The sequence below is a fragment of the Fusibacter paucivorans genome (assembly GCF_018390735.1).
Taxonomy (GTDB): Bacteria; Bacillota; Clostridia; order Peptostreptococcales; family Acidaminobacteraceae; genus Fusibacter; species Fusibacter paucivorans.
On sequence record NZ_JAHBCL010000008.1, the window covers coordinates 1 to 57,671 of the forward strand.

The 57,671-nt window shown below is 43.0% G+C and carries 52 protein-coding genes and 1 riboswitch (1 of these 53 running past the window's edge); of the genes, 42 read left to right on the plus strand and 10 right to left on the minus strand.

Annotation, left to right across the window (positions count from 1 at the left end; genetic code table 11):
- Nucleotides 1-129: 129 nt before the first annotated feature.
- Together KHM83_RS05605 and KHM83_RS05610 are read left to right on the plus strand one after the other, a co-directional pair.
- Nucleotides 130-1,149: a ketopantoate reductase family protein gene (locus KHM83_RS05605; protein WP_213235931.1), complete on the plus strand. Its 1,020-nt coding sequence runs from the start codon at nt 130-132 to the stop codon at nt 1,147-1,149.
- Between the two features lie 212 nt (nt 1,150-1,361).
- The gene (locus KHM83_RS05610; RefSeq protein ID WP_213235932.1) at nt 1,362-1,652 is read left to right on the plus strand and encodes a putative quinol monooxygenase; all 291 of its coding nucleotides are present in this window, start codon (nt 1,362-1,364) and stop codon (nt 1,650-1,652) included.
- Nucleotides 1,653-1,872: 220 nt separating this feature from the next.
- Here KHM83_RS05610 and KHM83_RS05615 read toward each other — a convergent pair whose 3' ends face one another.
- Entirely contained in the window at nt 1,873-2,994 is a 1,122-nt protein-coding gene (locus tag KHM83_RS05615; protein WP_281415026.1) for an FMN-binding protein, read from the minus strand.
- Between the two features lie 506 nt (nt 2,995-3,500).
- Here KHM83_RS05615 and KHM83_RS05620 point away from each other — a divergent pair.
- The 7 genes from KHM83_RS05620 (at nt 3,501) to KHM83_RS05650 (ending at nt 10,519) form a co-directional block, all read left to right on the plus strand.
- Nucleotides 3,501-4,154, plus strand: coding sequence for a TetR/AcrR family transcriptional regulator (locus KHM83_RS05620; protein WP_213235934.1), 654 nt, complete (start codon nt 3,501-3,503; stop codon nt 4,152-4,154).
- A 9-nt stretch (nt 4,155-4,163) separates the two neighbouring features.
- Complete coding sequence (locus KHM83_RS05625) at nt 4,164-5,759, plus strand: xylulokinase (protein WP_213235935.1); 1,596 nt, start codon at nt 4,164-4,166, stop codon at nt 5,757-5,759.
- Between the two features lie 45 nt (nt 5,760-5,804).
- Nucleotides 5,805-7,262 carry an aspartate aminotransferase family protein gene (locus KHM83_RS05630; protein ID WP_246542874.1) on the plus strand — a complete coding sequence of 486 codons (1,458 nt, stop codon included), beginning with the start codon at nt 5,805-5,807 and terminating at the stop codon, nt 7,260-7,262.
- Nucleotides 7,259-8,269 (plus strand): class II aldolase/adducin family protein, encoded by a 1,011-nt coding sequence (locus KHM83_RS05635; RefSeq protein WP_213235936.1) that lies wholly within the window; start codon nt 7,259-7,261, stop codon nt 8,267-8,269. Before KHM83_RS05630 ends, KHM83_RS05635 begins: the two co-directional genes overlap by 4 nt.
- 1 nt (nt 8,270) lies before the next feature.
- The gene (locus KHM83_RS05640) at nt 8,271-8,717 is read left to right on the plus strand and encodes a GtrA family protein (protein WP_213235937.1); all 447 of its coding nucleotides are present in this window, start codon (nt 8,271-8,273) and stop codon (nt 8,715-8,717) included.
- 269 nt (nt 8,718-8,986) lie between these two features.
- Nucleotides 8,987-9,841: a GNAT family N-acetyltransferase gene (locus KHM83_RS05645; RefSeq protein ID WP_213235938.1), complete on the plus strand. Its 855-nt coding sequence runs from the start codon at nt 8,987-8,989 to the stop codon at nt 9,839-9,841.
- A 150-nt stretch (nt 9,842-9,991) separates the two neighbouring features.
- Entirely contained in the window at nt 9,992-10,519 is a 528-nt protein-coding gene (locus KHM83_RS05650; RefSeq protein WP_213235939.1) for a GNAT family N-acetyltransferase, read from the plus strand.
- A 75-nt stretch (nt 10,520-10,594) separates the two neighbouring features.
- Here KHM83_RS05650 and KHM83_RS05655 read toward each other — a convergent pair whose 3' ends face one another.
- Nucleotides 10,595-11,095 carry a hypothetical protein gene (locus KHM83_RS05655; protein ID WP_213235940.1) on the minus strand — a complete coding sequence of 167 codons (501 nt, stop codon included), beginning with the start codon at nt 11,093-11,095 and terminating at the stop codon, nt 10,595-10,597.
- 369 nt (nt 11,096-11,464) lie between these two features.
- Here KHM83_RS05655 and KHM83_RS05660 point away from each other — a divergent pair, with 369 nt between their 5' ends.
- Complete coding sequence (locus tag KHM83_RS05660) at nt 11,465-12,151, plus strand: 4Fe-4S double cluster binding domain-containing protein (RefSeq protein ID WP_213235941.1); 687 nt, start codon at nt 11,465-11,467, stop codon at nt 12,149-12,151.
- A 129-nt stretch (nt 12,152-12,280) separates the two neighbouring features.
- Here KHM83_RS05660 and KHM83_RS05665 read toward each other — a convergent pair whose 3' ends face one another.
- The 5 genes from KHM83_RS05665 to KHM83_RS05685 all read right to left on the minus strand — a co-directional run bounded on the left by KHM83_RS05665 (nt 12,281) and on the right by KHM83_RS05685 (nt 16,976).
- Nucleotides 12,281-12,688, minus strand: coding sequence for a hypothetical protein (locus KHM83_RS05665; RefSeq protein WP_213235942.1), 408 nt, complete (start codon nt 12,686-12,688; stop codon nt 12,281-12,283).
- A 65-nt stretch (nt 12,689-12,753) separates the two neighbouring features.
- Nucleotides 12,754-13,107 (minus strand): DUF1667 domain-containing protein, encoded by a 354-nt coding sequence (locus tag KHM83_RS05670; RefSeq protein ID WP_213235943.1) that lies wholly within the window; start codon nt 13,105-13,107, stop codon nt 12,754-12,756.
- Nucleotides 13,082-14,359 carry an NAD(P)/FAD-dependent oxidoreductase gene (locus KHM83_RS05675; protein WP_213235944.1) on the minus strand — a complete coding sequence of 426 codons (1,278 nt, stop codon included), beginning with the start codon at nt 14,357-14,359 and terminating at the stop codon, nt 13,082-13,084. Before KHM83_RS05675 ends, KHM83_RS05670 begins: the two co-directional genes overlap by 26 nt.
- Nucleotides 14,356-16,134, minus strand: a complete 1,779-nt coding sequence (locus tag KHM83_RS05680; protein ID WP_213235945.1) for an NAD(P)/FAD-dependent oxidoreductase — start codon at nt 16,132-16,134, stop codon at nt 14,356-14,358. Before KHM83_RS05680 ends, KHM83_RS05675 begins: the two co-directional genes overlap by 4 nt.
- A 5-nt stretch (nt 16,135-16,139) precedes the next feature.
- Complete coding sequence (locus KHM83_RS05685; protein ID WP_213235946.1) at nt 16,140-16,976, minus strand: aminoglycoside phosphotransferase family protein; 837 nt, start codon at nt 16,974-16,976, stop codon at nt 16,140-16,142.
- A gap of 303 nt (nt 16,977-17,279) precedes the next feature.
- Between KHM83_RS05685 and KHM83_RS05690 the strand changes: the two genes are divergently transcribed.
- From KHM83_RS05690 to KHM83_RS05705, 4 genes are all read left to right on the plus strand, one after another.
- On the plus strand, nt 17,280-18,245 hold the full coding sequence (locus tag KHM83_RS05690; protein ID WP_213235947.1) for a sugar-binding transcriptional regulator: 966 nt from the start codon (nt 17,280-17,282) through the stop codon (nt 18,243-18,245).
- Between the two features lie 249 nt (nt 18,246-18,494).
- A complete protein-coding gene (locus KHM83_RS05695) occupies nt 18,495-19,538 on the plus strand; it encodes a response regulator transcription factor (RefSeq protein WP_213235948.1) in 1,044 nt (347 codons plus the stop codon).
- Nucleotides 19,539-19,630: 92 nt separating this feature from the next.
- On the plus strand, nt 19,631-21,649 hold the full coding sequence (locus KHM83_RS05700) for a methyl-accepting chemotaxis protein (protein WP_213235949.1): 2,019 nt from the start codon (nt 19,631-19,633) through the stop codon (nt 21,647-21,649).
- A 452-nt stretch (nt 21,650-22,101) separates the two neighbouring features.
- Nucleotides 22,102-23,196: an HD-GYP domain-containing protein gene (locus tag KHM83_RS05705; RefSeq protein ID WP_213235950.1), complete on the plus strand. Its 1,095-nt coding sequence runs from the start codon at nt 22,102-22,104 to the stop codon at nt 23,194-23,196.
- A 256-nt stretch (nt 23,197-23,452) separates the two neighbouring features.
- Here the strand turns inward: KHM83_RS05705 and menC (KHM83_RS05710) are convergent, their stop codons facing one another.
- Genes menC (KHM83_RS05710) through KHM83_RS05720 form a run of 3 tightly spaced genes read right to left on the minus strand, consistent with a single transcriptional unit; the run spans nt 23,453 to nt 27,157 of the window.
- The gene (gene menC / locus KHM83_RS05710; protein WP_213235951.1) at nt 23,453-24,565 is read right to left on the minus strand and encodes an o-succinylbenzoate synthase; all 1,113 of its coding nucleotides are present in this window, start codon (nt 24,563-24,565) and stop codon (nt 23,453-23,455) included.
- Nucleotides 24,566-24,595: 30 nt separating this feature from the next.
- Complete coding sequence (menC, locus tag KHM83_RS05715; RefSeq protein WP_213235952.1) at nt 24,596-25,708, minus strand: o-succinylbenzoate synthase; 1,113 nt, start codon at nt 25,706-25,708, stop codon at nt 24,596-24,598.
- A 60-nt stretch (nt 25,709-25,768) separates the two neighbouring features.
- Nucleotides 25,769-27,157 carry a YfcC family protein gene (locus tag KHM83_RS05720; protein ID WP_213235953.1) on the minus strand — a complete coding sequence of 463 codons (1,389 nt, stop codon included), beginning with the start codon at nt 27,155-27,157 and terminating at the stop codon, nt 25,769-25,771.
- A gap of 114 nt (nt 27,158-27,271) precedes the next feature.
- Between KHM83_RS05720 and KHM83_RS05725 the strand changes: the two genes are divergently transcribed.
- The 28 genes from KHM83_RS05725 to KHM83_RS05860 form a co-directional block, all read left to right on the plus strand.
- On the plus strand, nt 27,272-28,600 hold the full coding sequence (locus KHM83_RS05725) for a hypothetical protein (RefSeq protein ID WP_213235954.1): 1,329 nt from the start codon (nt 27,272-27,274) through the stop codon (nt 28,598-28,600).
- A gap of 81 nt (nt 28,601-28,681) precedes the next feature.
- Nucleotides 28,682-29,848: a M20/M25/M40 family metallo-hydrolase gene (locus KHM83_RS05730; RefSeq protein WP_213235955.1), complete on the plus strand. Its 1,167-nt coding sequence runs from the start codon at nt 28,682-28,684 to the stop codon at nt 29,846-29,848.
- Between the two features lie 295 nt (nt 29,849-30,143).
- Nucleotides 30,144-32,453: a PAS domain S-box protein gene (locus tag KHM83_RS05735; RefSeq protein WP_213235956.1), complete on the plus strand. Its 2,310-nt coding sequence runs from the start codon at nt 30,144-30,146 to the stop codon at nt 32,451-32,453.
- Between the two features lie 65 nt (nt 32,454-32,518).
- Nucleotides 32,519-33,112 (plus strand): TetR/AcrR family transcriptional regulator, encoded by a 594-nt coding sequence (locus KHM83_RS05740; protein ID WP_213235957.1) that lies wholly within the window; start codon nt 32,519-32,521, stop codon nt 33,110-33,112.
- Between the two features lie 29 nt (nt 33,113-33,141).
- Nucleotides 33,142-34,788 (plus strand): HD domain-containing phosphohydrolase, encoded by a 1,647-nt coding sequence (locus tag KHM83_RS05745; RefSeq protein ID WP_213235958.1) that lies wholly within the window; start codon nt 33,142-33,144, stop codon nt 34,786-34,788.
- A gap of 94 nt (nt 34,789-34,882) precedes the next feature.
- Nucleotides 34,883-35,079: riboswitch (cobalamin riboswitch) on the plus strand.
- Between the two features lie 31 nt (nt 35,080-35,110).
- On the plus strand, nt 35,111-35,437 hold the full coding sequence (locus KHM83_RS05750; RefSeq protein WP_213235959.1) for a hypothetical protein: 327 nt from the start codon (nt 35,111-35,113) through the stop codon (nt 35,435-35,437).
- A complete protein-coding gene (gene tsaA / locus KHM83_RS05755) occupies nt 35,428-35,841 on the plus strand; it encodes a tRNA (N6-threonylcarbamoyladenosine(37)-N6)-methyltransferase TrmO (protein ID WP_213235960.1) in 414 nt (137 codons plus the stop codon). Before KHM83_RS05750 ends, tsaA begins: the two co-directional genes overlap by 10 nt.
- A 317-nt stretch (nt 35,842-36,158) precedes the next feature.
- Complete coding sequence (locus tag KHM83_RS05760) at nt 36,159-37,757, plus strand: ABC transporter substrate-binding protein (RefSeq protein WP_246542875.1); 1,599 nt, start codon at nt 36,159-36,161, stop codon at nt 37,755-37,757.
- A gap of 2 nt (nt 37,758-37,759) precedes the next feature.
- Entirely contained in the window at nt 37,760-38,935 is a 1,176-nt protein-coding gene (locus KHM83_RS05765; protein WP_246542883.1) for a FecCD family ABC transporter permease, read from the plus strand.
- A complete protein-coding gene (locus KHM83_RS05770) occupies nt 38,932-39,714 on the plus strand; it encodes an ABC transporter ATP-binding protein (protein WP_213235961.1) in 783 nt (260 codons plus the stop codon). The genes KHM83_RS05765 and KHM83_RS05770 overlap by 4 nt, the downstream gene beginning before the upstream one ends.
- 473 nt (nt 39,715-40,187) lie before the next feature.
- Nucleotides 40,188-41,627, plus strand: a complete 1,440-nt coding sequence (locus KHM83_RS05775) for an acetate--CoA ligase family protein (RefSeq protein ID WP_213235962.1) — start codon at nt 40,188-40,190, stop codon at nt 41,625-41,627.
- 1 nt (nt 41,628) lies between these two features.
- Nucleotides 41,629-42,321: an acetate--CoA ligase family protein gene (locus KHM83_RS05780; RefSeq protein WP_213235963.1), complete on the plus strand. Its 693-nt coding sequence runs from the start codon at nt 41,629-41,631 to the stop codon at nt 42,319-42,321.
- A 59-nt stretch (nt 42,322-42,380) separates the two neighbouring features.
- Nucleotides 42,381-43,268: a 2-oxoacid:acceptor oxidoreductase family protein gene (locus KHM83_RS05785; RefSeq protein WP_213235964.1), complete on the plus strand. Its 888-nt coding sequence runs from the start codon at nt 42,381-42,383 to the stop codon at nt 43,266-43,268.
- Nucleotides 43,269-43,952 carry a hypothetical protein gene (locus KHM83_RS05790; RefSeq protein WP_213235965.1) on the plus strand — a complete coding sequence of 228 codons (684 nt, stop codon included), beginning with the start codon at nt 43,269-43,271 and terminating at the stop codon, nt 43,950-43,952.
- A complete protein-coding gene (locus KHM83_RS05795) occupies nt 43,924-44,451 on the plus strand; it encodes a hypothetical protein (protein ID WP_213235966.1) in 528 nt (175 codons plus the stop codon). The genes KHM83_RS05790 and KHM83_RS05795 overlap by 29 nt, the downstream gene beginning before the upstream one ends.
- A 10-nt stretch (nt 44,452-44,461) precedes the next feature.
- The gene (locus KHM83_RS05800) at nt 44,462-45,718 is read left to right on the plus strand and encodes an NAD(P)/FAD-dependent oxidoreductase (protein WP_213235967.1); all 1,257 of its coding nucleotides are present in this window, start codon (nt 44,462-44,464) and stop codon (nt 45,716-45,718) included.
- Between the two features lie 14 nt (nt 45,719-45,732).
- Entirely contained in the window at nt 45,733-47,019 is a 1,287-nt protein-coding gene (locus KHM83_RS19850) for a thiamine pyrophosphate-dependent enzyme (RefSeq protein WP_213235968.1), read from the plus strand.
- 23 nt (nt 47,020-47,042) lie between these two features.
- Entirely contained in the window at nt 47,043-48,140 is a 1,098-nt protein-coding gene (locus KHM83_RS05810; RefSeq protein WP_213235969.1) for a TAXI family TRAP transporter solute-binding subunit, read from the plus strand.
- A 41-nt stretch (nt 48,141-48,181) separates the two neighbouring features.
- Complete coding sequence (locus KHM83_RS05815) at nt 48,182-48,319, plus strand: hypothetical protein (protein WP_213235970.1); 138 nt, start codon at nt 48,182-48,184, stop codon at nt 48,317-48,319.
- Nucleotides 48,320-48,343: 24 nt separating this feature from the next.
- Nucleotides 48,344-48,547, plus strand: coding sequence for a hypothetical protein (locus tag KHM83_RS05820; protein ID WP_213235971.1), 204 nt, complete (start codon nt 48,344-48,346; stop codon nt 48,545-48,547).
- A gap of 29 nt (nt 48,548-48,576) precedes the next feature.
- Nucleotides 48,577-50,442: a TRAP transporter permease gene (locus tag KHM83_RS05825; protein ID WP_213235972.1), complete on the plus strand. Its 1,866-nt coding sequence runs from the start codon at nt 48,577-48,579 to the stop codon at nt 50,440-50,442.
- A 13-nt stretch (nt 50,443-50,455) separates the two neighbouring features.
- Complete coding sequence (locus tag KHM83_RS05830; RefSeq protein WP_213235973.1) at nt 50,456-51,493, plus strand: Ldh family oxidoreductase; 1,038 nt, start codon at nt 50,456-50,458, stop codon at nt 51,491-51,493.
- A 95-nt stretch (nt 51,494-51,588) separates the two neighbouring features.
- A complete protein-coding gene (locus tag KHM83_RS05835; RefSeq protein ID WP_213235974.1) occupies nt 51,589-52,401 on the plus strand; it encodes a beta/alpha barrel domain-containing protein in 813 nt (270 codons plus the stop codon).
- Nucleotides 52,391-53,344, plus strand: a complete 954-nt coding sequence (locus tag KHM83_RS05840) for a molybdopterin-binding protein (protein WP_213235975.1) — start codon at nt 52,391-52,393, stop codon at nt 53,342-53,344. The genes KHM83_RS05835 and KHM83_RS05840 overlap by 11 nt, the downstream gene beginning before the upstream one ends.
- Nucleotides 53,345-53,481: 137 nt before the next feature.
- The gene (locus KHM83_RS05845) at nt 53,482-54,822 is read left to right on the plus strand and encodes a UbiD family decarboxylase (protein WP_246542885.1); all 1,341 of its coding nucleotides are present in this window, start codon (nt 53,482-53,484) and stop codon (nt 54,820-54,822) included.
- Nucleotides 54,823-54,884: 62 nt separating this feature from the next.
- A complete protein-coding gene (locus KHM83_RS05850) occupies nt 54,885-55,493 on the plus strand; it encodes a 4Fe-4S dicluster domain-containing protein (RefSeq protein ID WP_213235976.1) in 609 nt (202 codons plus the stop codon).
- A gap of 2 nt (nt 55,494-55,495) precedes the next feature.
- Nucleotides 55,496-56,929: a hypothetical protein gene (locus KHM83_RS05855; RefSeq protein ID WP_213235977.1), complete on the plus strand. Its 1,434-nt coding sequence runs from the start codon at nt 55,496-55,498 to the stop codon at nt 56,927-56,929.
- A 43-nt stretch (nt 56,930-56,972) separates the two neighbouring features.
- Nucleotides 56,973-57,671: the 5' portion of an acetaldehyde dehydrogenase (acetylating) gene (locus KHM83_RS05860; protein ID WP_213235978.1), read on the plus strand. Its footprint extends 186 nt past the window's final position; 699 of the gene's 885 nt are visible here — the first part of the coding sequence; its start codon is at nt 56,973-56,975; its stop codon lies beyond the right edge, outside the window.

Here is a 57,671-nt window from a genome sequence, read left to right on the forward strand (position 1 = left end):
AGCACGATGTTTAGTAAAATCAAGGGAAGGTGTCTGTGATCCATCTGAACTATAGATTTGAAATTATCAAAGAACATTCGGGGCGGTAATTGAACCGTTACCCTATATTTATCTTACAAGGAGGAAATTATGAGAATTGCAGTAATGGGCGCCGGTTCTCTCGGAACCATACTCGGCGCATATATTACAAAAGCAGGGTATCAAATTGATTTAATTGATGCAAATGCTGCACACGTTAAAGCGTTGAATGAAAAGGGTGCGACAGTTGTCGGCACTGTATCATTTAATGTTCCCGTCAAAGCCTTAATGCCTGAAGAAATGACTGGCGTTTATGATTTAGTTATCTACATGGTCAAACAAACCTTCAATGAAACAGCACTGAAACAAGTCCTTGCACACATTGATGAAAACAGTATTGTACTGACACTTCAAAACGGCGTACCTGAACAAGCAGTTGCAGATGTCATTGGCGAAGCAAGAACAATTGGCGGAACTGTAGGCTGGGGCGCAACGTGGCGTGAACCGGGCGTTTCAGAATTGACATCCAATCCGGATCGTATGACGATGGAACTTGGAGAAATGAACGGCGGCGTAACCGAACGCTTGAAAGAAGTCCAAAAAGTCCTTGAAAGCATGTGTCCAACACTGCTTCTCGAAAATCTGATGGGTATTCGCTGGACAAAATTATTGGTGAACTCTACGTTTAGCGGTATGTCAGCGGCACTTGGCTGTGAATTCGGCGATATATTGGATGATCGTGCAGCATTGGATTGTGTTAAGCACATTGCAAACGAATGTATCAAAGTCGGCAGAGCAGCCGGTATTAAAATGGAGCCAATGCAAGGTTTTGACATTGGGACGCTCCTTTACTTTGAAAATCGTGAACAAATGGCAAGTAATGATCCGGTTTACCACAATATGTGGGGGCCGCATCGCAAATTGAAAGCGAGTATGCTTCAAGATTTAGAAAAAGGTAAAAAGACAGAAATTAGAGCGATTAATGGCGTCGTTTGCGACTATGGTAAAAAATACGGCGTGGCAACACCGGTTAATGACCAAGTTGTCGCAACTGTTGAAGCCATTGAGCGCGGCGAAAAGAAATACGTCTTTGAAAACCTTAAATCATTTGAATTACCTGAAGTCAAATAATAAATGATACCACCCGTACTACCCATATAAATAGACCAACAACCTACCTAATAATATAAAATAAAGCCGCATTTGCCCCGCGGCGAAAAACTGCCTCTCTGCCCAGGGAGGCAGTTTTTGATTAAATAAACTATTCCCAATTGATTTGAGGCTATGATAAACTTTAAAATAAACAGGTTGATTAAGGTGATTGAAAAATAGGAGGTATAATAATGATTAGAGTTATTGCAAAACAGTATGTTGATGAGCGTAAAATGGACGCCTATCTGGCAGTTGTTAAGGAACTCATTGAAAAGACGCGAGCAATGGATAAAGGCTGTATTTCGTATACCTTATGTCAAGATATTAAAAAGGCCAATATAATGACGTTTATCGAAGAATGGGAGTCAATGGAAGCATTGAACAATCATATGCAAACAGAGCACTTTAAAACACTTGGCGCAAAGCTCTCTGATTTCTATGAAGCGCGTACGGAACTGAATATTTATAAAGAATACATTTAGAGGTAGAGGTTGCAATAGAATCAGAATATATGATGCTGCAATAGAAGAATGCATCATAGAATCATGGATCATAAAATGGGATGCTATCAAATCAAATAATACCCCCCTGCTGTCAAAGCGCATTTAAAAAGGGACTGTCACAAACGTTAGATTTAAAGTCTAATCGATTGATGAAGACCGCTAGATAAATGGCCTGAGTGCAGGGGGGATTTTTGTCGTGCTAAAAAGCGTGATCGCGGCTTTTGCGACTGTGTTGCCGTTTGCTTGTATCCACATCGTTTTCAATAACTTCAGCAACTGTACTGCCTGCTGAGACCAGTGCATCTGAGACAGCTTCTTTAATCCCCATTGAAGAATAAGTAGCACCTGAAACGGTATCGACGTTCGCAGTCTGTTCGCTGATAATGCTGGAAGCCACGGTATTGTAGGCGCGATTCAGCCAGCGCGCATCATCGGACATGTCTGTTATTTGAATAGCAGTGATCACTTCGTCCTCGACGGTGACATCAACGCTCATCGTGCCTCGAAATCCAGTGCCTGTGCCGATGTATGTGCCGTTGGCAACACCGGTTGCATCACCGCCGTTTGAAAGGGTTTCGGTGTCAATTGAAAGATCGTCAATAGTGATACTGGAGAGATCCGCTGTTTGATTGAGTCCGCCAAACTTGACAAAAAAGACAATGAACAATATCGCGGCTGTCGCAATGAGTTGGATCTGTCGCTTTGGATATGGGGCGATACGAAAAGAAAGTGCGTCATCCTTTGGGCAGGCGGCAACGCAGTTCATACAGCTGATGCATTGTGGTGAGCGCACCTGATCTGCCGTTGAAACTGTCAAGTGCATTGGACAAGCGCGATCACAGAGACCGCAGCTGATACATGACTCACTATTTCTAACGACAGCAAAAGGCTTAGCAATACTTAAAAGACCGTATTTTGCACCTTCAATGCATAATGTGTTGCAAAAAGGACGCTCATAAAACAGCCCCAATAATAGAAAGCCGGCGATGATTCCCCATCCGATAGCGGTAACCGTATTGCCGGCTAAAAACATTTCAAAACCAGAACGCGGATCAAAACTAAATAAAGTGAAGATAAAATCAACGGCCAATAAGATGGAAATGCCAAACAAGAGATAGCGCAGGGGTTTTAATGCGCGATGTACTTTTTCAGGCAGTACTTTACGTTTGATGTGAAGCCTATTGGATAACCTGATCATTAAATCTTGGAGTATGCCGAATGGACAAATCCAGCCGCAAAATACAGGTCCCATCAAGAGTGTTGCTGCGATGAGTGAGCCTTGCCAAAATGGCAGGCCATATAAGATTCCTGCTGCGATCAAAGTCAGTGACAGTAACTATACTCCCAATCGAATATTTGTTAATTGTTTTCGCCGTTTCATGATTGCCTCCTGTAACATTTGTAATAATATCGTTTATCGGTTTGTTATTTAGGGAAATTGCATCGTAACCTTTCGTTAATCCTTTGCGACAATCAAACGATATTCCATCTCTTGAAAATGATACCGATTGTCGTAAAGGCTAAAAATGCGAATAATGCAATTTGCGCATCTATTTTTATAAGTGCTCTAGAAAGTGAAAGGTGTTCTTTTCGGTAAGTTTAACAGAGAAAGCTTAAGTGAAACTTTAAAATGACAATTTAGGCACATTTGAGGAAATTGAATGATGCCATTTCCGTATTTGTGAAATTTCAGAATATTGAATCGATTTGTATTCAAATTCATATAAGAATATGGTATACTATCTTCAAGACGTGAGCGAGTATTCACGTCAGTGGTTAATAAGGAAATGAATTTTAAAAAAATCAATGAAAATTAGGTGGCGATAAATGCTAAAAAAATTGAGTGAAGCAAAGCTGCAGGAAATTTTGGAAACGGGGATATCAGAATTTGCAGCACATGGGCCCGATAAAGCCAATATCAATGTCATCGCAAAGAAATCCGGTGTCAGTGTGGGCGTACTTTACAAATATTATGATGGGAAAGAAGGTTTTTTTAAAGCCTGTCTAAAGCAGGCGCTGAGAGCGCTCGAAGCTGCCATAGAGGAAGCCATTCAGGGTGATGACAAAATACTTGTGCGTGCTGAAAAATTAATTAGGGCCATTCAGCGAAGCGCAAAAGAAAACCCCAATTACAATGTGTTATATCATGAAATTACAGCGGGCAGCAGTCAGCGGCACGCTGCGACGCTTGCTGCGGAAATAGAAGGTATTTCTTCACGAGCTTATGTCGGCTTTATTGCAAAGGCACAAGAAGATGGCGATATTCGTAAAGATATTAATCCTAGACTCTTTGCATTTTTCTTTGACAACATGCTGACGATGCTTCAGTTTTCTTACAGTTGTGAGTATTATCGAGAGCGTTTTAAAATATATTGCGGTGAGGAGATGTTAGCGGATGACGAACGCGTGGTACAGGAGCTGCTCAAGTTCTTTGAGTCTGCTTTTACCACAGAACAAAGTCAGATTCCACATAAGCGTTAGGGGGAAACGATGAAATATACCATTGCTTACGATATTGGGACGACAGGGGTAAAAACATGCCTTTTTAGGATTGACAGTGCGATTGAACTCATTGAAAGTGCTCAGATGGGTTATCCGCTATATGTTTTGCCAAATGGCGGTGTTGAGCAGGATGCCGATGAATGGTGGCACGCTATGTGTGAAACGACCAAAGCGCTGTTTCAAAACGGCTGTGTTAGGCCGGAGGAAATTGAGGGGATATCTTTTTGCTCACAAATGCAGGGTCTTGTCTTGATTGATGAAAGCGGCATGGCACTCCGCAGGCCTATGAGCTATATGGACCAGCGTGCAAAAGCAGAAATAAAAGCAGGGATGGCACATGGCATCCAGATTGCCGGGGCGAATATATCGAAATTGGCCAAGAGCCTTGTGTTGACGGGTGCGGTATCATCTAGCGTTAAAGACCCGGTCTGGAAGTATAAATGGGTAGAAAACCATGAACCTGCAGTTTACAAGCGCATCCATAAATGGCTGGATGTAAAGGAATATCTTATCGGACGCTGTACAGGCAAGTATGTGATGACAGAAGATTCTGCCTTTGCAACATTTCTTTATGATACGCGAAAAGGCAAACGGGGCTGGAGTGAATCACTGTGCAAAATGCTAAAAGTGAATCGACGTCATTTGCCGGAAATCGTAAAATCGACGACGCTTGTCGGCGGCCTAACGGTGAAGGCGGCTAAAGAGCTTGGACTGGCAAAGGGAACGCCCGTGTTTGGCGGCGGTGGAGACGCATCGCTTATCGGCATTGGCGCTGGGTGTACCACACCGGGAGAGACACATATTTATTCGGGAACTTCAGGATGGGTATCGACGGTTGTTGACAAACAGCGTGTGGATACACAAGCGATGATCGCTGCTATTATAGGAGCTCAGGAGGACCGTTTCAACTATTTCGCCGAAATGGAGACGGCTGGAAAATGTCTTGAATGGGTAAAAGATCACTTGGCACTGGATGAAATCGGTATCTATCTTGAAAAAAAACACGTTGCGGAAACGCAGGAAAAAATCTATACGAGCCTTTACGATTATCTGACAGAAACGGTTGGCAAAGTGCCGCCGGGATCTAACGGCGTTATTTTTACACCGTGGCTTCATGGGAATCGATGTCCCTTTGAGGATCCCAATGCCGCAGGCATGTTTTTTAACATTCGTCTCGATACGGGGAAACGGGACTTGATCAGGGCAGTTCTCGAAGGCGTTTGTTACCATCTTCGCTGGATGCTCGAAAGTCAGGATCGAAAAGTTAAAACTTCAGATGCCATAAGGTTTGTCGGCGGCGGGGCATTATCCGATGTAACGTGCCAAATGCTGGCGGATATGACGGGGCGAACCATTGAAACTGTGGAAAATCCTCAAAATGTCGGTTCCGTCGGAGCGGCAGCTGTAACCGGTGTTGGACTGGGCATCATCAGTCAGCTAGAAGATGTACGCCAATTTATTCCAATACAAAAAACTTATCACCCCAATACGGATACAAAGGTCATTTATGACCATCAATACCAAGTTTTTAAAACGCTTTACCAATCAAATAAAAAACACTTTAAAGCACTTAATACGCAATGATCGGTGACTGATCGCGTGATAGATAAAAAACGGGAGGGCAATGAAATGAAAACTTATCGATATGTCGATGCCAAAACAGTAACGGCACAATTAGATGCATTGATACAAAAACCAATACACAGTATTGGCAAAGCAGCACTTGCGCAATATGAAGCAGAATATTACGGTAAGAAATGTGCGGGATCGCACGCCATGGTCAATCAGGCAATGGACGTCATTCCGGGAGGTGTCCAGCACAATCTTGCCTTTAACTATCCATTTCCACTGGTATTTACAAAAGCTGATGGAAATCGCCTTTATGATATTGACGGGAATACGTACTATGATTTCCTACAAGCGGGAGGACCGACAGTGCTTGGCAGCAATCCGCCGGTCGTTAGAGAAAAAGTTGAAGCGCTCTTGAATGAATGTGGGCCGTCAACGGGACTGTTTCACGAATATGAGTATAAAATTGCGGATAAAATAGTTGAGCTCGTTCCTTCCGTCGATATGGTTCGTATGTTTGGATCGGGAACAGAAGCGTGTATGGGGGCTATTCGCGTTGCGAGACTGGCAACCAAGCATAAGAATATTGTTAAAATGGGCGGCGCTTATCATGGATGGAGTGATCAGCTGGCATACGGCATCAGAATACCGGGCACAAAAGGGCTTCAATCTGCTGGTGTTCCGGGCTTTATCTTTAAACATACACAAGAATTTTTTCCCAATGATCTAAATGATCTGGAACGCGTTTTAAAGCTCAATCAGCTTAGAGGCGGCACCGCAGCTGTCTTTCTTGAACCTATTGGACCGGAAAGCGGTACTAGACCGGTTGATTTTGATTTTCCAGCGGGTGTTAGGAAACTATGTGACCGCTATGGTGCGCTATTGGTGTTTGACGAAGTCGTCACAGGTTTCAGAATGGGTGTTGGCGGGGCACAGGCATATTTTGATGTAACGCCGGATTTGACGGTTTTCGGAAAAGTAATTGCAGGCGGGTATCCAGGTGCAGGTGCACTAGGCGGGAAACGCGACGTCATGAAGTTCTTAGGCGCGGGGTTGGATGGTCATGGTAAAAAAGCGCTCGTCGGCGGCACCATGGCGGCGACGCCAATTAGCTGCTGCGCAGGTTATCATACACTATGTGAAATCGAAAGGACGGGTGCCTGCGAAAAATCGGCGGCGCTAGGTGATCGGCTGACAGACGGTTTAAAGGGGCTTATTAATAAACGACAGCTGCCATTTGTCGCCTACAATGTCGGTTCCATTTGCCATTTGGATACTGTTGGGACGATGCACTTTGCCATTAGATGGTCGAAACCATGGCAAATTCCAAATATTCTTAAAGAAACCTCTGTCCGAAAAGCCGAAATGCAGCACATGGGTGCAGCTTATATGGCGGAGGGGCTCGTTACCTTGGCCGGGAATCGCATGTATACCAGTGCCGCCTATGATGAAGCGTCAATTGATGAAGCGATTGCTGCGTTTGATAGAGTCTTTGAACATATTGAGGTGATTGGATGATGACGGTAGAAACAGCCAAGACAATTGTTGCAGAATCTGGTTTGAAATTGCTAGAATCGAAACTTGTCGCGCGAACCTGGGGGAATGTCAGCTGTCGAACAGGCGATAAAACATTTGTAATAACCCCCAGTGGGCTTAGCTATGAACAGATGACGGCGGCAGATATTGTTGTTTATGATGCAGAGAGCGGCAACTGGGAGGGAAGCCGTAAGCCTTCATCGGAAAAGGGGGTTCACGCAGCAGCCTATGCACAATTTCCAGATGCCGGTTTTGTTATTCACACGCATCAAATGTATGCATCTGCAATTGGTTTAGCGGGATTTGACCGATTGAAGCTTACTGATGAAGAAGAGGCGGCACTTGGCGGTATCGCACTTTCAAAATATGGGCTTCCCGGCTCCAAAAAACTGATGAAAAATGTAAAGGCTTCCCTTGCGACAGGTGCCCATGCGATTTTAATGGCACAGCACGGCGCCCTTATCGTTGGCAAAGATGAAAAAGAGGCATTTGAACGCGCGATGAAGCTGGAAGAAGTTTGTAAAGCAGCTTGTCACGGACAGCCTTCAACGTCGGGACAACCTACTCAAGTATCAGAAGGATCTGCGCTTAAAGCCATCGTCGATAGCTTGGCGCCATCCTTTCAATATTTGGCTTATACCAGTCATCCAGCGACAATAAGAACATCACAGGCATCAGCAGTCATCGAAGCGCAGCTTGACGACATGGCTCAGATGATTGGTCCAAAACTCTATGCTGTACCGGCGAGTGCAGAAGCCGTGGGTAAAGCATTGGAAACTCAAGACGCCGTGCTGGTTAAAAACCTCGGTGCTGTTTGCAAAGCAGTAGACAAAGCGGACGGGGACGCATTGACGCTTTTAACAGAAAAGGCGTGTGTTGCCTATCTGCATACACATGCGCTAGGTGATTTTGTAAACTTGTCATGGCTGGATGCAAATTTGATGCGTTTTGTCTATTTAAAAAAATATTCCAAAAAGAGCGGTGGCTGATATGCATAAAAGTGATCGTAAAGAATTTTACCGTACAGCGAAGTTTGTCATGTTTTCCATTAGTGCCGGGGTTATTGAGATCGTAAGTTTTACATTATTAAATGAAATTGCCAGATTACCTTACTGGACGAGCTATCTCATTGCGCTAATTTTATCAGTGCTGTGGAATTTTACACTCAACAGGCGGTATACGTTTAAATCGGCTGCAAATGTACCAATTGCGATGCTCAAGGTATTTGGTTACTATTGCGTTTTTACGCCTTTATCCACCTATGTAGGCAACTATCTGGTCGTTGCACTGCTGTGGAATGAATATGCTGCAACAGGATTGAATATGGCATGCAATTTGGTAACGGAATTCCTATTTGATAAGCATGTTGTCTATCGTAATACATTAGATACCAATGAAATTGCCCAGCGGGAACAGCATCATACAGAAGCCGAGTAACGGTCTGAACACTACTGACAGCACCTCATTATGACTTAAATGTGATTTTGCACATTTGAAGATGGTGAGGTGTTTTTACATATGACATGAAGTGAAGACGGTTGGCAATTATTGAAGTTCAGTATTTCCAGAATCGTGAGAATAAGGTAAAATGAACAAGAAACCACAGGTGCTTTGATAACTGTTCAAACGTACTTGGGAAGACGATTTATCAATAAGCGTGATGCGTGAACGGCATTCAAAGGAACAACTGGCAAGGAGGTGGGGAAGTGAAACCGAACACGGTGATTAAAACCCTTGACGGCATCTCACATAAAATGATCCATAAGGCATTTGTTGAAGCCTTTTCGGACTATCAAGTACAAGTTGATGTGCCATTGTGGAAACTGGCATTAATGCTGGACAGGCGCAGCTATCACCCAGAGCTTAGTTACGGGGCATTTTTAGAAGGAAAACTGGTAGGGTTCGTCCTAAATGGTTATCGTATGTGGCAAGGCATACCGACGGCATATGATGTTGGTACAGGCGTTGTGCCGGATGCCAGAAGGCAGGGTTTGACCAGTGAAATGCTTCAAAGGTCAAAACGAGCAATGCGTGCGGCGAAGATTAAGCGTTACCTGCTGGAGGTCATTGATACCAATGAAAATGCTGTTAAACTATATCGTGAGCAGGGTTTTCAAACCATTCGTACTTTTACTTGTTTTCGGGGCTCGGTAGAACTGATAAAGCCTCGACATGCTGCTGTTGTTGAAGCTGTTGATGCGATTGACTTTCGCGCAGTGCAAGCGTTTGGGGATATTCAGCCATCATGGCAAAATGATGAAATGGCGATTCATGCAACGCCGGATCAATATTTGTATATGGTTGCAAGACGGGGAGACAGAATTGTCGGTTATGGCGTTATGGACAAGGCAACTGGTGATATTGCACAAATTGCCGTTGACATGGCGTACCGTCGTCAGGGAATTGGTACCGACCTGATTTTTTGCATGGCGGATGCACTTAAGACGGATAAAATCAGCATGTTAAATATTGAAACAGATTATTTGCCGTTAATTGCGCTTCTCGAAGTTCATGGCATGAAAGCATATATCGGTCAGTATGAAATGGTTTTGGAGTTTTAAAGGATCGGTTAGCGGACTGTTCGAGCTAGTACAGTATCAGCGCGGTATTGACACTAGCCATCTAGATGAAAGATAGACGGGGACGTAAAGATAAAAAGCTCAGATTAAAATTAAAGGCAGACAGTAAAGATAGAGGTGTAAAGGCAACTCATGGATATGGTATTTAGGTTAGAAATTGTAACGAAACAGGTATATCGAGAAATCTTTGATTTTGAAACGCGAAACAAAGCATTTTTCGAAAGGGTCCTGCCAAAAAGACCAAATGGTTATCAGCAGTACGATACGTTTATCGTGATTATGAATACCTTAATGGCAGAACAGCATGACGGAGATTATTATATGTATCTTATTCGCGATTCACAGGGCGCCCTTGCAGGTCGTATTAATTTACAAATCACAGATGGTCTGAGTCGCAAAACAGGCGAAATTGGCTATCGCGTCGATGAGGCGCATCAAGGATGCGGATGTGCGAGCCAAGGCGTTAAACTTATTCTCGAAGAAGCCTATGAACGATACGGCTTAAAGAAGATCACGGCGGGGGCTGCAAAATCCAATTTGGCTTCTCGACGCGTTTTGGAGAAAAATGGTTTCATTCAGATAGGTGTACAGGAAAGGGTAATGTGTATTCGGCAGAATTGGGTGGACGGCATTTTATATCAGCATCAGAGAAGACAGTAAAAAAGCTTGCAATGCTTTGCGGTTGGCAAAGCAATTGCAAGTTTCTGAGGGTGTTTATAGGTGTTGATATGTCGGTTAATCGGAAAAAGGCTCTGTTTTATGCATTAATTTGAACACAAAACTGATCGTAAGAATAAAGAAAATTGCGCCTAAAACATAAGAAGCACTAATCTGCACATAGTTAGCATCGCTTAATAGAGCGTGTGAGGTTAAAACGGTAAAAAACAAAAATGTTGTGTCTCCAATAATGTAGGGAATGATTTTCGTGATGGAAAAAAAGAGCACAACCAGTAATACCAACAGTGTAACCGACTCAAATACTGCCATGCCATAGGTGTGTAATATTGTGAATACACCAAATCCCAATGCGATTCCCACAATTGAATTGAGAAAGTCGCTAATGACGAGTTCTTTTTCAAAATGGCGAATCGTTGACCAGAACCAGAAGAACATGTAGCCTGCCCACGCTTCTGTATACCCTATTTTTCCTGTAATGATGGAAAATGCAGCGAGTAAAACAGTCAAAATGACAGCTAATAAGATGCCTTCTTTGACGGATACCTTTGTATCATTCATACTTAAATACCACCCTTTCTAAAAATTATCGTCCTCGAAAAGTACCCAATAGAATTATATTTTTCCAGGATCACCTTCTTTCTTAACTTATTTAATTTCTCCTCATTTCATTGAACGGATAATGTTGTATGCTGTTTGGAAGCAATAGATTGCGGATTAATGGCAGAGGAGCGATTTGAATATTTAAAATCGCAAGAACGGTGCCAAGCAACAAATGGGATTATATAGACGAAATAAGGGGTGTCTTAGTATAAAAGAAGCGGAGGGAGACGATGGGCTCTGGCAGCCTGCAAGAAGCGGTATTGCATCTGGCAACGATTATAATCGAGATGATAAAGTGAGCAGCATAAAAAATATGGGAGATAGCATATGTATAATACAGAAATGACAAAATATTTTGAAGAACAAGGTGTTTCGCTAGTGGGATTTGCCGATCTAAAGGCAATTGGTAACGCGTATGCATCAGGTATAGCCATTGCTCTTAAAATTCCGGCGGAAATCATTCAGGCAATTGAAAATGGGCCGACAGATGCCTACCACGATACTTACCATGCGCTGAATAAAAGACTTGATGAAATCGCCGCTTCAGGGGCAGCTTATATCCAATCGAAAGGGTTTAAGGCACAAGCGCAGACGACGACATATGTTCAACAAAGTGAGACGTACAGAACAGAGCTGCCGCATAAGACGGTCGCAACGCGAGCAGGGCTTGGATGGATTGGAAAATGTGCTCTATTTATTAATGAAACATACGGATCCGGTATTCGATTGACTTCGATTCTCACGGACATGCCCTTTTCATACGGTGTGCCGACAGAAGAATCAAAATGTGGTACATGTGATCGTTGTCAGACGTATTGTCCCGGAAAAGCAGTCAGTGGCAAACTTTGGCATTCGGAATTGGACCGTGATGCATTTTTCAATGCAGTTGCATGTCGTGAAGCAGCACGACTCATTTCAAAAGAGAAAATTGATAAGGAGATAACACTTTGCGGCAAGTGTATCGAAATCTGTCCGTATACACAGCGATATGTTAAGCGTACACTGTCTAATTAAGTAAGCAATTAAGAAGTATAACATGACATAAAATACTGATAAAAACGCAATAAACGCCGAAAACAATGTCATCTAAAAAGCGAACGTTGGAAAAACGATTTAGAGGGCATGTACTTCGGCGTTTTTATATTATATTTTCAGCACATGGAAAATGATGGCGATAAATAGAAGCAAAGCCGTTACACGATGTAAATAAAACCAGAGTCCTTTTCTAACTTTTACTAGATAGGTACCGACAGCGCCTAAAATTGCCTGTAAAACGAGTAATCCCGCTGCAAATGCGCCACTGATATTGAGTCCGCGCGTTGTCAGTTGGATGTAAAAGTGTGCGGCTAAGGTGACGAGTGCTATACCGCCAAAGAGGCGATGGTAGCGAATGGCGAATTTCATGAGGCCAGTGTAAGGACGATTAATGTGCAGACTGTTTTTGATGGTGGATGCATAACGATGATAGATTGCCTTTAGAAAAAACGATATAGCGGATGCGCCGTAAAAAATGGCGGTAAGCCATCCTAATAATTCACCGAGTTTGTTCATAATGTGCCTCCTTCTGGCACATTTATATCCGAACTAATCAGAAAGTAACATGAATTTAATCATCTTTACGATGAAATATCTGAAAGACTGGTCGTCGTAACGATATCGACCCCCAACCCGAGAATGTCATGCACGACAACTTCGCCGCATGTGAGGGGTGCGTTTACCGTTATGGCATGAAGCACGTGCATGACATCCATTAATCGATTTTTCGGGATGGGACCAGATGTTTTTACAGAAATGACCGGAAGATATGAAGCATTAACTTTTACGGTCGTACAAAGCGTTCGCGTTGGATTTGTTATTTCTGAGATTGCAAATGCTTTGCCTCGGGCGCATTTGTGCCCTGTGACGTTATAAGTATCACCTGAAGCTTCAACAGTCATCTGACAGCTATTTGGACAAATGATGCAGGTCATGGCTCTCCTCCTCAATTTCAAAAGTAACGTGATCGTCGGATTGAAGATTCAGTGCTGAGAAGTCAAACAGCAATCGTTCCATCTCCGGCGGTTTAAGAAAGGCATACGATTTTTTATAAACGATGTCGTTATTGACTTTTATAAACAATTGGCAGCGTTCGATAGGCTTTGCACTGCGAAAATAAAGGACCGTTTTTTCAGCTGTTACCTTCTGGGATAGTTGCTGCGGTACAATATAAGCCACATTTTGGCCTGTGTGAAATGTTATTTCACTGTGCGGCGCCTGTGTATAATGTGCAGCAGCAGCTCCGGCAATATCACCACTCTCAGAAACGTAGTCAACGAGGTCGTTGACATGCAATGCGTTGCCGCAAGTGAATACACCGTCGACGCTTGTCATAAAATCTTCATTGCAGATTGGCCCTTTTGTTTTAGGGTCAAGCTTGACGGAGAGCGTTTCTGCCAATTCGTTTTCTGGAATAAGACCGACGGACAATATTAAGGCATCGCATTCGATGTATTCGGCGGTTTCAGGTAACGGATTCATTTGGGAATCAACAGCACAAATTTCAACACCAGTTAGACGATCGCCGCCGTAGACGCGTGTGACCGTCTTCGACAAGTGCAGCGGAATATCGAAATCGTAAAGACATTGATGGATATTGCGTGTTAAGCCGGATGGTGTTGCTTTTGCTTCATAAACACCTAAGACTTTAGCACCTTCTAGTGTTAAGCGCCTCGCCATAATGAGGCCAATATCGCCGCTGCCTAGAATGACACACTGTTTTGTCGGCATATAGCCGAGGAGATTGATATAATGCTGCGCGGTACCGGCAGTAAAAACCCCTGATGGGCGTGTACCATGAATGAAGATCTGCTTTGCCGTTCGTTCACGGCAGCCGGTAGCGAGGACGATTGACTTTGCGGCATGTTTGCTGACACCGTTGCGATTGACGATGGAAACGATAAAAATATCACCGTGCTTCTCAATTTTAGTCACGAAAGTAAGGGTTAGCATTTGTAATCCTTGTTGGTGACATGCCTCAATAAACCGCTCTGCATACTCGGGTCCAGTTAACTGTTCTTTAAAGTGAACGAGGCCAAAACCGTCGTGGATACATTGTTTGAGAATACCGCCAAGCCTCGCCTCGCGTTCAATGAGTAGGGTGCTGGCGCCTTCACGATGAGCAGCAATCGCCGCGGCGAGTCCTGCTGGGCCGCCTCCGATGACAATGACATCATGTCTGTTCATAATCTGCCTCCCTTTGTCGTATGATAGAGAATAACGGCGTCTTGTGAGCGCTTACGGACATCAGAAAGACTAACGTTTTGATGCTGAGCAATAATCTGCGTAATCAGTGGTGCACAGAATCCGCCTTGACATCGTCCCATGCCGGGGCGCAAGCGCCTTTTAATACCATCCAGTGTAGGAACGCAGAGTTCGCTGTTGAGGGCATCCAAAATTTCACCCTTGCTGATTTCTTCACAGCGGCAAATAATGATGCCGTAGTCAGGATTTTCCTTAATGAGGGCATGTCGGGCAGTATCGTCCAGATTACTCATTTTTGGCGGATTTTGGCGATTAGGGTTGTAATGAGCATTTCGTTCTATAACAGTAGACTGACTTAAATAATCAACAGCCCATTTTGCAACATCTTCTGCAATAGCAGGTGCGGCTGTGAGGCCCGGAGACTGAATGCCGGCGGCTTCGATAATATTGTCTGTAAAAATGCCTTTCCGCACGACAAAATCTTCTTCATATGTTGCTGCGCGAACACCGGTAAAATAAGCGATGATATCTGCATTTGAAAGTCCCACAGCGACTTGTTTCTGTACTTCCAAAATACTGGCGACTTCTTCACGGTACGTTGCAGTATCTTCTCGGTCTGGTGTTTCAACAGCGTTTGGCCCGATTAGCATATTGCCGTGGACCGAATGTATAAGGCCGACACCTTTTGTATGATTTTTACCGAGTAGTGATTTCATATAATAGCGAAAGCGCTTAACAGGATTTTTTGGAACGACGGTTAGCTGATGCGGCATAATGGCAAAAGGCGATATGCCCATACTGCTTTCTACCATATAACCGACTTTCTTGTCAGTAATAATATCGGTGCCGCGTCTAGGATGGATCGTAAAGGTTCGGTCCCCAGCCATTTCGGCAATTTCATCTGCATAAATACCAGCTGCATTAATAACGAGTTTTGGAAAAATTCTACCGCGATTCGTAAGAACGCTTTCAATATGACCGTCTTTTTCAGTGATATCGGTAACCATAGTGTTCAGCATGATATTAGCGCCGTTTTGAATGGCGTTTTCAGCCATGGCAATGGTGAGTTCATACGGATTCGTAATACCGCCAATAGGCATGTACATACCGCCGATGACAAAATCTGGAATGTGAGGTTCATGCTTTAGAAGTGCTTCTCGTGAAAGATACTGTACGCCGGGAATTCCCATTTTTATTGATTTATGCTTTAAGAGCCAAACGGGAATTTTTTCCCACGATTTTAAACAGAGCATCGTTTGTCCCTTTTGTTCAAAGGGGACGTTTAATTGCTTGGAAAGATTGGCGTACATGCGGTTGCCGCGCTGGTTGTAGTGATGTTTCTGCGATTTTTTTGAAAAATTGATTCCGACGTGTACGACGCCGCCGTTTGCACCTGATGCACCACAGGCAACATCGGATTTGCTTTCAACCAATAAGATATCTAGGTTGTATTGCGTGAGCTCGCGTGCAGCTGCGCATCCGGTTATGCCGCCGCCGATGATGAGGACATCTGGTGTTGCTCCTGCCAGTTCGGTATCTTGAATCGTTGGTTTTTCACGATGCTGTGTAAAACCTTTCAACGTAATATGATTGATAACACCGAGATAGCGCTTTTTGTCAACTGCCAGTTCGCCGGCGCGAACGGCAAGCTGCCAATCGTCAACTTCACCGCGCAAAACAATGCATCCGCGTTCTTCGGAAGCGGTGAGCCCTGGTGATAGTGTTTCTATTTGTCGTCGAATGCTTTGAAAGCTCATATTTATTATCCTTTCATTGAGCGATGAATAGCGTCTTTGATTTTGTGCTGTAAAACCTCTATTTCACTGTCGATATGCCAGACGCCAAGTCTTACAATGAGAAAAGGCAAACGCCATTTTGCGATTTCTTCATCGGTCATGCCAGTTGCCGTTTTATAGGCTTTCATATAATACTTGCAAATTTGTTTGCGGATTGCCTCAAGTGTGAAACGAACGGCTTTATTGAGTCCCGGAATCATTTCGCCTTCAGAAAGCAAATACTGCGTTGCGGCAACATCAGCTGCAGGTACGCCTCGCGCAGCTGTCATCCAGTCAATGATGGTGGCCGTTTCGCCATCGGACATAATGTTGTCAGGGTGATAGTCGAGATGCAGGATAGAATCGCCATCAGGCAATTGACTGATGATCTCAATAACATTTTGACGCTCAGCAAGCGTCAAAAAAGATAAGTAACTGGAATCGAGTGCACTGAAAACCATCTCTTTATAGCTTCGAATAACAGTCGTATGTGTAGCATGAAGCGATTGTTGCAGTTCTGCCATAAGTTTCGGCACTTTAAAGACCATTGCAGGCTTTGTGCCGGCGAGACTTATGAGCGTTTTTCCCTTGACGCATTCAATAATGATGCCTTCTTGTGTCCCGATTGTAATTTTACCGTAGCATTGGACACGAGTGACCCCTTTCGTATAAGCTTCAACGGTATTGCGCTTTTCATTTTCAATGAGATTCGGATCAACTTCGTCATTAAAGAGTTTGAGTAGTTTTGTGCCCTCCCAGGCATAGATCTTTGACGATCGACTGGTAAAAAGCGGTGTTTCAAGATCGTGTGTATCCGTTAACATATTCCCCTCCCCAAGTATTACATTCACCAATAATCACAAATGTGAATCAAACATGTTATCACTTGCCATTATCATAATGAATGTTGATGTTACTGTCAATATCTCTGTTAAAATTGACACAAATGTGAATCGATCAAGAGACTCATTTTTGCAACTTGACAAATCACAAATGTGAGTATACGATAAAAAAGAGTTAATGGCATTTGTTTTAAACGGTTAACAAAATTCTGTTCTATACATTAATACTTCAAATAAAAAGTTATATTCTTTTAGTGATCTTATGATTGCCTTAGGAGGCTGATGATGGAAACGCATTATGATAAGATGACCATACTGCGCATAGCAAAATATTACTATCTCGATGGGATGAACCAGCAAGAAATTTCTGCGATTGAGAATATTCATCGCTCTCAAATATCGCGTATTTTAAAAATGGCAAGGGAACTCGGCTATGTCAAAATACGTGTCAGTACACCTGAAAGTTTTACAGCCGACTATTTGGGCAACCAGCTTCAGGCAATGCTGCAATTGGGAGAAGTTGCTGTTGCGCCACGCCTTTCAACCAATCAGGATCAGACGGAAGCACTCTATTTTTTCGCGGCGAGAAAGCTCGAAGAAGTGTTGCCACAGTGCAATAATATTGGAATAGGTCTAGGAAAGACACTTTATCACGTTGCTTCCCAGCTGACGACACAGGTTTCGGAGAAAAAACTCAATTTTTTTTCAACGGTGGGCTTCTCGGGAACGCATAATCCTTATTTGCAGGGGAGCGTCATTCTAGACAATTTTGTGCGGAAGTTTAATGGCAGTCCTCATTACAATAATCTACCGATCTGTGCGGCGATGCACTTACTGTCGCCAATTGATCAAAAACGATACGAAGCATTAAATCGTGCTTATGAAAGCCTTGATACGGTTATTTTATCGGTTGGCGGTCAACTCAATATTGATTACCCATACTTTGAAGAATTCTCACTGTTCAGTAAGGATATTAATATAAGTAAAGGGTTAACAAAATCTCATGCTAATCTTTTGGGACACATTATCTATGATGATGGCACATCATTGGAACTTCCAGATGATTACTGCATTACCAGTATGTCGCTTTCAGCGCTGAAAAAGATCCCCAATGTAATATGCATTGCCTTTGGTGAGCAAAAGATTGAGCCGATTATCAGCATTGTTCGACAAGGTTATGTAAAGATGCTGATAACAGATGAGCAGACTGCTCAAGTCATGCTGATGAAATTGAAAAATACAGATTTTTAATTGTGAAACCGCGTTGAATAATATCATCTCTCAGGCAGGCAAAACCCAAGCGATTAATCGCATTGGGTTTTTTTGTGCTAGTTTTTTATACAAAATCGGCTACAATGGGTATGATACTATTGCTAGAAAAAACAGGAAAAGTACATATTACATGGATGGCTAAATACATATCATAATTTTTTGTGATGCGTATTTTTTTTGTTTAGAACAGCATTATTCATGATGTTAATCGTTAAGAGGTGATTAAACATGTCTGTAAACATTTTGCTGGTCGATTTGGATCCTGATTTTAGACGTCGCTTAAATATTCAAATCAGCAATATCGAACCCGAGCTTTTAAAGCTTATGACGATCGACCAAATGTCGATGTCCCAATTTTTTTACATGAATACGTCAGCTTATGAGGTCATTATTACAAAAATGCCTGAAAACGAGGCGCTTCGCCTTAGAATTGCATCCAAGCTCAATTCAATGCAAAAAATGATTGTCATATCGGCGTCTGCGCAATACGAAGATGTGCGCAAGGCATTTCGAAATGGCGTGTATGACTACTGGCTCTATCCTTACGAAGATGAAATTATTTACGAATCACTTTTTAACCTAATTTACGTGAAATTTCAGGGGAAGGCTATCCCTGAGATTCGAAAGCGCATCGTTGCATATGTGAAGGGGCAGGCGAATGCCAATTTGGATGATTTTCTGATCATTTTCAAGTTTTATACGCATGGGCACAAGACGCCGCAAGCTGTTAAAAAGTCAATTTTCGATTTAATGAGTGATCTTATTATCGACATTTGCCTCAAACCGTTAAAGTTTGATAAGTTTGCGATTGCTAATTTCTGTACCAATTGGATCATGTCCAAAGAGGAAAAGGAGTACGCGTTTATTCAGACAATTCACCGTATGGCCTATTACTATAACGAAGTATTTTTGCCACAGTCCAATGGTGAAATGATACGCCGGATCGTTCATCAAGTCCTTAAACCGCCTTACCGAGACACAAACGTTAAGAATGTTGCAGAGAGCTTGTTTGTCAATCAGAGTCACTTAAGTGTCGTCTTCAAAAAGTATACGGGAATCCCGTTATCGGCTTATATCAAGCGTACAAAATATTATGGTGCAATGTATTTTCTTTTGGAAGAAAATTATCAGACGACAGACGTCATGGAGCTTATGGGTTTTAAAGATGGTCCTTACTTTGAAAAGCGCTTTAAAGCGTTTACTGGGACAACGGTAGCCGCATTTGTTCAGAAGTTGGGACCGTTTGCTGTAAAAAACAATCATTTTCAGTAAAATACCAATCATTTTCTCTAAAGGATAATCTGGTATTTTTGATACACTAAGTAATAAAACACAAAATATATCAATTGATTGAGGGGCTTGTTATGGATTTCGGTAAGAAAGTAGGCAGTATTATTATTAGCTTAGTATTATTGACCATCGTCGGCTTAAGTGTTCTATCAATTAACGAGAGCAAAGCATCCATGCGTTCGTTGCTGGATTCCAATTTGCTGGCCTATAGCGAGGAAGGCGCAAATCAAGTCGGTATCATCCTTTCTCACGATTTAGCGCTGTTGGAAGAAGTATCGCGGTACATCGCGCTGCAAGATTCAGACGACGCAATGATTAAGACACTGCTGGATGGTGAAACGGATCGATTGGGGTATTTAGACTTCGGTATAGCCGGTAAAAACGGAGACGTTGCCTTCACAAAAGGGACCTCAGAAATGGCGGTTGATGGGGACAACTTGATTGAGGCGGCGCTGCAGGGCGATGAGCGCTATTCCGATGTTTACGTTGATTCGAAAGATGGACAGCTTAAAATCATGTCAGCTGTCCCTATTCAGAAGGGTTCATTGATTACTGGGGTACTCGTCGGCATTAAATCGGCTGATTACTTACAGTCGCTTGTGGAAAATATCAAACTCGGTGAAGACAGCTATAGTTTTATATTTAGTGAAAAGGGTACGATGCTCGTGCACCAGGATAAGACGTTGGTTGAGAACTTCGAGAATGTACTGAACAACAATTCTGGGACTGGCGTCTCGGCATTTTCAAAGGCATTTGAGCCTGTTGGCATTGGCAATGCCGGCATTGTAGAGTATGCATATGAAGGCACAAACCGGGTAACCAGTGTTGTCCCCATCCCAAATACGGGCTGGACCCTAGCAGTGAGTTCTGCAGAAAACGAACTCTTTGCGGGGATTATGACACTTCAAAACAAAATGACAATTTTCGGCGCTGTTTTTCTGGCAATTGGTATTATCATTTCGCTGTTTGCAGCACAGTATATTAAAAAACCAATACAAGCCTTGGTTGAATATGCCAACGTCATCGCTTCACTTGATTTAACACAGCATGTGAATAACAAGCTGATCAAGCGAAAAGATGAAATCGGTGTTTTAGCGAAGGCGTTTGCCATGATTCAAGAATCACTTGAGGAAGTTATTCACAAGATTGACAGTTCTTCAACCGATGTTAAAAACTTTTCAGGTGAGTTACAGGAGACATTGCATGCTCAGGCAACAACATCCGTTGAAATCGCCAAGACAGTTGAAGAAATTGCACAAGGCGCAACGATGCAGGCATCTGAAACAGAAAGTGGCGTTTCGAAGCTTAACTTATTTGGCGAGCAGCTCAATCACAGTGTTGAAAAAATAAAAGCGCTAAAAAGCGAGAGCGATAAAGTTGACACACTGAAAAATGAAGGTGTCACACTGATGAAGATGCTCAGCGAAAAAAATAATGCTGTGAAACAGGCAAGTCATCAAATCTATGAAAGTGTTCGTGAGACAAATGCCTATACACAGGAAATCGATAAGGCCAGCGACATGATTAAAGATATTGCTGACCAGACGAACTTGCTGGCACTAAATGCAGCCATTGAAGCGGCGCGTGCTGGCGAAAGCGGCAAGGGGTTTTCCGTGGTAGCGGAAGAGATTAGGAAATTGGCAGAACAATCAACGACTTTTGCCAAGGATATTTCAGGGCGAATTGAAAAACTTACCCAGAAAAATTCAGACAGCGTTGTGGCAGTAAGTGATGTGGAAAGTGCACTTTCTGCACAGTCAGATAGCCTGAAAGATGCCGTGCACAAATTCGACGGCATTGCAGTATCCGTTGGAGCGATTAATGTATCAGTGGAAGATATCATGACGCTCTCACATCAGCTTACTGAAAATAAAGATGAATTGCTAAAAACTTTTGAGCACTTTGCAGGTATCTCTGAAGAAAGTGCCGCGGGAACGGAAGAAGCTTCTGCCGCTATTGATGAGCAGACAGCCTCTATTGAAGAGTTAACAGCTTCGGGAGAGAACCTCAAAAATTTGGCAATGCAGCTAAGTACATTGGTCGCACACTTTAAAATTACAGCTAATCGTGAGCTGATGAATACCACGTCGTGAAATTAGCAATCAAGTGACGATAAAATAAGCAAGAAAGACACCCTGCGCCCGTAATAATTTTCTGAACGTCGACAATAGAGAACATTTTAAGCAATTTTGTCGAAGCTTTGTTCAAATCTCATGCGCCTTGGAACAGACATAATATAGGCGATCAAATGCCTAAATCATACCATTCAGTGGATGGCTCATGCCATCGCCGATTGGTAAAAATATATCAAATTCCAATTTCATTTACCTTTGCGCATGTTGGTTTGGACTACTTCGCAAGAAAGTCATTCAAAGGATCTACGAAAAAGTAATGGTGATCAGTTGCATGTTTTCTCAAAAAAAATTGGCGATGAGCGACAGACCACGCATCAGAAGACAGATGGCAGCTTTACCTTCACGGGCGCCTTTGGGGTGTTAACATTACATAATTTGGTCACACATGGGAGCGCGTCAGGGGGGGAAGAATGCATAATTTAAAGGCATTAGAGGCATCTTATCAAGATGTAACGGCGTTAAATGACAAGTTGAACCAAATGAACTTGGAATTGGTGGCAAAGCATAAGGCAGTCATGAAAAAGGAGCGACGCTATCGCGTTTTGATTGAACATATGAAGCAGGGGATCTTCATATTTGAAGAAAAAAGCGGTGAAGTGGGAGGACAGAATGATTTTGAGCTAATTGATATGAATTCTGCTATGAAGCAAATACTATCGGAAATAACAGCCATTACTGGACTCGACAATATCAATGATCTTCAAATGATAAAAGAAATCAAATTGCTAATGGCACTATCAAAAAAGGGAACAAAACTATTCACCGATTCGATCACTAAACGGTACTATCAGATAGAACATGAACACTTAACCGATCGTGAGTTCATGGTTTGTGTCACAGATAAGACGCAACTGTACGAAAAGTTTGAAAATCGTCGGAAGCAAATGTGGGATCTCGTATCCTCTATGGGAAAATTGGTAGAAAAACGTGATTTGTATACCGCTGAACACCAGAAGAAAGTGGCGGCTCTGGCTGTGAGGATTGCTGTAGAAATGGGGCTTTCCAGCTGGCGAATTGAAAGTATTTACCTTGCGAGCCTCGTTCATGACATTGGTAAAATTAGTATTCCGTCTGAGATATTGGTCAAACCGGATCGACTGGCTGAAATTGAATATGAATTAATGAAGACACATGTGATGTCGGGATATGATATCTTAAGCAATGTCCATACGTCAACACCATTGGCCGATATCGTTAAGCAGCATCATGAACGTTTAGATGGGTCTGGTTATCCGCTGGGACTTAAGGGGGATGAGATGAGTTTAGAGGCAAAGATCGTGGCGGTGGCTGATGTTTTTGAAGCGATTAATTCACATCGTCCTTATCGTCCTTCGCTGGGGATGTCATTTGCACTTCGACATTTGAATGAGTTTAAAGGACGTCTCTATGATGAAAGAGCTGTTGAAATCTGTACGGAACTGTCAAATAGGACACCGTGGACACTAAATGATGTTGAGCAGTATTTCGAGAATCTAGTGATCACTTCCAACGTGTCGCCAGAATGATAATGAAGAAAGAATAATAATGGGAAGCGAAAGATTTCATACACATTGATAGAATGTTTGCTTCAACGACAAGATGCTATTGTGATTATGATGCCAATGATGATGATCTATTTAAAGAATTTGTAATGGCATCCTTAAAAGACATATAATATAGAAGAAAACTGAAAAAAATAAAAAGCAGCCCCTTTATCGCAAGGACGATAGAGGGGCTGTTTGTAAAGAGAAATTGAACGGCTAAAAGCCATTAGGGGTAGTGTTATCGTTTAATTTCTTGTTTATAGTAAGTTAGCTTATCTAGATAGTCGACATCCGGTTCAAAGCCGATTCCCGGTTTATCCGGAACATAGAGCATTGCTCGGCTGTCAATTTTCATTGGCTGTTTAATGACATCGCGTTCCCAGTAGCGATCTGATGCAGGTATATCGCCAGGATATTTATAGTTTGGCAGGGAAGCAACTGCAACATTATGTGCTCTTGCAATGCCCGTATCAAGCATGCCGCCGCACCAAACGGGGATATCATTTGCCATGCAGATGTCATGAACTTTTTTAGCCTCAGTAAGGCCGCCGACGCGTGCCACTTTAATATTGATCGTTTTAGTACTGCCGAGTTCAATAGCCTTTCTGGCATCTTCTGCATCATGGATGCTTTCATCAAGGCAGATCGGCGTATTCATAACCGCTTGTAAATGTCTGTGATCGACGATGTCGTCATGAGAAAGCGGTTGTTCGATCATGAGTAGATTGAGCTTGTCCATTTCTTTAAAAAGTTCCAGATCAGCCAGTGTATAAGCAGAATTGGCATCTACCATCAGCATGATGTCGCCAAAGCGTTTGCGGATACCTTCCAAATAGTTCAAGTCTTTGCCGGGTTTGATTTTGATTTTTACACGACGATAGCCTTCTTTCATGTAGCCGTCAATGACATGTAATAAATCATCCAAACTATTTTGAACGCCAATACTGACGCCTGTTTCTACTTCCGTTCTGGTACCGCCGAGTGCTTTAGAAACGGAGATGCCATTTTCCTTAGCATATAGATCCCAGATGGCACAATCAAGTGCGGATTTTGCCATGTTATTGCGTCGTACTTTTGAGAAGAGCGCGTTAACATCTTCTGGGTGATTAATCGTCTCTTGGCTAAACAACATTGGCACGAGGAAATTTTCAATGGTATACCATGCGGAACCAATGGTTTCCTCATTGTAAAACGGATGCTCAAAGGCTGAGCAATCGCCATACCCGATGTGATCTTTTGAATGTGCCTCGACAGCGATGAAGTGTTTGTCAAACATACGTGCAAAGCTCGTTTCAAAAGGTGTTCTAAAAGTTATCTTTACTTTACGCAAAACGATTTTTTCAATTTTCATAACGGACTCCTTTATAGTGAGTAAGGATAATCAGGCTTTGATGACTTCTATTGCGACCATCATACGTTCGATCGCCGCTTCGTCAACGTCATAGTGGATGCCGTTCTGTTCATCTGGTACAATGAGCGTACAATCTTTTGTAATGTTGACATATGGAATGGTAATGTCTTCATGGAAGTAGCGATTGCTGGCAGCAATATCATGGGCGAGTGTGAAATTTGGTAAACTCGCCAGTGATATGTTTTGAACTCTGCCAATGCCGAGTTCGGTCATGCCGCCGCACCAGACCGGAATACCGTTTGCCATGCAGACATCGTGTATCTTGATGGCTTCGGTAATGCCGCCGCATCGGCTGGATTTGATGTTAATGATGCCGCATGCATTGATGCTAATGGCTTTTCGCGCATCTTCAGCGGAGATGATACTTTCATCTAAGCAGATTGGTGTTTGAATAGCCTTTTGCAAAACGGCGTGATCAATAATATCGTCCTCACCAAGCGGCTGTTCAATATAGGCGAGATGGTATTCATCCATGGCCTTAAAAAGATCGATGTCGTCAAGTGAATATGCCGAGTTGGCATCAATCGTCATGACGATATCCGGGAAGTGTTTTCTCACCGCTTTGACGACCTCAAGATCCCAGCCGGGCTTGATTTTTATCTTTGTACGGTGATAACCTTCAGCGAGGTATTTTTCGATTTTTTTCAGCAAGTCGGTGACAGTAGGCTCAATGCCTAAACTAACACCAACTTTAATTTCTGATTGCGTTCCGCCTAATAATGTCTTGAGCGATTTTTGATCGCGCTGCATTTTTAGATCCCATATCGCATTTTCAACAGCTGCAATGGCAAGTTTGTTGCCGCGAATAAAGGCAACTCTGGAAAGATAATCATCTGGATCGGCAATGTCTTTGCCAATGATTGCCGGTGCAATCATGTTTTTGATGATGTGCAGGCAAGTGCCGTTATCTTCCGGGTTGTAAAGCGGTGCAAAGAATGCTTTACACTCACCATAACCGACGATCCCTTCAGAATAGAGCTTCACAATCAGTGCATCTCTGACCGTAAACTTTGTGAAGCTCGTTTGAAAAGGATGTGCGAATGGATTATTGACTCTAATAATATCAATGCGTTCGATTTTCATGCTGGTGTGCCCTCTTTCTTATATTAATAACTGTAAAATGCAGATGATTTAATGAATAATTTATTGCCAGCCGATGGCTACACCAACGATAATAGCACAGGTTGAAATGAGTGTCCAAATACCGACGAGCGGTAAAATAAACTTCAGCCATTTTTGGTAAGAAATTCTTGCCAGACCGATAAAGCCCATCAATGTTCCAGAAGTTGGGATGATGAGGTTTGTAATACCATCACCATATTTGTAGCCTGAAATAATGACTTGTTTAGAAAGGCCGATAACGTCGCCAAGTGGTGCTAAAATTGGCATAACGACTGCTGCTTGACCACTGCCTGACGGTACGAAGAAGTTAAAGATCCAGTTAAAGAAGAAAATCAGAACACCGGATACCATTCTTGAAGTAGATGCAAGCGGTAAAGAGCAATAGTAAATAATGGTTGAAATGACATTGCCGTTTGTGAGGACAACGGAAATTGCCGTTGCAAAACCAATGAGCAATGCAGAGTATGTCGCCATTTTACAGCCATCAATAAAAGATTTTGCCATGCCGTTAACGGACATTTTTGTTAAGACGCCTGCAAAGACTGCTAAGAAAATGGTTACCGTATTGAGCTCATTCATGCTCCATTTGTAGTTCAGCGCACCGTAGATGTAAATGCCGAATGCGACGAAAATGGCGAGTAAAATGATTTTGTGTTTGCCGTCAAAATCGATTTTTTGATCTTCGTGAACGTCAACTGCCCAGTCGTACTTGTCAGTGCCGAGTGCGGAACTCGCAGGATTAGCCATGACTTTTTGAGCGTAACGCATGAGGAAGATTGCAGTTGCAATGAGTGCAATAACGAAAACAGCCGTTCTAAATCCGATCCCTGATAAAACCGGAACGCCGGCAATCGTTTGTGCAACTTGAACGGTAAAAGGTCCCATACCGCCGAAAACAAAACCAACATAAGTTCCGAGGTACATCATTGAGAGACCGACAATTGGGTCCATCTTAAGCTTGCGGGCAATGACGAGGCCGATTGGGATAAAGACGATGGTTTGGTTAACGATGATTTCCAAATAACCGAGAATTGACATAGCAGTCAAAATAACGGGAATGAGGAAAATGATTTTATCTTTCAATCGATTTGAAAGCGAGTCAATACCTGCTTCAATGGCACCTGTATCATTGATGACTTTAAAAGCACCTGAAACGAGGAAGATTGAAAAGATAATTTTAGCACCCTTGATCATACCAAGACTGATTGATTGAATGGCATCAAAAAGGTTGACTGGTGTTCTGTCGACAAAGTGAAATGAGTTCGGGTCAATTGTTGTTGTGTCCGGAAATTTGTCATAAATCCCAGCAGGAATAATGTAGGTCAATATTGCTGCAAAAATGATAAAAAAGAGTAGTAGTGCATAGGTATCAGGAATTTGAAACTTTTTCTTGTTAGCTTTTGGCTCCATAAGACGCCCCCCTTGTTTTAATTGCATATTACAGTTATTTAATATATAATCACATAATATACAAAATGTTGTTGACTGAATATTGTCTAAAATTTGTCTGAAATAGGTGATGATATGAACATTGGTTTTTTAGGATCAGAAAAGAGATTAAAATATATCCGTGAGGTTGTCGACACGCTTTTCACGGATATTCATCCGACGTATATTGTTGATGAATTAGCTTATTATAACGAAGAGACCGCTGCTGAGCTAAAAGCACTTCGAAATGATTTACAGGGCATTATCTTCGCAGGTGAGCTTCAGTACGAGTTTTACAACAGCATCTTTTTCCCGAATATTCCGTGCGATTATGTCAAGAAAGATTGGTCGTCGCTGCAAAATGCATTCTTGTCAATGTCTATAAAAGGGATTGATTTTAGAAATGTCAGTATCGACAGCTACTCCTATTCTTCAATTTTCAACTTGTTGAAAGACTTAGGGACTCTGGATAATGCGAAAGCGATTAAAATTATTCAGCGGCGTCAATTTGACAAAGGCTATGTCGATAGTGTGTTTGATGATCATTACTCATATTTTAAAAGCGGTGCTGTAAAAGGCTGTATTACAGCGCTTCATCCAGTGCTTTCGCTGCTGGAGGCAGAAGGTGTACCATGTGTTTACGCACGGCCTACGACAGAAATTATTATCAAGACCATCAATGGTATCGTGGATCTCTTTGAAACGCAATACAATAAAGATGGTCATATTGCCATATTAATTCTTCAAATTATACCCAAAAAAGAGTATTCCTATATACGTCAAGATGAATATTTGTATATGCACGAAAAGATAAAAGTTGCTGAAGAAGTCTATTACTTTGCGAAGAATACGCATGCTGCTGTCGTCAGCGAGTCCATTGACAAATTCATGATTTTAATGAACAAGGAGACGCTGATTGATTATACGAATGGGCTTCAACGCTTCTATTTGCTCAATTCAATCTTTATCAATACCAACTGTGATGTTAATATTGCCGTGGGCTATGGTTTTAATCCAAGTGAAGCTAAGTTCAATGCCAACTTGGCAGCTGAGAAGTTTGATGCAGACAGCAAAAACTTAACCTATATCGTTCCAAGGCAAAATGCGGCAATTGGACCTTTGAACTTTTTAGTTGGCGATGATTTAAATGTCGACCGTATTGAAGAGGACTACATCAGTTCGCTTTCAAAAGAAATCGGCATATCGCAAACAATGCTCTATAAACTCTACAGCATGATTGAAAGACAGAAGCGCAATTCCTGTACCTCGCAGGATTTGGCCGATAAACTGTCAATTTCTCAGCGCAATGCCAATCGACTGCTCAGAAAGCTTGAAGACTTCGGGTATGCAAAGGTTGTCGGCAAGCGACTCACAGGACAATCCGGTAGGCCGAGCGATATTTACGATATCAGTTTATCAAAGTGAAATTGAATTTCGGACAAATTATCGCCTCTTTTATTCCAATACCAGTCAACTATACTAAGTCTGAAAAGGGAGGCTTGATTCATGCTAGACAGAATAGAAAAAGCAATGGCTGCCATTGGCATTGACGATGCGAGCATCGTTGGCACTTGGAAAGAAATTGTAGAACTCGAAAGTTATACAAGAGATCCACGTGCAGTTGAAGTTTTGGGGACTTACTTAAAGTCAACATTTGAAGCAATTGGCTTTAATATGGAAATGCATACTTACGAGAATGCAGGACCCCTTTTAATTGGTGAGATGGGCGAAGGTGATCCTAGCGAAGGTATCATATTGACGGGGCATATGGATACTGTTTTTAAAACGGGAACACTTGCAGAAATTCCTTTCAGAGTCGAAGACGGTCGTGTTTACGGACCCGGCGTGCTTGACATGAAAGGCGGCATTAACTTAATGATCTACATTTCAAAGCTATTGAAAGAACTTGGATACACAAAACCAATTAAAATTGTTATCTGTGGTGATGAAGAGCATGGTCATGCGTATTCAGATGCTGCTCAAAAGATGCAAGAAGCTTGCGAAGGCTATAAATGCGCTTTCAATATGGAGACGGGGCTCGTTGATAACAGTATTACTGTTGCTCGAAAAGGACGCATTGAATACGAAATAAAAGTACATGGCAAATCAGCACATGCAGGTGCAAATTTTGCAGATGGGATCAATGCTATTTATGAGTTGGCGAATATCGTTGTCAAGATTAATGAACTCAATCAAAAATATGAAGATGTAACTTTCAGTGTTGGTATTATTCATGGTGGCGCGATTTCAAATGCAGTACCGCATTTAGCAGAAGCCAATGTCGATATCCGTTATTACAATACTGAAGATGGTGCGCGAATCAAAAATGACATTGAAGCCATTTGCAGTTCGCCGACGATTCCTGGAGCAACAGCTGAAGCGAGTATCAACAGCATGTTCCCGCCATTTATGGATACCGTAAATGGAAGCTTCTATCAATTAGTAGACGAAACCTCTCAAATGCTGGGATTTGGTGCTGTTACGCCAGCACACCTCGGCGGTTCATCGGATGCTTCTTATTTGACGGAAACAGGTCTGCCGGTACTTTGCAGCATGGGTGCAAAAGGTGAGTGGAATCACACAGATCGTGAATACGCAGTGATTGCTTCAGCACAGGAGCGTATTAAACTCATCACTGCATCAATCCTTAGACTGGAAAACAAAGCACTATAGAATAAAATGCTTTTAGAAAAAGCAGATTAAATTGAAAGCCACATGTATTGATACGGTTGCGAGTGATTAAATGGACAAACCATAAACTGTTCATTCACGATACCGGCAGTGCATGTGGTTTTTTTATAAAATACAAATGAATGTATAAATATGGCATTAAATTTAATTGTAATAAAAAAATTAAAATAGTATAATAGTCCTAGCTTACATTATCGCAAGGTTTGTGAACACGATTGCTGATAAATAGGCGAAAATGCATGTTTCTGAATAAATGCTGCACGGTGAGGAAGTTCAAATGAAACATTTTGACGAAGATGTCTTTAAACAAATATTGGATAACATGCTGAGTATTGTCATTGTCGTTTCACCCGTTGGGAAAATAAGATATGCGAATCACTTAGCAGTTGCATTTTATGAGTATTCACTGGATGAGCTGCTGGCGATGACTGTATTTGATCTGAGACCAACTGATGCATACGGTATGATCAAAGCACAGCTCAATGAGGCGCTTGAAACGGGCATTGCATTTGAGACCTATCATCAAAAACGCAGCGGTATTATGGCGCCGGTAAAAGTACGTTCGATACATGGACCTGATGTTGGACAAAGGTTTACCATCAGTGTGATTACCGATCTGTCGAAAACAGTGCTGCACAGAGAGCAATCCAAATTATTCGAGGCATCCCTGAATATTGCAGAAGAAGCCATTATAACCCTTGATGCACAAGCGCGCATCACGCGCTGCAACCGAGCAACTGAAAAGATATTGGGCTATCAGGAAGCCGAATTGATCAATCAGCCGGCAAATATACTGATCCCTGAAGAAAAATTGTCAGAATTTGAAATGATCATGCGATTACTGCCGCTCTGTAAAGCCATATGCAGAATTGAAACAAAGCGATTACATAAAAGCGGGCATCTCATCCCATTGTCCGTATCCTACACAACGGTTCAAAATCAAAATGATCTGGTGGCGGGCTATGTTGGTATCTACAGTGATACGACTGAGATTCGAGCGATGAAGGATGCGCTGAAACAGATGCAGGAACGTGCGCTGGTGGCGCTAGAAGGTGGTAATTTCAGCGTTTTGGATATAGAATTAATTAACGGTGAAACGGCGATCTTTAATAGTATGGACCATTTGTTGGGCTATTCAGAAAAAGACATCGATAAAACTTGTGAAGCTTGGCGGGCACTGGTGCACCCCGATGATCTCGAGCGTATCCGGTCGACATTTAAATCGCAGTTGGCATCAGGGGGCGACATAGTCTATGAGTTTCGCATTTTGTCAAAACACAACGGTTATCGTTGGATGCGCACAAAGGGAAAAGTCTATAATTATAATACGTTTGGTATGCCGATGCGCATTATTGGAACCAATGAAGACATAACGGACTATAAAGAAATTGAAGAGGCGCTGATAAAAAATAATGAAGAGATGAAAGCGCTAACAACTGAGATGGAACGCGCTAATCAAGCCAAGAGTCTCTTCCTCGCGAATATGAGCCATGAAATTCGCACGCCGCTCAACGGTATTATTTCTGCCGTACAATTATTAAAAAAGTCGGGGTGCTACGATCCGGATCAGCAAAAACTAATGGCCATTCTTGAAACATCGGCAACGACATTAAAGAGTATTGTATCTGATATTCTCGATATGACAAAAGCAGAGCAAAGCGGGATCAAACTCAACTGTGTACCGTTTTCAATGAAATTATTAATGCTGGATGTGTTTAATGAACTTCAACTTGGGGCGAATGAGAAAGGCCTTGAGGTGGGATATTACTTTGATCCAAGTATTCAAGCGGACGTGCTGGGTGATCCGCAGAAATTTAAACAGGTGCTTGGCAATATCATTGCCAATGCCGTAAAATTTACAAGTGACGGCAGAATTACACTGAAAACAAAATGTATGCAACGCAGCAAACATCAAATGATGATCGGCATTGAAATTGAGGATACGGGAATAGGTATTCCAGATGGTCGCCTTGCTGAAGTATTTGACCCATTTATGCAGGTTGATGAATCCATGAGTAAAGCTTTTCGCGGCACAGGATTGGGGCTGGCAATTGCTAAACAGTATATTGAAGCGATGAAGGGAAATATAAAATGTGAAAGCAGGCTCAGCCGAGGCAGTAAATTTACAATAACCTGTCCTTTTGAAATCAGTATGGAAAAAAATGATGTATTGGTGCGTGATTTTCACTTGGAGCAATCCAATTTTAAAATGCGCTACGATCAGAAAAAGATTCTCAGCGTTGATGACAGCAGTATTAATCAAAATGTGATGGAGATCATCATAGCAAAAATGGGATATCAGCTGTACAAAGCATACCACGCTGAGGAAGCGCTGCAAATATTAAACGAGCATGCGATTGATCTTATTCTAATGGACATTCAGCTTCCGGGTATTAATGGGTACGAATTGACAGAGCAAATAAAACAGAATGTTAAGACGCGTCGAATTCCGGTGATTGCGATGACGGCGTATGCACGTCGAGAAGACAGAGAGGCGTGCAAGACAGCGGGTATGATTGACTTTATAACCAAACCAATTGATGTCGACATACTCGTCAAAAAGATAAACAGTTACATGATGGATTAAGGGAAATTAAATAAGTAAGGAGGTGAGCGCAAAACCTAACGAACGTTAGGTTTGTGCCAATGGGTATGGCAGTTAACGATAATAAACAAGCACAGCTTAAGAGGATTGCATTTAAGTATTTTTTAGAAAAGGGCTATGAAGCCACCAATATGCGTAAAATAAGCGCAGAAATTGGTATTAAGGCATCTTCGATTTATTTTTACTATGATTCGAAGCAAGCGCTTTTTATGAGCGTGCTAAATGACATTTTGTCAGAACGGTACGAAGCTGTTCAATTGCAGATGGCACGTGATTTAAAGATTGATGTGCCGCCGATTGAAAAGCTCTATATGCTTCTTAACAGCAGTATTAAGGCATGTGCAGAAAACAGTGCGCCGTTCAAATTTATATTGAGATATCGTATTTTTCCAGAAGAGGGTATTGCCCTTTCATCTCGCGAGCAATTCGAGAACTGGCGCAATGAAGAATATGAATTGTGTAAATCTATCTACGATGAACTTAGTATAGGTTTACCCCAATATGACAGCAAACTGCTTTTTCACCATTTTAAACGGTTTCAGAGCAGCATGCTAAATGAAATATTACTGTCGGGGATTATGCTGGACGATAGAACAACACAAAAATTTTGGCAGATGTTCTGGAGTAACTTGGGGATTTAAACTGTTGAGAAGTGTAAAGGAGGTAAAGGATGTACCCGACAGAAGTATCAACACACACATTGAATGATATATTGGATCTTGAACTGTTGGCATCGTACATTAATCAGCTCTATCGATACATAAAGATGCCGATTACATTGCTTGACAGTGAAGGAAATATTATTATCGCATCGCCGTGGTCTGAAGTATGCACGGCATTTATGCGAAAAGGATGCCGGACTGGTGTGATCTGTCAATCTGTTTGTACAAATATGTCTACGCAAAAAGTGAGACTTTTTAAATGCCCAAATGGGTTTTATATGTATCAGTTCCCCATTGTGATGGGTGATACGGTTATCGCACAGTTGGTGCTGAGCCAGTTTCTTTTTGAATCGCCGGAGAGGGAAGCCTTTCGAAAAGTGGCGGAGGGCCAGCAGTTTGACATGGACGCCTTTTACAGCGCGCTTGATAAAATCAGAATGACAACACATGTGGAAATCAAGAGCATTATTGCTTTGATGGGTGATCTGGTTAAAATGCTTCACGACATGATCGGTCGGCGAATAACGGCAAAGGAACTGGAGGATGAACTCATGCAGGGGTATGAAGAATTGGAAGCTTCTTATCAGGATGTTTCCGAACTCAATGATCAATTAAACAAAATCAATTTGGAATTGTCCGATAAAAATAGAATTGTTGAGCAGAGCGAGAGGCGTTACCGTGTCTTAATAGAGCACATGCGACAGGGTATTTTCATCTTTGAAACAGATTATGGCGATGCCAGTGAAGCAGAGGACTATCGTGTGATTGATATGAATCCGGCAATGATGCAAATTCTCAAAGAGATGAGAGAGACTTATGACAATCTTCAAACTGTCCAAACGGAGACATTGCCACTGATGCGTTTTATTAAGCGGTATCTTAGTGCCGTCGATAAGGAATCAAAGTATTTTTTGGATGAAGCGCATAAGAAATACTACGAAGTTGAGTACGAACGTTTGACAAAATGTGAAATGATGGTTTGTGTGACGGATAAGACGGAGATTTTCGAAAAGTTTGAGAATCAGCGAAAGCAGATGTGGGAACTCGTATCCTCTATGGGAAAGCTTGTGGAAAAACGGGATCTCTATACGGCGGATCATCAAAAGAAAGTAGCGGCTTTAGCAGCGAGAATTGCTGTTAACATGGGTCTTAGCCGTTGGCAGGTTGAGAGTGTTTACCTTGCGAGCCTCGTTCACGATATCGGCAAAGTGAGTATTCCATCTGAAATTTTGGTAAAACCGGATAAACTGACATCAATTGAATACGAACTGATGAAAACACATGTTATGACCGCATATGATATTTTAAGCAGTGTCTATTTTTCGACGCCGATCGCTGAAATTGTTAAACAGCATCATGAAAGGCTTGATGGCTCTGGTTATCCTGCTGGCCTTAAAGGTGAGGCGTTAATGATCGAAGCAAGAATTGTAGCTGTAGCGGATGTCTACGAAGCGATTAATTCCCATCGGCCTTATCGGCCATCACTTGGGAAAGCATATGCACTGGAACATCTCAATACGCATAAGGGCAGCTTGTACGATTGTGATGCTGTCGATGTGTGTACGCGAATCGCATCACTGACCCCATGGACACTTGACGATGTTGAAAAATATTTTCAAGAACGCGCTTTTTCACTTGATGAAAGCGAACTTTGAAAAGAAGGCTTATTCGGGTATATGATAAAAATATACCCTCGAATCCCCAAATTATCTGTGGACAAACGGCGGTGAGAAGGTTATAATGCTGTCATAATTGAATGTGTACACAGGTCCGTATTTTATACGGTTAAAAGGGAAGTCAGGTGAAATTCCTGCACAGTCCCGCTGCTGTAAAAGAAGAGCTGCTCGTTGGTGCCACTGTTTTGATTATCATAATGATCTAAAATGGGAAGGCTCGAGTGGTGATGATGCTTAAGTCAGAAGACCTGCCTGTGTTCGTTTGCTTTAAACTCTACGGACGATGGAGGGCAATTTTATTTTGGATGATTTGCGTCATGAAGGCGCTTATAAGACCACTTATCGTTGTGATAAGTGGTTTTTTGCTGTTGATAAGATAACGAAGCGGGAACATGTGCACAATCAAGTTCAAAAGCATCAGGGAAGCAAAAAGAAAAGCAAGGAAGATGAAGGAAGGGCCATTAGAAGATGTGTTACAGTATTCTGCAAGGATTCAGGTACTCGAATCTTGACTGCGGCAGGACGATACCAAACCGGATGGCTCGATATCGGATTTGTGGGGAAGGTTGCCGACAACGCCTGTGCTGACAAGCGGCGAATAAAAACTGGAGGTGACAGATGGAATTAAAATCAATTGGGCGAATAGAAAGCCCCTATCAGTGCAAGGGTGATGCACCAAGACAGGGGATTTATTCAAAAGAGATCATGAAGATTCACGTTGAACCTGAATACGCAGAAGCGTTAAAAGGGGTTGCGGTAGAATCGCACATCGTCGTTCTCTATTGGGGAGATCGTGCAGATCGAAGTGTATTAAGAACCATACCGCCGAGGCGAGATGTTGAGATGGGTGTCTTTGCATGCCGCTCGCCAAATCGTCCGAACCCGATTGCGCTCTGTGTCGCAGAAGTTATGGCAATTTCAGCCAATACGCTGACTGTTGTCGGGCTCGATGCACTAGATGGCAGTCCACTGCTGGACATTAAGCCCTATGTGTCCATGTTGGATGATTCGCAGATGCATCGTGAAGCATAATGTGTGGAACTGGGATGCAGTTTGCGGAAAAGTTGGTGTCAAAATGTGATTGATCCAACGAAGAAAAAATGAGAAAGCAAGTGAAAAGAGCTGTAAATGAAGGAAAAACAGAAATGTAAGACAAAAATGAAAGACGAAAATAGAAAATGAAAGAATTGACGAAATATAAGCAAGTGAGGAAATTGCATTATTCAACGTTAATGTGTTCGCCACGATAGGCATGGCTTTTGAAAGCCAGTTATTCAACACAGTGTGGTGAAAACTCAATTAAAGGCGATTGTGCCATTTCCTCAATCGACTGAAAGATAGGAGATCATATGAAAGCGCAGCATTATCATAAACATATATTTTCAAGATACATTTTAGTATTTGGACTGATGATTGTCATGATGGTATCGATGTTATCCGGCTGTACGCAAGGAGAACCTTCGAATGAGACTGAAGGTATTAAACAGGCGGCTGTTGAAGAAAATGCCAATATGGAAGAAGCAAGCGAGACGATCCCAGAAACGCCTTTACAGTTAACGGCATCTGCACCTGGGTATCACGGTGAATTATCGGTGACACTGACAATCGATTCAGATGGAAAAATGCATGCTGTAGAAGTTGGGGAGAATGAAGAGACTCAAGACATTGGCACGCTGGCCATTGAAAAAATCCCTTCCATGATTGTCGAAGCGCAGTCGCTAGACGTCGATGTCATTTCAGGTGCAACCAAGACGACGAAGGGAATCGTCAATGCAGTTGCAAATGCACTTGAAGCTGGGGGTTACAGTGCCGAAGCATATGGTTTCAAAGATTCGATGAAAATTGAAATGGTGTCGATATCAGCCTTTGATGCAGAAATGCTCCCTGAAAAGGTGCCAACGACTTCGTCAATAACAGTTAACGATGTCAAGGGTAGAGCCGTAACGATTGATTTGCCGATATCGACATATGCCATCAGTACCATGGATGTCATCGATTTCATTATTCCGTTAAAGGGTCAAGAGGCATTTGATATGCTCGTAGGTTCCGGTCAGGACGGCGGCGGTGGTTTTCAAAAATATGCGCAGCTCTATGTCCCTGTCGTTGGGGATTATATGGTACACGTAGGTCAAATTTCTGATCATAATGCACCATTTGATCTTGAAATGATTTTAGCGACGCAGCCTGATGTTCTCTTTGTCAATTCGGCAATGGGTGCCCATCGATATGCCTTAGAGGTTGAACCGCAATTGACGGCAGCGGGAATCCAAGTGGTTTTGATTGACGTTCCGGGGAAAGATTTAAAAAATTCCGTGTCAAGTACCCTTAAATTGCTGGGGGATATTTTTGAAGTGCCTGAACGCGCAGAAGAAGTTGCAGGTTATATCAATGATCAATATGCAATAATCGAAGAGGGAATCGCCAATGCAGGTGATGCACCAACGGTCTATTATGAAAAATCAGGCTATGCAGAAATTTATGGACCAACGGCAACCAGTATGTCTGGATGGGGATTGCCAATCAATATGGCAGGCGGTAAAAATATTGCTGATGAAATTTTGATGGGGACGGCAACAGCTGGCGGTGCAGGTAACACAATTGACCCAGAATACGTACTGGAAGCAGACCCAGACATTATTGTCGTCAGCGGCATCAATGACGGATGGCTTGATGCGATTAATGATGAAAAAGAAACGTATGCTTTTGATATTGTCAATCGCATCGGTTGGCAATCGCTTCATGCGATTGAAGAAGGAAAACTCTATGAATTTGCGCACTCGACGAGTCGTTCCATCTTTGCATTTTATCCGACGATGAAAATGGCAACTTTGTTTTACCCGGATACATTTTCTGAGCTCGATCCTGAAGCGGCATTGGATGTCTTTTTTGATCGCTTTATGTTGACGGACAGTAGCATCAGCACGTGGTTTATTCCCTATGAGGAATAGTGATGATGAAACGAATGCGTGAAGAGACTTTCGCAGAAGCAGATGTTGCCATTGCTGCAATTTCGCAGGAGGCAAGCGGCGAACAAGCAAGAGCTGAAGCGTTAAGAGGTGATCAGCTTGCGGCGTCTGAGCTTGATTCTGAGGAGGCCTATACACAATTTTATGAGAAAATGCTTAAGCGCCGCCGAATAATCATCGTCTTTTTTTCAGTGGCAATTATAGCGTTTGCACTTTTGAATATGGCAATCGGTTCGACACAAATTGCATTGATTGATATCATTAAAGCTGTATTTCTTGGCACCGGTGAAGGCAATCAGGCGATGATTATTCGATCCATTAGACTGCCGATGGCTTTGATGGCCATTGTCGTCGGTGCTGCGTTGGGTGTAAGCGGTTGTGAGATACAAACGATTTTGAGAAATCCAATTGCCAGCCCCTTTACGCTCGGGATCTCTTCGGCGGCATCCTTTGGTGCGGCACTTGGACTGATTCTCAATACGGGTATTCCATTTGTATCGGAAACTTTGCTCGTAACAGCGAATGCCTTTGTGTTTTCTTTTGTGGTTGCCATGGCGATTTATCTATTTTCAAGACAGCGCCAAGTTGGAAAGACGGCAATTATTCTGTTTGGTGTTGCGCTTAATTTCCTATTTAGTGCACTGACGATGGCACTGCAATACATTGCTGATGAGGATGCGCTGCAAAGTCTCGTTTTTTGGAATTTTGGCAGTCTTTTAAAGACGACTTGGATAAAATTTGGTATTGTTGCCATTGTACTTTTGTGCTGTACGCTATTGCTCTACCGCAATGCATGGCGTCTCACGGCGATGACGCTTGACGATTCTAAGGCGATGAGTATTGGGGTCAATGTTTCAAAGATGAGGCGAATGGCAATTTTAACAGCATCACTTCTGGCGGGAATTGCCGTTTGTTTTGTTGGTACAATAGGTTTTGTTGGACTCATAGCGCCGCATATTGCCAGACAGCTCGTTGGCGAAGATCAGCGTTACTTTATGCCTCTGTCAGCTCTTATTGGCGCCTTCGTTTTATCGTTTGCCTTCGTCTTGAGTAAATTGATAATGCCGGGGGTTATACTGCCGATTGGTCTTGTGACTTCTATTATTGGTATTCCATTCTTTATCGTTATCATTTTTCATAGAATGAAGGTGATGCTGTGATTAGGATCGAAAATCTTTCTTTCGCATATAAACGCGCGGGAAAGAGTCATCAGGTATTCGAACATTTAGACATTGCATTTAAACCGGGCATTAATGTGATACTAGGACCTAATGGTGCTGGAAAGTCCACTTTATTGAAAGCCATTTTTGGTATATTAGATTATAAGGGGAACGTTTTTTTACAAGAAACACCGCTTGCGACGATGGCATTAGAAGAGAAAATCTCGCAAATCGCTTATTTGCCGCAAATGGATATTGAGCAGTCTTCGCTGACTGTTTTAGAAATGGTGTTACTGGGGCGATTGCCGGAACTACAGCGAAAAGTGCGCTCGGAAGATATTGCGTATGCAATGAAAAGCATGGCTCAGCTCAATATTAGCGAGTTGGCGTCGCGCCCTTTTACGGCGTTGAGCGGCGGTCAGAAGAAACTCGTGTTTATCGCTCAGACGCTTGTGAGAGATTCGGATATCGTTTTACTGGATGAACCCATTAATGCATTGGATTTAAAAAGACAGCTGGAGCTATGTCAACTCTTGCGATCCAAAGTGCAGGAGAAGCCAATTACGATGATTATTGTGCTGCATGATATCAATTTAGCCGTAAGATTTGCAGATCATTTAGTGGTTTTAAGGGAAAATGGTACACTCTATGCAGTAGGCAGTCCTAAAGAAGTTATGACTGAAAGGATGATTGAGGACGTTTATGGCGTCATAGCACGTGTAAGTTGTGATGAAGACGGCGTGCCGGTGGTGTCGCCACTGAGTAGCTTTGCACAATAGAACAATTTAATGAACAACCGCACGAATTAGTCAAATGGCTGATTCGTGCGGTTTTTTTTATAGCTTCTTATAAACATTGCACGATTTAAATGTTAACAAATCATGAATAGAAATTAAGTAAAATTTACTAAAGTATTGTTTAGATATGCTAAATAATGAATTTTGTTTAGCAATTAACAAATTCAAAAAGAATACATTTTGAATTCATTATACCTATTCTGAATCTATTGAAAGACAATTTGACCTATGTTATAGTTATGAAAATTACAAATGAGGTACGGCAATACCGTACATTTAGGGGTAATTTGCTATTAACAAAGTTTGTATTACAAAAAATGTAAATGTTTCATCGATTATATCGTCAATAGAATGAAAGGTACTGAAAAATTCAAATTTTATAGTAAATATTCAAAATGTTTACTATAAAATAGATGAAATGAAACTTGCAATTGTTAAAGGAGGGTAAACATATCGTGAATGAGGCAAGCATTAATGCGTTTTTTACACCCAGAGGTGTTGCCATTATAGGTGCATCAGCAAGGCAAGGCAGTCCCAGCAATCAAATTCTAAAATACTCTAAGGAGATGAGCTTAACGGGTAACGTTTTTCCCGTTAATCCAACAGCTAAAGAAATTGAAGGGTTAAAATGCTACGGCAGTCTTTTGGAAATTCCAGAAACAGTTGATCTCGTCGTCATTTCTGTAGGCGCGAGCAAAGCACTGAACGTTGCTTATGAAATTAAGGAACGTCGGGAAGCCGTGGGTGATGCTGGCGCAGTAGCCATCGTATCGGCAGGATTTAAAGAACTTGGCACAGAAGAGGCCATTGCACTTCAGGATGAGATGATTGCGACGATCAAGTCATGTGGCGCACGTGTTATTGGGCCAAACTGTCAAGGCGTCGTTGATATTTACAATGGTATTAATACGACTTTCAGTGTACCGCCGGTAACTTTAAAAGGCGGCCTGACGATTATCAGCCAAAGTGGTGCTTTTGCAACATCGTATTTGCGTTGGGCAAAAGATCATAAACTCGTAGGGATTAACAAATTTGTCACACTCGGCAATATGGCAGATGTCGATGTGACGGAAACATTGGCATTTATGGCCGATGATGAACGCACGAAGGTTATTGCCATGTATCTAGAGGGAACGACAGATGCGCGCAAACTGATGGATGTGGCAAAGTCAGTAACATCTAAAAAACCAATTGTCGCGATTAAGGCAGGGAGAACGGCAGCTGGTTCTAATGTCGCACATAGCCATACCGCTTCGATTGCAGGTGATGACAATATTTACGATGGTGCTTTTAAGCAAGTGGGCATTATTCGCGCTAACACCATTGCAGAATTTTATCATACGGGACGCGTATTTGATAAAATGCCGATCCCCAAAGGCAATCGCATTTGTATTTTAACCGTCGTCGGCGGACCGAGTACGATTTGCGTAGATGCACTCACTGAAACGGGTGAAGCACAGCTGGCACATTTTTCAGATGAACTGGTGACGTCTGTACAAGCCGTTCTCAGTGGTAATGCCAACGTGGGTAATCCGGACGGCTATATTGATATGACAGCATCCATTACGCCGGTTATGCACAAAGATGCGCTTGCGCTGCTCATGGCTGATGACAGTATTGATGGGATCATTTTCATCACGACACCTCCAGGCTTTATTGGCAGCGAAGACCTTGCGAAAGCGATTGAAGAGGGTTACAATGCCGTACCTGAAGAAAAGCGAAAACCGTTGTTTTCAGTACTCATGGCAGGTAATGCTGTTGGCGATTGCCGCGTCATGTTAGAAGAAAAAGGTTTTCCTACATTTGAATACCCTGATGAAGCAGCACGCGTCATGATCAATATGATTAGATACAGTAACTACCTGAAACATAACGGAGTGGATGAAAGGATGTAACATGAAGGCGATATTTCAAGAAAACATTCAAAAGGGCAATGTCATTCTACCGGAACTTGACGCGCATAAAGTCTGTGAGGCATTTGGCATCGACTGCCCGCCTACAAAACTCGTTACGACACGTGAAGCCTGTGTTGAAGCAGGCAACCAAATGGGTTATCCCGTTGTTATCAAGATATTTTCAAAACAGATTATCCATAAATCAGATGCAGGCGGTGTAATTGTTGGCATTCAGAATGCAGAAGCGCTTTCAGAAAGCTACGACTGCATGATGCAAACTGTTGCTGAAAGATGTCCAGATGCAATCATTGAAGGGGTTGTCATCCAAAAGATGATGTCCAAGGGCATTGAAGTTGTCGTCGGTGCACTGAAGAACGAACAGTTTGGGCCGGTTATTATGTTCGGTATGGGGGGCATATACATCGAAGTCTTTAAAGATGTTGCCTTCAGACTGGCGCCGATAACAGTCGATGAAGCGAAACGCATGATTGAAGAGACGAAAATATATGAGCTTCTAAAAGGTGTGCGCGGTGAAAAGGCAAGTGATATTGACGCCCTCGCAGCAATGCTCGTCAACGTTGGCAAATTAATCGCTACCCATGATGAAATTCGGGAAATTGATTTTAATCCGATTATCTGTTACCCAGATGGCTGTGTTGCCGTTGATGCGCGTTTTGTATTAAATACTCAGTAATTTCAGTAAGTAGGTTTTAAATTGTCTATGACAATTAAGATATTACTAAGGAGGAAGTAATGGGTGAGATAAGGTTACATGGTCGTGGCGGTCAAGGGGCTGTCATTGCCGCTGAAATGTTGGCGAATGCCTTCGTACTCGGTGGGCGTTATGCGTCAGTTTTTCCATCCTTTGGCGTTGAGAGAAGAGGATCAGCCGTTATGGCATTTGCAAGATATAGCGATGATCCAATCCGTGAAAAAACGAGAGTTTATCATCCGGATATCCTGATGATTCTCGACCCGACGCTTTTGGAAAAGAAAGAAATCTACAATGGTTTTAAGCGTGGCGGTACGATAATCGCAAGTGCGAAAAGTGTTGACCAAATACTAAGCATGGGTGTCAAACCGGCGAGAATTGGTTTGATTGACGGGATGTCAATCGCCTTTGAAGAAACGGGAACGAATATTACAAATGTCATTATGTTGGGGGCATTTGCAAAAGTTACAGGGCTTGTGGAGGTCGATCATCTGAAAACGGCAGTTGAAGGGCAATTTGCCGGAAAGCTTCTAAATAAGAATATTGGTGCGTTGGCAAGGGGCTATAATGAAACGCAGCTCTATGAATATGAAGTAGCTGAAGAAGATGATGAAGGCGAACATTTGTATATGCAAAAAAAGATTGCATGTGAAGCGCCCCCCAAGACGCCTTTTGAATCAGCTTGGAAAGATTGTGACAAAGGTTTTCAAACGATTCAAACAGGAGAATGGCGTTTTATGAGACCGACACTGAACAAGAAGGCTTGCAGACAGTGTGGCTGGTGTAGTCTTTACTGCCCTACGGGCTGTATTAAAGCGTCAGAAGATCGTTATTTTGTGCCGAATTTCGACTATTGCAAGGGCTGTGGCGTTTGTGCCAGAGAATGTCCGGCGCATGCAATAAAAATGGTGATTGAGGGGGAGATATAAGTGATTAAAGTATTAAGTGGTAACAAAGCGGCGGCGCATGGCGTCAGACTTGCGCGACCAGATGTCATTGCGATGTATCCGATAACACCTCAAACACCGCTTGCAGAAGAACTTGCGAAGTTTCATGCGGAAGGGCAAATCGACAGCGAAATGATTGAAGTCGAAGGTGAGCATTCGGCGATGAGTGCCATTACAGGTGCGAGTGTTGCTGGTGGGCGCGTTTTTACAGCGACCTCTTCATGGGGACTTTCCTATATGAATGAACCGTTTATGTATTGCGCGGGCATGCGTGTACCGGCTGTTATGGTTGATGTAACGCGTGAAACTTCTTCCATGCGTGGTGTTGGCGGCAGTCGTCAGGATATTATGACAATACGCGATTCTGGATGGATTCAAATCGAGCCTGCTAATTGTCAGGAAGTTCTGGATTCAATTCTCATGGCATATCGCCTATCAGAAGATCCGGACATTTTACTGCCGGTTGTCGTTGCATACGATGGTTTCTTCTTGTCGCATCAATATGAACGTGTAGAAGTACCGGATCAAGAACTGGTTGATAAATTTTTGGAACCCGTTTCTAAAAAAAGGCGTAAACGCACAACACTTGAAGAAGGTAAAAACCTCCACTTCAGCATCAGTATCGCCGGCGGCGACTTTGCAAAATTATCGTTATCAAACGCTTAACGCATTAGAGCGTGTCAAAGCAAAATACGCAGAAATAGAAGAAGAATTCTATAACTTATTCGGCCGACGCTACGGCGGCATGGTCGAGACATATAAAGCAGATGATGCCGAAATACTGTTCCTTACAGCCGGCAGTGTCGGCGGCACAATAAAGTCGGTCATCGACAACGCGAGAAAAGACGGCTTAAAAGTCGGACTCGCCCGTATCAGAATGTTTAGACCTTATCCAAGAGAAGCAATGGGAAAAATTCTCGAAGGCAAGAAAATTGTATGTTCAATTGAGCGCAGTATTTGTCTGGGATGGAACTGCGGTCACCTGCACATGGAGGCGAAAGCCGTGTTGCCTGACTTAAAAGCACCGCCTAAAATGATTAACTTTATTGACGGCTTGGCGAGCTTGGATATTACCGTGGACCATTTGGAGAAGGCATTGGCAGTCACCATAGCGGCAGCTGAAGGTGAAGACGTTCCTGAAACCAATTGGCTTGTATGGGAATAGGGAGGATAGGATGAACGGAAAAAAAATGATGATTATCGGTGCTGGCCCGGCAGCTCAGGCGGCGGCGAAGGCGATGCGAAAACTCGATTACAGCGCGGAAATTACGTTTATTACGCGTGAAGAGACGATGCCGTATTCTCCTGTGGCACTGCCGTATTTGATCAATGGTGATTTGACATCTGAAGCGCTGTTCGAAAAGGGCGAGAAGCTCGTTAAAGATTTGAATGTCAATGTTATTACAGGCAAGGCGGTTATCGCTGTTGATCCGGCAAAAAAAGAGGTCATACTGCAAGGTGACGAAGCGATGGCTTATGACAAATTGTTGATTGCATCAGGTGCTTCGCCAAAAGGGCTAAAAGTAGATGGTCTAAAAAACGAAGATCTGCTGGTGTTTAGAACCATGGCAGACTTTGAAAAATTGAATACACAGATCAAACCCAATTCAGAAGTTCTAATTTACGGTGCAGGTCTTGTTGCCGTTGAAGTTGCAGAGCATTTAAGCGAATCCGGCATAAAAGTAACCATTGTCGTTAGAAGCTATTTACTTCGTAAATATTTTAGTCAGGACAATATCAAAAAATTGCAGGCACAATTTGAAAAACACGGTGTTCGCATTATTGAAGGCAAAACTTTTCTGCAAGGTAAAAAAGAAGGTGAACGCTTTAATGTTGAATTGAACGATGGCACCAAGCTGTCTGCAGATCAAGTCATTATGGCGGTCGGCGTCAATCCGAATGTTATTGGCGGTGACTTGTTTGAACAATGCGACGGCGGGATCTTAGTCAATCAATACTTGGAAACATCGCATTCGGATATCTATGCTGCCGGAGATGTTGTTGCGGCACAAGATTATGCAGGCGAACTGATTGGCACGTGTCCGATTTCACCTGAAGCGGCACAGCAGGGCTATGTTGCCGGCAGAAATATGCTGGGTGCCGATGAAAAATACGCCGGTTGGGTTTCATGCAATTATCTGAGATGCTTTAAAGAGAACCTGTTCAGCATCGGCGTTCTCGAAAGTGAATCCGACCGTTATGATGAACGACTGGAAAAAGTGGACACAGATAAAAATATTAAACTCTATTTCAAAGGGGACTTTTTAGTCGGCGTCGAGGGTTATAATATGAAATCAGTCCACCCGGGCGTGTTCAGACATTTAATTTGTGAACAAGTGCCTATCGTCAATGAGCGAGAATTGTTGCTTTCAAAACCAAAAGAAACCGCAATGTGGATGATGATGAAATACCATGATGCGGTTAAGAATTAAAGTGGAGGCGAAAAATGGCAAATAATACTTTAGTAATTGATAAAAAGGCTTGTCCATCAGATTGTCAGGTTTGCATTGGCGCTTGTGCCGCAAGAGAAAACGGTCATGGCATGGCAGTTATTGAAAAAATTGATCTGCCTGAAAAGAATTACCATACCGTATCCACTTGTAATCAGTGCAGCGTTTGCGAATGTATTGACGTTTGTCCGACGGGTGCGATGACACGGGAAAAAGATGGTTTTGTCGCACTGGATCCTGATAAGTGCATTGGCTGTGGTCTCTGTAATATGATGTGCCCGTATGGCGGTATTTTCTCAAGTCCTTCGGCGCATCAATCCATGAAATGTGATGGCTGCGGCGGTAATCCTGTTTGTGTACCGGATTGTCCTGAGGATATTCTCTCTTATAAAAAAGCTAATGAGATCTTTAGATCATTTGAAGTGAAAGACAGGTTATCACTTGGTTTACAGTTCTGTGCCGGCTGTACAATGGAGCTTGTGAATCGTACGGTTATGAAAGTTCTGGGCAATGATGTCGTTCTCTTTGGGGCGCCAAGCTGTAACGTTATGAGCAGCAGGGGCGAATTTGCCTACTATGGCACGTTGATGACCAATGTTGCTTCCAGCGCAAGCGGTGTGTCTCGTTACTTCAAGAAAATTGGCAGAGATACCATTTGCCTCGCCATTATCGGGGACGGTGCAACGGCGGATATCGGTTTCGGTGCTTTATCAGCAGCAGCAGAGCGTAATGAACGCATTCTCTATATCTGCTATGACAATGAAGCATATATGAATACGGGTATTCAGCGAAGTGGTACAACGCCGTTTGGTTCATGGACCAATACGACGCAAATCAGTGATCTCGATCGCGGAAAGAGTGTAACGGCAAAAGACGTGCCAATTCTCATGGCGGAACATGGCATCCCGTATGCAGCGACGGCAACGCTGGGTTATATGGAAGATTTTGTCGAAAAGCTCAAAAAAGCAAAAGAAGCGGTTAAAACGGGGATGGCTTATATTCACGTACTGGCACCGTGTCCGACTGGCTGGAAGAGTGATACTTCAATAGCGGTCGATGTCACGAGAGATGCGGTACAAACGAATTACTTCCCGCTCTGGGAATGTGAAAACGGCAATTATCACTTTACACATGTGGAAAAACACGCAAAGCCAATTGAGGCATTCACAAAGAATATGAAGCGTTTTTCACATATGAGCGAGGAAGAAGTTGAGTTGCTTCAAAAATTTGTTGATAAGGGCTACAAGAAAGTCAAAAGACTTGTAGACTGTCAAGATATTTAAAAAATTGAAAAAGGTGGTTGAAAATGAAGAATCTAAAGAAATTATCGGTAATTTTGCTAGTAATCTCATTGATGACGTTCTCATTCCTTATTGCAGGCTGTTCTAGTGAAGAAAGTGGGGGATCTGCAAGTGCGTCGACATCGTCTGAAACGTCATCCGAATCAACACCATCAACTGATTCTGAATCATCAGGGTTGCAGACAGATTTCAAATTTGCATCGATGACAGTTGGGGGATCGTGGTACATTTACGGCGTAACCATTGCAGATTTAATGAAAGAAGCTATTCCGAATTCAATTGTTGACGTACTGCCGTATCAAGGTGGTATTGGCAATCCAATCCTCGTTTCTGGTGGGGAAGCGGACTTGGGACTTTCCTTTAGTTCATCGCAGAACTGGGCGTACAACGGCATTTTGGATTATGAAGGCAAAGATATGACGAATCTTAGAGCGCTGATTGGCGGCCTAAGCTTACCTTACCGCGTTGGGATTATCATCAGAGACGATTTGGGCATTGACTCTATTCAAGACATTATTGACAATCAAATGAAAATCAGACTTTTGACAGTCCAAAAAGGCGGTCTAGGCGAAGCAATGGCAAGACAAGTCTTAGAAGCTTACGGCATCTCTTATGAAGACATTGAGTCATATGGCGGTACCGTTAACAACGTCGAGCTCTCGGTAGCCGTTAACTTGATGAAAGATGGTCAGGCAGACGTCTTCATTCACAACATCAGCTACAAACAACCGGATTTTGTTGAAATGTGCCTCAGAGGCGGCTTGACAATGATTCCGATTGATGATGAGCAAAGAACTTATCTTGCGGACAAGTACGGACATATTGAAAATGTAACCGTAGAACCAGGCGAATTCGTCGGCACTGACGAAGAAGTTGTGACAGTCGGTTATCCAACAGGTGTCATCGCATCAGATCGCATGAGTGAAGAAACAGCATATGCTATTGTCAAATCGGTTTGTGAGAATCTCGATAAATTAAAAGCAGCACATGCGAGTCTTGCAGACTTTGATCCGGCAAAAGCCGGCCTTCCTGAAATGAACGGTTATATTCCGCTCCATCCAGGTGCAGAAAAATACTATCGTGAAATGGGCTACATCAAATAATGATGACAACAACGGGTTAATGTTGAAAAAGGATAGGTATCATGCAGTTAGGGTTTACTGGCTTTGGCAATGCCGGATACCTCAGCTGCAAGGACATTAAATCAAAAGGTATCGAAGGCATTTTCGTCTTCGATACCCTCTTGATCGATGCGCCTTTAGAACAGACAATGCCGATATAAAAGTGCGTTAAAGAAACGGGTGCCATGCCTAAGGCATCTTTAGAGGCGCTGACGCTTGAAGTACAAGCGTGTGTGACATTCGAGGCAGATTTGAGATTTGATCCGATCGTGATGAATGCGGTACAGCGTAAACTCAAGTGGTCGGCTGATTTGGGGCTCATGCCTGAAACACCTTGCAATACTTTAGAAGATCTTTATGACCGACGGTCAAAAAATGATGTAATCTAACGAAAAGCTAAAATAAAGGAGCTTCGTTTATGGCATATTTAAAGGAGAATTGGCGAAAAATTGCACCTGGTCTTATTACGATTACTTTAGTCGTCTTCCAATTACTTGCAATGACGCTGGCGATTATTCCGGTTATGGCACACAGAATGATCTTTTTAGCACTGGTGCTGTTGGTATTATTCATCCGCGTGCCAAAGAACGCGTATGAAAAAATTACCAATTATATTTCAATTCCACTGTTGATTGCATTAATTGTCTATGCGACAGTCAACAGTGACCGCATTTCGACGCGGATTGTATTTGTCGAAAAATTATTAACGATTGATAAGGTTTTTGGCATGATACTCATCGTACTCGTTTTAGAGGCAACGCGCCGCTTGGCCGGCAATGTACTGCTGGGGCTCGTCGCCTTCTTTATGGCCTTTGGTTTTCTCGGGCCTCACATTCCAGGTGTCTTAAGGCACAGTGGTTTTAGCATTCGAACATTTGTTGAAACAAATTTTATGTCATCGGGCGGTATCTTTGGTGCACCTATTAGCGCTGTTATCTCTTATGTCTTCTACTTCCTACTCTTCACGTCTTTCCTTGAGTACAGCGGCGGCGGCAAACTGTTTATTGATGTCGCGATGAAAGTAGCCGGACGCTCAAGAGGTGGAACGGCCAAGGCGAGCGTTATTGCCAGCGGCGCTATGGGGATGATCAGCGGTAGCGCTGTTGCCAATGTTGTGGCAGTTGGTTCATTGACCATTCCACTGATGAAGAACAATGGCTTCGACGGCGAATCTTCAGCAGGAATTGTTGCAGCAGCCTCAACAGGCGGGCAGCTCATGCCGCCAATCATGGGTGCAGCAGCTTTTATCATGGCGGAGACCACGGGAATAAGCTATGGCAAAATTGCTTTAGCAGCAGCACTACCGGCATTTTTCTATTACTATGGTATCTTTGCACAAGTTGATTTTTATGCACGACGACACAAACTTGATGGCCTTAAAAAAGACCAGCTTCCGATTTTAAAAGAATCGATTAAGAAATATGGGCACTTGATGATCCCGCTGTTTTTATTGATCTATTATATCGGCGCTGGCACATCCGTTATGTCAGCAGGTTTAAAAAGTACGGCACTCTTGATCGTATTGAGCTTTTTAAGTCGAGAGACACGGATGCTTCCTAAAAAGATTATGCAAGCACTTACCGCGACTGTTGCGGGACTTCCGGCGATTGCCATTCCATGTGCCGCTGCCGGGATCATCATCAGTACGGTAATTTCATCAAATTTGGCGACAAAGTTTAGTGGACTCTTTGTGGCGCTTGCCGGCGGCAATATCTTTATAAGCCTACTGGCCGTTATGTTTGTCTGTATTATTCTCGGTATGGGCATGCCGACGATATCGGCATACATCATTGTTTCAATGCTTTTGGTGCCAACGTTGATCGAACTTGGCATCCCGGTATTGGCTGCTAACTTGTTTGCTTTCTACTTTGCACTCTTGTCCTTTGTAACACCACCAGTCGCATTATCAGCATATACAGCGGCAGGCATTGCGAACTCCGATCCAAGTAAGACGGGTTGGAAGGCCTTTAAATTTACGTTTGCCGGCTTTATCATTCCTTTTGTCTTTGCCTTTGACCCGGCATTGCTAATGGAAGGGAATGCGCTTTGGATTGCGTGGAGCTTCCTCACGACGGGGGTTGGGGTTTGGATTTTGGCAGGTGCCATTTCGGGATGGTATCTCACAAAGGCGTCCAGATTTGAAATGATCTTAGGTGCCGCTGCGGCGATAGTCCTGATTATTCCAACACCGGTGACGGACATTATTGGCGCTGTTTGTGCGATTGTCGTCATTGCGAGCTCATTGCGCAAGAGCAAGAAATTGGTGCTAAACAAAGAATTTTAGAAAGGTGGATAAAATGCAAACAGAAGGACAGGTAATTGTAACGAAGGAGCAGTTGAAGCAGGATGTTATCTACTTGTTGGAAAAACTCGGGGTACCAACAGATGAAGCAGATATGACGGCGGAAGTCATGGTTGATACCAATGCAAAAGGGATTGAGACACATGGCGTCAGATGGCTGGACATTTACATGCAGCGTATTCAGGCAGGCAGTGTCAAAGCGAAAACGAAACTTGACGTTATTAAAGAAAAAGGCAGCTTACTCATCTTAGATGCCAACCACGGACTTGGTCAGGTAGCAATGACAAAGGCAGTGGAAATGGGTGTAAAAAAAGCGAAGGAAAACGGCATTTCTGTCGTAGCAGTCAGAAATTCCAATCACTTTGGTGCAACTGGTTTTTATACAGAACTCGCAGCCAAATCTGATGTCATTGCATTCGTCGCTACAAATGGGACGCCATTAATGGCACCATGGGGCGGTACGGATCTTTGCATTGGGACCAATCCACTTTCGTATGCCTTTCCGACAAAGGGCTATCCGATTGTTTTGGATATGGCAACCACGGCAATTGCAAGGGGCAAAGTCTTTGTGGCAGCACGAAAAGGCTTGCCTTTGCCGGAGGGAACTGCATTGAATAAAGACGGTGTGCCAACGGTTGATGCCAAAGAAGCACTTGACGGCGTTTTGTTGCCGGCAGCTGGGCCTAAGGGCTTTGGCTTATCATTAATGATTGATATCATGGCAGGTATTTTAACGGGATCGAACTATGGAACAAACATTACATCGCTGTTTGGCGACCTTGAAGGCGTTCAGGACATTGGGCACTTCGCTTATTTTATCAACATTGAAGATTTTATGGATTTAGATGAGTACTATGAAAAAATTGAAGCAAATAAGGCGAGAATGAAAAGTTCGAAACTTGCTCAAGGCTTTAATCAAATCTTTATGCCGGGCGAAATTGAAGCTGGTATACGAGAGAAAAACTTAAAGGATGGTATTGCAATTCCAAAGCCGACGATGGATGTGCTTGAGGCGTGGAAAAGCAAGTACTAAAGCCACATAGACTCCCCGAACAGTCACCCCAGTCAATACTGTTCGGGGCGTCACCCCATTCATGGGGCGTTCGTGAAATGTATGGAGGGCTCTCATTGATTGATATTAGGAAAGAAATACTAAAGGGTATTCGCAATAAGCAGTTTGAAGCGAGGATCACCGTGGACAGAGAAGGTGTGGTCGTCGGAACGTTGGAAGCCGCCAAACAATTAAAGCATTTGGCGCTTGACTATGAATTTTGTGTTCATGATGGCGATGCCGTTGATTCGGGTGATACCATCTGTACACTCAAGGGATTTTCGGAGAATCTCATCATGGCTGAAGAAACGGTTATTGGAAGGATGGCAAAAGCTTCCGGCGTTGCGACGGCTGCATTTAAAGCTGTAAAACTGGCAGATGACAAAGGTCGAATCGTAGCGGGCGCGTGGAAGAAGATGCCAAACGAAATGAAGCGATCCATTCAACAAACCGTTGGGATCGTAGGCGCCAGTACGAGAATGATCGAAATGCCATTTGTCTATTTAGATAAAAATTATATTCAGATGCTCGGCGGTATTTCTGAAGCACTTTATGCCGTTAAAGCAATGGAGGGGTTAAAAAAGGTGGTTCAATTGAAGGGGAAATACATGTCGATTGATGCTGAAGCGCGTACAGCAGTTGAAGCGGGGGCGGATATTCTCATGGTCGATACAGGCCGGCTAGATGATCTGAAAATCGTTAAGCAATACCTTGAAACGCTTCCGAATACGACGGTTCAAGTTGGGTTTGCCAGCGATTTGAAAATTGCAGAGATTCCCACATACCTCGAATGCGGTGCCGATTTTCTATGCTTTGGCAAAGAAATCATTGATGCACCTCTGCTGGATATGAAGCTTGACGTGATAAGTGAGGTGTCAAATGCAGTTTAATACATTAAACAAGACAGAATTATGGATTGGCCCTGTAATGATGGAGGGCGTTAATTTAAACGATGTTGCAGCTGTGACAGCCGAAGTGTTGCAATTGCCAAAATCGCAAGTGCTCGTTGTGGATGTTCGTGAAGATCACATTAGTCTTGACGTGTTGGTAGATGATATTGATGCCGATCAGTTGGTTGGACAGAAGAAAGCGCTGTTTGATGCGCTTAACGGTATTGAAGGCTTTTCAACGCGTGCTGAGACACATATTCATTCGCACGGCATTTTAGGCATTATTGATTTAGAGGAACCTGAAATGGGGGTTGCCGTTAAATCAGCAGAGCTTATGGGCATCGAAATTTTAAGCCATGTGGCAAAACGCGTCTGTATTTATCCAACCGGTTTTGAAGTTAAGCGCGGCATGATTGAAGATACTAATTCAACGTATATACAAGCTGTTTTAGAAGCGCGCGGTTTTAAAGTGACGATACAGCCGGTTATTGATGACGATCTCGATCTTATTGCCGGAAAACTGAGAACAGCAGCAGAGGCGGGCTATGGATTGATTATTACAACCGGTGGTGTTGGTGCAGAAGATAAAGACAAAACGGTAGAAGCGATTGAAAAAATTGACCCGGAATTAGCAGCGCCATATATCGTAAAATTTCAAAAGGGAACAGGACGTCACGTCAAAGATGGCGTTCGTGTCGCAGTGGGCACCACTGGATTATCTCATATGATTGCCATGCCGGGACCAAACGACGAGGTGAGGATGGCACTGGATGCTATATTGCCTTATTTGGAAACTATTGATCGTGATAAAACGGCAATGGCTCAGGCGATGGCAACAGTACTCAGGCAAAAACTGCAAAAACAGTATGCGCAAAAACATGCTATGGGCAGGCATTCGGAAGAGGCTGTCGACAGTTCACATGGAGATCAATGGCATCACTAGCTGCTGTTAGATAAGAGGGCTGATAAGAGGGCTGTGCTAACAGCCTTAAATGGCATGATAAAGCTTTGTAAAATCGATCGCATCAAAAGGCGGTTAACGCAATCGCGTACCAATAATAAAATGACGGAGGCTGTGTTTTGTTTGAATCATTAAGAAAATGGATGACCTATTTGGAAGCGCAGGATCATCTTGCGAAAATCAAAAAAGAAGTAGTCATTAATCATGAATTGGCAGGCGTGACGAAATTGTTTGACGGTGAAAAGACGTGTCTGTTTGAAAATGTCAAGCATTACGAGATGCCGGTTATCTCTAATGTCGTCTTTGATCGTAAGAGTATTGCCGATTCGGTTGGCGTCGAAGTGGATAAATTGATTGATAAGTATCTGGCTTGTATGGCAGAACCATTGCCATGTGAATACAGTCAGGAAAAACCTGCACACAAATCATGCGTCCAAGTTGGGGATGCGGTTAATCTCTTGGAGCTCCCCATTCCAATTCACCATGAGAAAGACGGCGGGCAATATATAACTGCTGGATTGTTAATTGTAAAAGACGTTGCGACGGGGAAACAAAATGTCTCTATCCATCGACTGCAAGTCTTTAATGAAAAAGAAATGGGCATTTTGATATTGCCAAGACATCTCTGGCATTTGTTTTCACAATATGAGGCAAGGGGTGAAGCGCTTGATATCGCCATATGTATCGGTGCGGCGCCTGCGTTGCTGCTCGCATCACAAGCCATTACGCCATACGGTGTCGATGAACTGGAAATTGCCAATGCCATGCTGGACAATCAATTGAAATTGGTGAAATGTGAAACGGTCAATGTTGACGTACCAGAACACTGCGAAATCGTCATTGAAGGCAAACTGGTTCCCAGCGTGCGGAAAGTGGAAGGCCCGTTTGGTGAATTCCCAAGGTACTACGGACCGGCGGGCGATCGCCCGGTAATCAATGTGACAGCGATTTGTCGCCGTGAAGACGCCATTTATCACACGATCTTACCGGGTACAAAAGAGCACTTGCTGCTCGGTGGTATTGCACGGGAAGCGTCAATGCTTCGCACGATCGCCCATACGGTGCCGACGGTTAAAGCCGTTCACATTACTTTCGGTTCATCGTGCCGTTACCATGCAGTTGTATCCATTAAAAAAGAACATGAAGGCGAAGGTAAAAACGCTATTTTAGCGGCATTTTCCAATAGCCATGAAATAAAACACGTCATCGTCGTCGATGATGACATCGATATTTTTGATGCCGATCATGTTGAGTGGGCATTGGCCACACGGTTCCAAGCCGGTGAAGATTTAATGCTCATCAAGGGAAGCTTGGGATCAAAACTCGATCCTTCTTCCGATAAGGGGATTTCTGACAAAATCGGATTGGATGCGACGCTTCGACTTGACCGGGATTCAAATAAGTTTCAAGTGATGCGTATTCCAGGACTCGAACAAATGAAAAGAGAAGACTATCTCTAAAAGAAAATGACTGAGGCAACAGTGCTGTAAAGGGCGTAAAGTCAATCGTTGAGGAGGCAGAGATGAAAAAAGTAACTTGGCTTGCAAAAGTCAATTTGGAAAAGTGTATTGGATGCGGTACCTGTGACAAAGTGTGTCCAGTGTACGCCATCGAAATGAAAGACCGTAAGGCGATCATTGATTCGAATTTATGTACAGGATGCGGTAACTGTGAACAGCGCTGTCCGATTTCCGTCATCGAACTGGTAAAAAGAGATGAACCCATTTACCTTAAAGTAGATGTTGCTTCGGTAGATCAGGATGCGATGAAAGCGATTTGCCTTAAAGCGAAGTTCAATCCGGAGCAAATTGTGTGTTACTGCACAGAGACAAGGGCAGATGAAGTGGCTGCGGCAATTTTAAAAGGCGCCGATACGCCTGAAAAAGTATCGCAAATGACGGGTATTCGAACAGGATGCGGTGTGGAATGCATCCAACCAATACTGAGAATGCTTGATGCGGCGGGTATCGTTCCCGAAAAGCCGAGAGGATGGCAATGGTACGGCAAAACACCGACGATTTGGGATATACCTGAGGAAATTCGTGAAAAATATAATGCACGCGGCTTCTACTTTGCAGAAGATGAAGCACTGCTGGATGCTATCTCAAAAATTAAGCCGGAAGGAGAATGATCATGAAAAAGCCGATTATCCCCATAGAAGCACGTGCCTCGCAATACGGCGTTAAACCTGAGCTCGTCAAGAAACGCATGTACGAATATGACAATATGACATCGCTTATGATCAAAGATCTGTTTGAAGATACGCCGGATGTTATTTTTCCAAGTGATAAAGGGGCAGAAGTCGTCAAAGAAGCGGCTTACAAAGCACTTGAAAATGTAGATATGTCCTTTATCAAAGCGGGCGATTCCGTTAATATCTGTTGTTCTCATCATGGCTTTACAATGGTTGGCGGGCAGCCTTATGCAGAGCTCATCAAAGCGCTTCGCGATGTTATTTCAGCGCGAACGGGGACAGAGAACATCAGAATTCGTGCGGGTGTTGGCCTTAGATTTAGAGAGACAGAAGAATATATTAAACGCTATGCGCTGGATACCTATTTTAATGGCAAAGCCAAAGGGGTTGCGCCAATTGATGAGGGGATTCCAATTGAAACGGAAATTGGAACGCTGTATGGCCTTAAAGCTGTCTATGATGCAGACTGGATTATTCATTGTCATAACAGTGATGTTAGGGAAGTGCACTTTCACAGACAGGTTGACCGCGCCGTTAAACCATTTGGCATGTCCTATGCGCGCATTGAAACGCGCTCAACATACCATCAGAACTTGGGACCTCGTGCGGCAAACTTTGTTGCTCGCGCCATTTTTGGATCTGAGTTTGTTCAAAGCAAGTTTGCATTTGCGGCATTTCTCGAAATGTCTCCGGCCGGTGTCATTGGGGTTGATGCTGACAATGATTTAATGGCACTCAATGAGCGGATGATGATTTCCGGCTGTAAATATTACGGCAAGATTATGACGTTGCTGGGTGAAATTGATGAATGCATCGTTGGACTCGATTTTCCGTGTCCGGTACCATATGTGTTTGCCGCTGGTGTTATCTACGCTAACTTTGCAGGCGCCAACTGTGACCTGTTTGACCTCGACAATGCACTTGCACCTTATACCTGGTATACAGAAGCGTTTTACGGCAAAAATGCAAAGCCGATGACCGATATGATCCCACCAGTATTCCCGGCCATTAAAATGGTGGTTCACAACTATGCGTGGGGCGGTTATCCAAGTGCATTCTTCAGCAATCACATTCCGACCATTGTCGTTGGACGGGAACAGGCAGACCTCTTCAATAAGGATTCGCAAAACCTTGAATATATGGATTACACGCTGATTGCAGATACGCTTGATACGGCAATGGATTTTGCTTATAAACAAGCGAAAACGGATAAAGTCATTCTCTTTGACGGTGCTGTCGGCGGTGTGAATGTCAGTGAATCGCTGGCAAAACTGTTAATCGAAAAAGCACCGGAAGTCAATCGACGCGTCGATGAAGAACTATTGCCAAAGTGGCTCAAACAACGTGGCATCGATATTGAAAAACATATGTAAAGAATGCGCATGAAAATGGGCGCTTCAAAACGAGGAGGCATAAATGAGTAAAAAAAAGATTAAGGCGGCAATTGTCGGTCCCGGCAATATTGGTACAGACTTGATGTATAAGCTGCTCCAAAGTGATGTCATAGAAGTGGATACAGTGGTTGGCGTCGTTGAAGGCTCAACAGGGCTAAAACTCGCAGAAGAAAATGGAATCAATGCAACGGCAAAAGGCGTCGACGCCATTATCGGCAATAAGGAAATTGAAATCGTCTTTGAGGCAACCAGTGCAAAAGCGCATGAAATGAATGCACCGAAGTATAAAGCAGACGGTAAAATTGCAGTTGATTTAACCCCGGCAATGATTGGGCCATTTGTCGTACCGGCTGTTAATATGGATAAAATGGCATCAACCGACAACGTGAACATGGTGACATGCGGCGGGCAGGCGACTATTCCAATGGTTGCGGCGATCAACAGCGTTCAACCCGTCGCCTATGCTGAAATTGTTGCAACCATTGCAAGCCTTAGTGCAGGCATAGGCACACGCCAGAACATTGACGAATTTACAGAGACCACTTCTCGTGCTATTTGTGAAGTAGGCGGCGCCAAAGAAGGCAAGGCAATCATTATCTTAAATCCGGCTGAACCGCCAATTATCATGCGTGATACCGTATATGCCAGAGTGGAAAATCCGGATGAAGAAGCCATTACAAAAGCAGTTAAGGCGATGGAAGAAAAAGTGAGATCCTATGTG

Coding starts and splice junctions, on each gene's coding strand:
- KHM83_RS05605 (WP_213235931.1), top strand. CDS start 130: ATGAGAATTGCAGTAATGGGCGCCGGTTCTCTCGGAACCATACTCGGC.
- KHM83_RS05610 (WP_213235932.1), top strand. CDS start 1,362: ATGATTAGAGTTATTGCAAAACAGTATGTTGATGAGCGTAAAATGGAC.
- KHM83_RS05620 (WP_213235934.1), top strand. CDS start 3,501: ATGCTAAAAAAATTGAGTGAAGCAAAGCTGCAGGAAATTTTGGAAACG.
- KHM83_RS05625 (WP_213235935.1), top strand. CDS start 4,164: ATGAAATATACCATTGCTTACGATATTGGGACGACAGGGGTAAAAACA.
- KHM83_RS05630 (WP_246542874.1), top strand. CDS start 5,805: ATGAAAACTTATCGATATGTCGATGCCAAAACAGTAACGGCACAATTA.
- KHM83_RS05635 (WP_213235936.1), top strand. CDS start 7,259: ATGATGACGGTAGAAACAGCCAAGACAATTGTTGCAGAATCTGGTTTG.
- KHM83_RS05640 (WP_213235937.1), top strand. CDS start 8,271: ATGCATAAAAGTGATCGTAAAGAATTTTACCGTACAGCGAAGTTTGTC.
- KHM83_RS05650 (WP_213235939.1), top strand. CDS start 9,992: ATGGATATGGTATTTAGGTTAGAAATTGTAACGAAACAGGTATATCGA.
- KHM83_RS05655 (WP_213235940.1), bottom strand. CDS start 11,095: ATGAATGATACAAAGGTATCCGTCAAAGAAGGCATCTTATTAGCTGTC.
- KHM83_RS05660 (WP_213235941.1), top strand. CDS start 11,465: ATGTATAATACAGAAATGACAAAATATTTTGAAGAACAAGGTGTTTCG.
- KHM83_RS05665 (WP_213235942.1), bottom strand. CDS start 12,688: ATGAACAAACTCGGTGAATTATTAGGATGGCTTACCGCCATTTTTTAC.
- KHM83_RS05670 (WP_213235943.1), bottom strand. CDS start 13,107: ATGACCTGCATCATTTGTCCAAATAGCTGTCAGATGACTGTTGAAGCT.
- KHM83_RS05675 (WP_213235944.1), bottom strand. CDS start 14,359: ATGAACAGACATGATGTCATTGTCATCGGAGGCGGCCCAGCAGGACTC.
- KHM83_RS05680 (WP_213235945.1), bottom strand. CDS start 16,134: ATGAGCTTTCAAAGCATTCGACGACAAATAGAAACACTATCACCAGGG.
- KHM83_RS05685 (WP_213235946.1), bottom strand. CDS start 16,976: ATGTTAACGGATACACACGATCTTGAAACACCGCTTTTTACCAGTCGA.
- KHM83_RS05690 (WP_213235947.1), top strand. CDS start 17,280: ATGGAAACGCATTATGATAAGATGACCATACTGCGCATAGCAAAATAT.
- KHM83_RS05695 (WP_213235948.1), top strand. CDS start 18,495: ATGTCTGTAAACATTTTGCTGGTCGATTTGGATCCTGATTTTAGACGT.
- KHM83_RS05700 (WP_213235949.1), top strand. CDS start 19,631: ATGGATTTCGGTAAGAAAGTAGGCAGTATTATTATTAGCTTAGTATTA.
- KHM83_RS05705 (WP_213235950.1), top strand. CDS start 22,102: ATGCATAATTTAAAGGCATTAGAGGCATCTTATCAAGATGTAACGGCG.
- menC (WP_213235951.1), bottom strand. CDS start 24,565: ATGAAAATTGAAAAAATCGTTTTGCGTAAAGTAAAGATAACTTTTAGA.
- menC (WP_213235952.1), bottom strand. CDS start 25,708: ATGAAAATCGAACGCATTGATATTATTAGAGTCAATAATCCATTCGCA.
- KHM83_RS05720 (WP_213235953.1), bottom strand. CDS start 27,157: ATGGAGCCAAAAGCTAACAAGAAAAAGTTTCAAATTCCTGATACCTAT.
- KHM83_RS05725 (WP_213235954.1), top strand. CDS start 27,272: ATGAACATTGGTTTTTTAGGATCAGAAAAGAGATTAAAATATATCCGT.
- KHM83_RS05730 (WP_213235955.1), top strand. CDS start 28,682: ATGCTAGACAGAATAGAAAAAGCAATGGCTGCCATTGGCATTGACGAT.
- KHM83_RS05735 (WP_213235956.1), top strand. CDS start 30,144: ATGAAACATTTTGACGAAGATGTCTTTAAACAAATATTGGATAACATG.
- KHM83_RS05740 (WP_213235957.1), top strand. CDS start 32,519: ATGGCAGTTAACGATAATAAACAAGCACAGCTTAAGAGGATTGCATTT.
- KHM83_RS05745 (WP_213235958.1), top strand. CDS start 33,142: ATGTACCCGACAGAAGTATCAACACACACATTGAATGATATATTGGAT.
- tsaA (WP_213235960.1), top strand. CDS start 35,428: ATGGAATTAAAATCAATTGGGCGAATAGAAAGCCCCTATCAGTGCAAG.
- KHM83_RS05760 (WP_246542875.1), top strand. CDS start 36,159: ATGAAAGCGCAGCATTATCATAAACATATATTTTCAAGATACATTTTA.
- KHM83_RS05765 (WP_246542883.1), top strand. CDS start 37,760: ATGATGAAACGAATGCGTGAAGAGACTTTCGCAGAAGCAGATGTTGCC.
- KHM83_RS05780 (WP_213235963.1), top strand. CDS start 41,629: ATGAAGGCGATATTTCAAGAAAACATTCAAAAGGGCAATGTCATTCTA.
- KHM83_RS05785 (WP_213235964.1), top strand. CDS start 42,381: ATGGGTGAGATAAGGTTACATGGTCGTGGCGGTCAAGGGGCTGTCATT.
- KHM83_RS05800 (WP_213235967.1), top strand. CDS start 44,462: ATGAACGGAAAAAAAATGATGATTATCGGTGCTGGCCCGGCAGCTCAG.
- KHM83_RS19850 (WP_213235968.1), top strand. CDS start 45,733: ATGGCAAATAATACTTTAGTAATTGATAAAAAGGCTTGTCCATCAGAT.
- KHM83_RS05810 (WP_213235969.1), top strand. CDS start 47,043: ATGAAGAATCTAAAGAAATTATCGGTAATTTTGCTAGTAATCTCATTG.
- KHM83_RS05815 (WP_213235970.1), top strand. CDS start 48,182: ATGCAGTTAGGGTTTACTGGCTTTGGCAATGCCGGATACCTCAGCTGC.
- KHM83_RS05820 (WP_213235971.1), top strand. CDS start 48,344: ATGCCTAAGGCATCTTTAGAGGCGCTGACGCTTGAAGTACAAGCGTGT.
- KHM83_RS05825 (WP_213235972.1), top strand. CDS start 48,577: ATGGCATATTTAAAGGAGAATTGGCGAAAAATTGCACCTGGTCTTATT.
- KHM83_RS05830 (WP_213235973.1), top strand. CDS start 50,456: ATGCAAACAGAAGGACAGGTAATTGTAACGAAGGAGCAGTTGAAGCAG.
- KHM83_RS05840 (WP_213235975.1), top strand. CDS start 52,391: ATGCAGTTTAATACATTAAACAAGACAGAATTATGGATTGGCCCTGTA.
- KHM83_RS05850 (WP_213235976.1), top strand. CDS start 54,885: ATGAAAAAAGTAACTTGGCTTGCAAAAGTCAATTTGGAAAAGTGTATT.
- KHM83_RS05855 (WP_213235977.1), top strand. CDS start 55,496: ATGAAAAAGCCGATTATCCCCATAGAAGCACGTGCCTCGCAATACGGC.